This is a genomic window from Porcincola sp. LCP21S3_C12, from assembly GCF_052118625.1.
In the GTDB taxonomy this organism is placed as follows: domain Bacteria; phylum Bacillota; class Clostridia; order Lachnospirales; family Lachnospiraceae; genus Porcincola.
Genome location: NZ_JBQKGW010000004.1, coordinates 57,672 through 115,342 on the forward strand (window position 1 = coordinate 57,672; position 57,671 = coordinate 115,342).

41 protein-coding genes, 1 tRNA gene and 1 pseudogene (2 of these 43 cut by a window edge) are annotated in these 57,671 nt (G+C 54.6%); 5 read left to right on the forward strand and 38 right to left on the reverse strand.

The window, feature by feature from the left end:
* From ACTQ1N_RS03280 to ACTQ1N_RS03295, 4 genes are all read right to left on the reverse strand, one after another.
* Window positions 1–83, reverse strand: the start of a protein-coding gene (locus tag ACTQ1N_RS03280) for an alpha/beta hydrolase (RefSeq protein ID WP_441954598.1). The gene continues 1,072 nt to the left of window position 1, outside the view; 83 of the gene's 1,155 nt are visible here — the first part of the coding sequence; the start codon lies at window positions 81–83; the stop codon falls past the left edge of the window.
* A 58-nt stretch (window positions 84–141) separates the two neighbouring features.
* Window positions 142–1,371, reverse strand: a complete 1,230-nt coding sequence (gene pepT / locus ACTQ1N_RS03285) for a peptidase T (protein WP_441954600.1) — start codon at window positions 1,369–1,371, stop codon at window positions 142–144.
* 15 nt (window positions 1,372–1,386) lie between these two features.
* A complete protein-coding gene (locus ACTQ1N_RS03290) occupies window positions 1,387–2,799 on the reverse strand; it encodes an aminopeptidase (RefSeq protein WP_441954602.1) in 1,413 nt (470 codons plus the stop codon).
* Window positions 2,800–2,903: 104 nt separating this feature from the next.
* Window positions 2,904–3,404 carry a cob(I)yrinic acid a,c-diamide adenosyltransferase gene (locus tag ACTQ1N_RS03295; RefSeq protein ID WP_441954604.1) on the reverse strand — a complete coding sequence of 167 codons (501 nt, stop codon included), beginning with the start codon at window positions 3,402–3,404 and terminating at the stop codon, window positions 2,904–2,906.
* A gap of 324 nt (window positions 3,405–3,728) precedes the next feature.
* Between ACTQ1N_RS03295 and typA the strand changes: the two genes are divergently transcribed.
* Complete coding sequence (gene typA, locus ACTQ1N_RS03300; RefSeq protein ID WP_441954606.1) at window positions 3,729–5,582, forward strand: translational GTPase TypA; 1,854 nt, start codon at window positions 3,729–3,731, stop codon at window positions 5,580–5,582.
* A gap of 277 nt (window positions 5,583–5,859) precedes the next feature.
* Here typA and ACTQ1N_RS03305 read toward each other — a convergent pair whose 3' ends face one another.
* The 5 genes from ACTQ1N_RS03305 to ACTQ1N_RS03325 form a co-directional block, all read right to left on the reverse strand.
* Window positions 5,860–6,813, reverse strand: coding sequence for an L-lactate dehydrogenase (locus ACTQ1N_RS03305; protein ID WP_441954608.1), 954 nt, complete (start codon window positions 6,811–6,813; stop codon window positions 5,860–5,862).
* 115 nt (window positions 6,814–6,928) lie between these two features.
* Window positions 6,929–7,606: a GntR family transcriptional regulator gene (locus tag ACTQ1N_RS03310; RefSeq protein ID WP_441954610.1), complete on the reverse strand. Its 678-nt coding sequence runs from the start codon at window positions 7,604–7,606 to the stop codon at window positions 6,929–6,931.
* Window positions 7,587–8,483 (reverse strand): 4-(cytidine 5'-diphospho)-2-C-methyl-D-erythritol kinase, encoded by an 897-nt coding sequence (ispE, locus tag ACTQ1N_RS03315; protein WP_441954612.1) that lies wholly within the window; start codon window positions 8,481–8,483, stop codon window positions 7,587–7,589. Before ispE ends, ACTQ1N_RS03310 begins: the two co-directional genes overlap by 20 nt.
* Window positions 8,484–8,515: 32 nt before the next feature.
* Window positions 8,516–9,022 (reverse strand): transcription elongation factor GreA, encoded by a 507-nt coding sequence (gene greA, locus ACTQ1N_RS03320; RefSeq protein ID WP_441954614.1) that lies wholly within the window; start codon window positions 9,020–9,022, stop codon window positions 8,516–8,518.
* A gap of 115 nt (window positions 9,023–9,137) precedes the next feature.
* Window positions 9,138–10,046, reverse strand: a complete 909-nt coding sequence (locus ACTQ1N_RS03325; protein ID WP_441954616.1) for a histidinol-phosphatase — start codon at window positions 10,044–10,046, stop codon at window positions 9,138–9,140.
* Between the two features lie 204 nt (window positions 10,047–10,250).
* Here ACTQ1N_RS03325 and trmB point away from each other — a divergent pair, with 204 nt between their 5' ends.
* Both trmB and ACTQ1N_RS03335 read left to right on the forward strand, forming a co-directional pair.
* Entirely contained in the window at window positions 10,251–10,928 is a 678-nt protein-coding gene (trmB, locus tag ACTQ1N_RS03330) for a tRNA (guanosine(46)-N7)-methyltransferase TrmB (RefSeq protein WP_441954618.1), read from the forward strand.
* Between the two features lie 467 nt (window positions 10,929–11,395).
* Entirely contained in the window at window positions 11,396–11,953 is a 558-nt protein-coding gene (locus ACTQ1N_RS03335) for a zinc dependent phospholipase C family protein (protein WP_441954620.1), read from the forward strand.
* 139 nt (window positions 11,954–12,092) lie between these two features.
* Here the strand turns inward: ACTQ1N_RS03335 and ACTQ1N_RS03340 are convergent.
* From ACTQ1N_RS03340 to trkA, 15 genes and pseudogenes are all read right to left on the reverse strand, one after another.
* Window positions 12,093–12,165: transfer RNA gene (locus ACTQ1N_RS03340), tRNA-Lys, on the reverse strand.
* 337 nt (window positions 12,166–12,502) lie between these two features.
* Entirely contained in the window at window positions 12,503–14,308 is a 1,806-nt protein-coding gene (locus tag ACTQ1N_RS03345) for a C40 family peptidase (protein WP_441954622.1), read from the reverse strand.
* Window positions 14,309–14,565: 257 nt separating this feature from the next.
* Window positions 14,566–15,669, reverse strand: a complete 1,104-nt coding sequence (gene mtnA, locus ACTQ1N_RS03350) for an S-methyl-5-thioribose-1-phosphate isomerase (protein WP_441954624.1) — start codon at window positions 15,667–15,669, stop codon at window positions 14,566–14,568.
* A gap of 54 nt (window positions 15,670–15,723) precedes the next feature.
* On the reverse strand, window positions 15,724–17,076 hold the full coding sequence (dnaB, locus tag ACTQ1N_RS03355) for a replicative DNA helicase (protein WP_441954626.1): 1,353 nt from the start codon (window positions 17,074–17,076) through the stop codon (window positions 15,724–15,726).
* The gene (gene rplI / locus ACTQ1N_RS03360) at window positions 17,076–17,522 is read right to left on the reverse strand and encodes a 50S ribosomal protein L9 (RefSeq protein WP_441954628.1); all 447 of its coding nucleotides are present in this window, start codon (window positions 17,520–17,522) and stop codon (window positions 17,076–17,078) included. Before rplI ends, dnaB begins: the two co-directional genes overlap by 1 nt.
* A 33-nt stretch (window positions 17,523–17,555) precedes the next feature.
* Window positions 17,556–19,616: a DHH family phosphoesterase gene (locus ACTQ1N_RS03365; protein ID WP_441954630.1), complete on the reverse strand. Its 2,061-nt coding sequence runs from the start codon at window positions 19,614–19,616 to the stop codon at window positions 17,556–17,558.
* Window positions 19,617–19,676: 60 nt separating this feature from the next.
* Window positions 19,677–21,653 (reverse strand): 1,4-alpha-glucan branching protein GlgB, encoded by a 1,977-nt coding sequence (gene glgB, locus ACTQ1N_RS03370; protein WP_441954801.1) that lies wholly within the window; start codon window positions 21,651–21,653, stop codon window positions 19,677–19,679.
* A 318-nt stretch (window positions 21,654–21,971) separates the two neighbouring features.
* A pseudogene (locus tag ACTQ1N_RS03375) lies at window positions 21,972–23,309 on the reverse strand (alpha-amylase family glycosyl hydrolase); the annotation flags it as partial.
* 350 nt (window positions 23,310–23,659) lie between these two features.
* Window positions 23,660–24,658, reverse strand: a complete 999-nt coding sequence (locus ACTQ1N_RS03380) for an ABC transporter permease (RefSeq protein WP_441954632.1) — start codon at window positions 24,656–24,658, stop codon at window positions 23,660–23,662.
* Window positions 24,659–25,753, reverse strand: coding sequence for an ABC transporter permease (locus ACTQ1N_RS03385; protein ID WP_441954634.1), 1,095 nt, complete (start codon window positions 25,751–25,753; stop codon window positions 24,659–24,661). It abuts the gene before it with no gap.
* On the reverse strand, window positions 25,750–27,249 hold the full coding sequence (locus ACTQ1N_RS03390) for an ABC transporter ATP-binding protein (RefSeq protein ID WP_441954803.1): 1,500 nt from the start codon (window positions 27,247–27,249) through the stop codon (window positions 25,750–25,752). The genes ACTQ1N_RS03385 and ACTQ1N_RS03390 overlap by 4 nt, the downstream gene beginning before the upstream one ends.
* Before the next feature lie 132 nt (window positions 27,250–27,381).
* Window positions 27,382–28,686 carry a BMP family ABC transporter substrate-binding protein gene (locus ACTQ1N_RS03395; RefSeq protein WP_441954636.1) on the reverse strand — a complete coding sequence of 435 codons (1,305 nt, stop codon included), beginning with the start codon at window positions 28,684–28,686 and terminating at the stop codon, window positions 27,382–27,384.
* 234 nt (window positions 28,687–28,920) lie between these two features.
* Window positions 28,921–31,827, reverse strand: coding sequence for a hypothetical protein (locus tag ACTQ1N_RS03400; protein WP_441954638.1), 2,907 nt, complete (start codon window positions 31,825–31,827; stop codon window positions 28,921–28,923).
* A 19-nt stretch (window positions 31,828–31,846) separates the two neighbouring features.
* On the reverse strand, window positions 31,847–33,379 hold the full coding sequence (locus ACTQ1N_RS03405) for a TrkH family potassium uptake protein (protein ID WP_441954640.1): 1,533 nt from the start codon (window positions 33,377–33,379) through the stop codon (window positions 31,847–31,849).
* A 6-nt stretch (window positions 33,380–33,385) separates the two neighbouring features.
* Window positions 33,386–34,744, reverse strand: coding sequence for a Trk system potassium transporter TrkA (gene trkA / locus ACTQ1N_RS03410; RefSeq protein WP_441954642.1), 1,359 nt, complete (start codon window positions 34,742–34,744; stop codon window positions 33,386–33,388).
* A 266-nt stretch (window positions 34,745–35,010) separates the two neighbouring features.
* Between trkA and ACTQ1N_RS03415 the strand changes: the two genes are divergently transcribed.
* A complete protein-coding gene (locus ACTQ1N_RS03415; protein WP_441954644.1) occupies window positions 35,011–35,940 on the forward strand; it encodes a pyridoxamine kinase in 930 nt (309 codons plus the stop codon).
* Between the two features lie 694 nt (window positions 35,941–36,634).
* On the opposite strand, the gene ACTQ1N_RS03420 is transcribed toward ACTQ1N_RS03415, so the two are convergent.
* From ACTQ1N_RS03420 to ACTQ1N_RS03485, 14 genes are all read right to left on the reverse strand, one after another.
* Window positions 36,635–38,995 (reverse strand): hydratase, encoded by a 2,361-nt coding sequence (locus ACTQ1N_RS03420; RefSeq protein WP_441954646.1) that lies wholly within the window; start codon window positions 38,993–38,995, stop codon window positions 36,635–36,637.
* Window positions 38,996–39,158: 163 nt separating this feature from the next.
* The gene (gene fba, locus ACTQ1N_RS03425) at window positions 39,159–40,115 is read right to left on the reverse strand and encodes a class II fructose-1,6-bisphosphate aldolase (protein ID WP_154525349.1); all 957 of its coding nucleotides are present in this window, start codon (window positions 40,113–40,115) and stop codon (window positions 39,159–39,161) included.
* Between the two features lie 212 nt (window positions 40,116–40,327).
* Window positions 40,328–45,109, reverse strand: a complete 4,782-nt coding sequence (locus ACTQ1N_RS03430; protein ID WP_441954648.1) for a hypothetical protein — start codon at window positions 45,107–45,109, stop codon at window positions 40,328–40,330.
* A 235-nt stretch (window positions 45,110–45,344) separates the two neighbouring features.
* Complete coding sequence (gene rpsR, locus ACTQ1N_RS03435; RefSeq protein WP_154525353.1) at window positions 45,345–45,602, reverse strand: 30S ribosomal protein S18; 258 nt, start codon at window positions 45,600–45,602, stop codon at window positions 45,345–45,347.
* Window positions 45,603–45,645: 43 nt separating this feature from the next.
* The gene (locus ACTQ1N_RS03440; RefSeq protein ID WP_441954650.1) at window positions 45,646–46,140 is read right to left on the reverse strand and encodes a single-stranded DNA-binding protein; all 495 of its coding nucleotides are present in this window, start codon (window positions 46,138–46,140) and stop codon (window positions 45,646–45,648) included.
* A gap of 22 nt (window positions 46,141–46,162) precedes the next feature.
* A complete protein-coding gene (gene rpsF / locus ACTQ1N_RS03445; protein WP_441954652.1) occupies window positions 46,163–46,450 on the reverse strand; it encodes a 30S ribosomal protein S6 in 288 nt (95 codons plus the stop codon).
* Window positions 46,451–46,622: 172 nt separating this feature from the next.
* Window positions 46,623–47,351: an NAD-dependent protein deacylase gene (locus ACTQ1N_RS03450; protein ID WP_441954654.1), complete on the reverse strand. Its 729-nt coding sequence runs from the start codon at window positions 47,349–47,351 to the stop codon at window positions 46,623–46,625.
* A 156-nt stretch (window positions 47,352–47,507) separates the two neighbouring features.
* Window positions 47,508–48,512 carry a class B sortase gene (srtB, locus tag ACTQ1N_RS03455; RefSeq protein ID WP_441954656.1) on the reverse strand — a complete coding sequence of 335 codons (1,005 nt, stop codon included), beginning with the start codon at window positions 48,510–48,512 and terminating at the stop codon, window positions 47,508–47,510.
* A 37-nt stretch (window positions 48,513–48,549) separates the two neighbouring features.
* Window positions 48,550–49,944: an asparagine--tRNA ligase gene (gene asnS, locus ACTQ1N_RS03460; RefSeq protein WP_441954658.1), complete on the reverse strand. Its 1,395-nt coding sequence runs from the start codon at window positions 49,942–49,944 to the stop codon at window positions 48,550–48,552.
* A 222-nt stretch (window positions 49,945–50,166) separates the two neighbouring features.
* Window positions 50,167–50,709, reverse strand: a complete 543-nt coding sequence (locus ACTQ1N_RS03465) for a QueT transporter family protein (RefSeq protein ID WP_441954660.1) — start codon at window positions 50,707–50,709, stop codon at window positions 50,167–50,169.
* A gap of 51 nt (window positions 50,710–50,760) precedes the next feature.
* Window positions 50,761–51,888, reverse strand: coding sequence for a GntR family transcriptional regulator (locus ACTQ1N_RS03470; protein WP_441954662.1), 1,128 nt, complete (start codon window positions 51,886–51,888; stop codon window positions 50,761–50,763).
* 136 nt (window positions 51,889–52,024) lie between these two features.
* Window positions 52,025–54,496 carry a hypothetical protein gene (locus ACTQ1N_RS03475; protein WP_441954664.1) on the reverse strand — a complete coding sequence of 824 codons (2,472 nt, stop codon included), beginning with the start codon at window positions 54,494–54,496 and terminating at the stop codon, window positions 52,025–52,027.
* A gap of 23 nt (window positions 54,497–54,519) precedes the next feature.
* Window positions 54,520–55,743: a transglutaminase domain-containing protein gene (locus ACTQ1N_RS03480; RefSeq protein WP_441954666.1), complete on the reverse strand. Its 1,224-nt coding sequence runs from the start codon at window positions 55,741–55,743 to the stop codon at window positions 54,520–54,522.
* A gap of 34 nt (window positions 55,744–55,777) precedes the next feature.
* Window positions 55,778–57,472 carry an MBL fold metallo-hydrolase RNA specificity domain-containing protein gene (locus ACTQ1N_RS03485; RefSeq protein WP_441954668.1) on the reverse strand — a complete coding sequence of 565 codons (1,695 nt, stop codon included), beginning with the start codon at window positions 57,470–57,472 and terminating at the stop codon, window positions 55,778–55,780.
* A gap of 172 nt (window positions 57,473–57,644) precedes the next feature.
* On the opposite strand from ACTQ1N_RS03485, the gene ACTQ1N_RS03490 reads away from it, so the two are divergent.
* Window positions 57,645–57,671, forward strand: partial view of an HAD family hydrolase gene (locus ACTQ1N_RS03490; RefSeq protein WP_441954670.1) — the 5' end (the start) only. Its footprint extends 732 nt past the window's final position; only the first 27 of its 759 coding nucleotides appear in the window; it begins with the start codon at window positions 57,645–57,647; its stop codon lies beyond the right edge, outside the window.

A 57,671-nucleotide genomic window follows, 5' to 3' on the forward strand; every position in this document is an offset into this window, starting at 1 on the left:
AAAAGACCCAGGAGCAGGCCGCACCGAATTTGCTTCCTGCTCCTGAGTCCTGTTTTCTGTCCGGGATGATTCGATCTCTTCATGTCCATCTCCTTCGTCTGCGCAGACAGTCCATGCTGTTTTCCCTGACAGTCGAATCAGTCAGCCTTCCTGCGGTTCCGCATAAGAGGCCACGATGCCGGTCAGGATCTTCACCTCGTCATCCATGTCCTCGGCCGTGATGTGCTCAAACGGGCCATGGAAGCCATAGCCGCCCGTCCCGAGATTCGGGCAGGGAAGCCCGCGGAAGGAAAGCGCTGCACCATCCGTCCCGCCGCGCACAGGGGCGCTGTCCGGGGTGATTCCAAGTGCTGAAATTGCCTTTTTTGCGTTCTCGACCAGGTGCATGCAGGGCCGGATCTTCTCTTCCATGTTCCGGTACTGCTGCTTTATGGTGAGCTTTACGGTTCCCTCCCCGTACTTCTCATTGATCGTTTTTTCGATATGCCGAAGAAGATCCAGCCTTGCCTGGAAATGCCCTTCGCTGTGGTCTCTCACCAGGTAGGACACCTCTGCCTTCTCCACCGTCCCGCTGATGCTCTCCAGATGGAAGAACCCTTCCCGTCCTTCCGTCAGACGCGGGATATCCGCTGCCGGAAGCATCGCGTTGATCTCGCAGGCGACAAGACCGGCATTGATCATCAGGTCCTTTGCGCTTCCAGTGTGGACAGAAACCCCGCGGATCTCGAACTGTGCGCCTGCCGCGTTGAAGTTTTCATAGGTGATCTCGGAGGTCGCCCCGCCATCCACCGTGTAGGCATAGTCTGCGCCGAACTGCTTCAGATTGAACAGATGCGCCTCTGAGCCAATCTCCTCATCCGGCGTAAATGCAATCGAGAGCGGCCCGTGCGGAAGCTTCTGGTCTCTCAGCGTTTCAACCAATGTCAGAATCTCTGCGATCCCGGCCTTGTCGTCCGCCCCGAGCAGGGTCGTCCCGTCGGTCGTAATCAGGGTCTTCCCCTTCATCTGCGTCAGCTCCGGGAAGTCCGCCGGATCCAGCACCTTTCCGTCCCCGAGCGCAACCGCCTTTCCATCATAGTGTTCATGAATCTGCGGCCTGACATCCTTCCCGGAAGCGTCCGGCGCGGTATCCATGTGTGCGATGAACCCCAGCTTTGTCCGGTTCTCCAGTCCGGGTGTCGCCGGAATATGGCCGGTCACGTAGCCATTCTCATCAAGGCCGGCATCCCCGATGCCAAGACGCTTCATCTCTTCCACCAGGATTCTGGCCAGATCCAGCTCCCGCTCCGCACTCGGCGAGCAGGCTTCATTCTCCGGATCGCTTGTTGTCCAGACCCTCGCGTACCGGAGCAGTCTCTCATATGCTCTCATCTGCCACTCCTCTTCTCAGGCCTTCAGGAATGCCATGTATGCATTTCTCGCCTCAAAGATATCCGCCTTGCTCGTGACCTCCATCGGTGCGTGCATGTTGAGCACAGCGACCCCGGCATCGACCACGTTCATCGCGTATGCCGCGGAAATATAGGCGATGGTTCCGCCGCCGCCCACATCCACTTTGCCAAGCTCTGCTGTCTGGAACGCGACATCCGCATCATCCATGACCTTGCGCACCCAGGCGAAGTACTCGGCATTGGCATCGTTGGAGCCGGACTTTCCGCGCGCCCCTGTATACTTGTTGTACACAATCCCCTTGCCGAAGTAGGCGGAATTCTTCTTCTCATAGGCCGAACCGTAGAGCGGATCATATGCTGCGGAGACATCACTTGAAAGCATCCTGCAGGCAGAAAGGCATCTGCGGAGCTTCAGCTCGCTGTACTGTCCGCATCTGTCCATCAGCTCTGCTGTTGCATTCTCGAAGAAGTGAGAGTGTGCGCCTGTTGCGCCGACGGAACCGATTTCCTCCTTATCCGTCAGCAGGCAGCAGCTTGTATACTCCGGGTTCTCGCTGCGCAGAATCGCATCCAGCGAGGTGAAGGCGCAGACGCGGTCGTCCTGCCCGTATGCTGCGACCATGCTGCGGTCAAGGCCAAGGTCTCTCGCCGGGCCTGCCGGCACAATCTCCAGCTCCGCAGAGAGGAAGTCCTCCTCCTCCATCCCATACTTGTCCTTCAGGATATTGAGAACCTGCTGCTTCACCAGATCCTTCATCTCTTTCTTTCCGCCGTCCGCATCGCCCTTCTTATTGTCTTCAGCAAGCGGCTTCGATCCGACCAGGACATCCAGATTCTCGCCCTCGATGGCCTCCGCAAGGGTCTTGCCCATCTGATCCTTTGAAAGATGGATCAGCAGGTCGCTGACACAGAATACAGGATCGGACGCATCCTCCCCGACATTCACCTTCACAACGCTTCCGTCCTTCTTCGCGACGACGCCGTGAATCGCCAGCGGAATGGTCGTCCACTGGTACTTCTTGATGCCGCCGTAGTAGTGCGTGTCAAGAAATGCCAGCTCCGTATCCTCGTAGAGCGGGTGCTGCTTGAGGTCCAGCCTCGGCGAATCGATGTGCGCTCCGAGGATTCTCATCCCGTCCTCGAGCGGCTTTCTTCCTATTACATAGAGGACCACCGTCTTCTTCATCCAGACCGCATAAACCTTGTCCCCTGCCTTCAGCGTTTCACCCTCTTCAACAATCTTTCTGAGATCGCGGAAGCCTGCACGCTCCGCTCGGGAAACCGCCTCCGCGGCAAACTCCCGCTCCGTCTTGCAGCGGGAAAGTGTATCCTTATAATCCTCGCAGAGGCTGCTGAGGCTTTCAAGCTGCTGCGCTGTATATGTTTTCCATCTGTTCTCCCGTTCCATTTGTTCCTCCTTCTGTCATGCAAACCATCGTATCAGCGGTCTGTTCCGTTCTTCGATTCTGGAACCGATTGTCCGGAATCCGCCACAATTTCCTGCGCTGTCTGTCAGTCCCGCGGATTTCTGTAATCGGTCACGACCTCCGTGACCTCATCCACGTACGGCCAGATGCTCTCGACTTTCGTCTGCCCCGTCAGATAAATCTCCATTCCATCCTGTGCCTGATCCAGCAGGGCCGTCAGATCCTCCTGTTTGAGGGCGCCGATGTTGAACAGCCCCAGCACCTCGTCCAGGATCAGGACATCGCACTCCCCTGTTGAAACCACCTTCTTTGCAAAGCTGTAACCCGTCCGGAAATGGATCAGTTCCTCGTCCTTCTCCAGCTCCGTGAGCTCGCTGAACGGCTTTGCAAACTTGTCAAATGAAAAAAGCTTGATCTCCGGCTCCAGTTTCTTCAAAAAATCCAGGCCTGCGGCCTCTTTTCCCTTCATGAACTGGATCACGAACACACGTCTTCCCGAGCAGGCCGCCTTGACCGCCTGTCCGATCGCAGCGGAAGATTTCCCGCTGCCCTCTCCACAATAGATGTGGACATAACTCTTTCCCATGCCTCAAACCCTCTCCGATTCAGGCCTGCTGGCAGGCCGCCGCCGTGCCCCTGCGGAATACTCTGTACCATCACGCCGCCCGGTACATCTCTCTGAGCTGCCCTCTGCCCCTGCGGAATGCTCCGCAGCCGTAAATCGTCCTGAATCGATAAAAAGCAATCAATCTTCCAGCATCGATATATATACACTAGAAGGCCTGCAAATGCAAGGTTTCCCGGTTTCGCTTGCATTCAGAAGTTTTTATGATAGAATATCTGCGGTATTTTTATCAGAAATGTTGAATGTACGCAGCTTTGATCACAGCCGCGCAGGGAAGGAAGCTTTATGGTAAGAGAAGATGTGAGAAATGTTGCCATCATCGCGCACGTTGACCACGGCAAAACAACGCTGGTCGACTGCCTGCTGAGGCAGAGCGGTGTGTTCCGCGCAAACCAGGAGGTCGTTGACCGCGTCATGGATTCCAACGCGATCGAGCGCGAGCGCGGCATCACCATTTTGTCCAAGAACACAGCCGTCACCTACAAGAACACGAAGATCAACATTGTGGATACCCCAGGTCATGCGGACTTCGGAGGTGAGGTGGAGCGTGTCCTGAAGATGGTCGACGGTGTCATTCTTCTTGTCGATGCTTTCGAAGGCCCGATGCCGCAGACACGCTTTGTTACCGAAAAGGCACTCGCCCTTGACCTGCCGTTTGTCATCTGCGTCAACAAGATCGACCGCCCGGGTGCGCGCCCGGATGAGGTCGTCGATGAGACACTTGAGCTTCTGATGGATCTGAATGCCTCTGACAAGCAGCTGGACTCCCCGTTCGTTTTCGCCTCCGCGAGGGAAGGCTTTGCAGTGAAGGATCTGAATGACGAGCGCAAAAACATGGCGCCGCTGTTCGATACCATCCTGGAGCACATCCCGGCGCCGGAGGGAGATCCGGATGGACCGCTCCAGATGCTCATATCCACAATCGATTACAATGAGTATGTCGGAAGAATCGGCATCGGAAAGATCAGCCGGGGTACCATCCGCGTCAACCAGGATGCTCTTCTGGTCAACCATCACAACAAGGACAAGCATGAAAAGGTCCGCATCACCAAGCTCTATGAGTTTGACGGTCTGAAAAAGGTTGATGTGCCGCAGGCTTCGATGGGCTCCATCGTCGCCCTTTCAGGAATCGAGGACCTGCATATCGGGGATACCGTCTGCGATCTCGGTACGCCGGACGCGATTCCGTTCCAGAAGATCGAGGATCCGACCATCTCCATGAACTTCTGTGTCAACGACAGTCCATTTGCCGGCCAGGAGGGCAAGTTTGTCACCTCCCGCCATCTCAGAGACCGTCTGTACCGTGAGTTGAATACGGATGTCTCCCTCCGTGTCGAGGACACCGACAACACCGATACCTTCAAGGTTTCCGGCAGAGGTGAGCTTCACCTGTCCGTCCTGATTGAGACGATGCGCCGCGAGGGCTATGAATTCGCAGTCTCCAAGGCGGAGGTCATCTACAAGACAGACGAGCGCGGCAGAAAGCTCGAGCCGATGGAAATTGCCTACGTCGATGTTCCGGACGAATTCTCCGGCACAGTCATCCAGAAGCTGTCTCTCCGGAAGGGTGAGCTTCAGGGAATGGGCAAGACATCGGACGGAAGAACCCGTCTGGAGTTTGAGATTCCGTCGCGCGGCCTGATCGGATTCAGGAATGATTTCATGACCGACACGAAGGGCACGGGGATCATCAATACCATTTTCGAGGGCTACTCTCCTTACAAGGGAGACCTGTCCTACCGCCCGCAGGGCTCGCTGATCTCATTTGAGACCGGTGTCGCGGTTGCTTACGGCCTGTTCAACGCCCAGGACCGCGGAATTCTCTTTGTAAAGCCGGGTGACAAGGTGTACTCCGGCATGGTCATCGGAGAGTCCAACAAATCGGAGGATGTGGAGCTGAATGTCTGCAAGACCAAACACCTGACCAACACACGTTCCTCCGGAGCTGACGAAGCTCTGAAGCTCGTCCCGCACAAGGAACTGTCGCTTGAGCAGGCCATCGAGTACATCGATACCGATGAGCTTTTGGAAGTCACACCGAAGTCCATCCGGATCCGGAAAAAGATCCTCGATCCGCTTCTGAGAAAGAGGGCCAACATTGCCCGCACGCAGAGAGCGCAGGCGGAGGCCAATCACTGAGAATCGATCTGAAGAACGGCTGCTTTCACAAAAGGGCCGCACGGGTTTTGCCCGTGCGGCCCTTTTTTCTGCCCGGATTTCCTGTTTTAGATCGGAGGCGCATCGGCTCCGAACGTCCCTCTGCCGCAAGGTCTCTTATACGCCGCCTTCATAAAAAAGGGCGGTGCACCAAATGCGCACCGCCCACCGGTATTCTCTTGCTTTGTCTGCCAGCTCACAGACTCAGATGATTCCGGAGCTTTCTCCGACATCTTCCGGAAGACTTCCCCGGAATGGTTTACTGCTTGTCCTCGCCGTAGATATGCTCAACCATCTGATGCATCACAGCTGCAGAAGCCTTCAGCTTTTCAAGCTCCTCATCTGTCAGCGGAAGGATGATCTTCTTCTCAACACCGTTCGGGCCGACCAGGCAGGACACGGAAACGCAGACATCTCTCAGGCCGTACTCGCCATGCATCATGGTGGAGATGGTCGTGACTGAATTCTCGGAGGAAAGGATCATGCGGCAAAGCTTGACGACGGAGACTGCAATCGCATAGAAGGTTGCACCCTTGTCTGCAATGATGACGCCGCCGGACTTGCGGACTGTATCAATGATGCGGTCCGGATCAAATTCTGCATCCTTGTTTTTCGCATAGGTCTTGTAATACTCAGCAACCGGCACGCCAGCCACATGTGCTACAGACCACGGAACGAAGGAAGAATCGCCGTGCTCACCGAAGACATAGGCATGAACGTTCTTCGAGGAAACGCCGCACTCGTCTGCAATCAGATGTCTCAGTCTCGCAGAGTCAAGCTGTGTGCCGGATCCGATGATCTGGCTCTCCGGAATTCCGGACTCCTTCATGAACACATAGGTCAGGATATCGACAGGATTGGAAACGATGATGTACTTCGCATATGGGCACACCGGAGCGATCTTACCCGCAATGTCACGCATGATGCCGACGTTTGTCTTTGCAAGATCCAGTCTGGTCATTCCCGGCTTTCTTCCCATGCCGGACGTAATGATGACGATGTTGGATCCCTTCGCATCTGCGTAGTCACCCGAAGTGACGCTGATCGGATCACGGAATGCAGTGGACTGCACGATATCAAGTGCCTCGCCGTTTGCCTTTTTCTCGTTGATGTCGATCAGAAGGATTTCTGTCGCAAGCGTCTCAAGTGAAAGTGTGTAAGCGATTGTTGCTCCTACGGAGCCTGCTCCAATAATTGTAATTTTGGTTGCCATATTCGTTCCCTTCCTGAATTGTCTATGTGACTTTCCAACTCTAACAGAGAAATCATGTATGAATCTTCATACATCTCACGCATCATAGCATGATGTGAAAACATTGTCAATGAAGCTACTGGATGTGTTCCGCCAGTACATTCGCCTGGCTCTCGATGTGCTTCTGGAGCTCCTGAGCGGCACGATCCTCGTCATGCGCCTCAAGCGCACTTATGATGTTCCGGTGCGCCTGCACCAGGATCGGGTAGGTCTCAGGATCCTTCAGGTTCTCCAGCCTGTACCGGTAAAGCTCCTCCCGCAGCTGCGTCAGGGACTGGGTCAGGCGGCGGTTATGCGCCGTCTCCGTGATCCGCTCGTGAAATTGAACGTCCAGCCGGGCAGATGTCTGCATGTCGTTTTTCTCAAGGGAAAGCTCGAATTCCTGCTCCAGCTTTTTCAGCGTCTGGATCGTCAGCTCATCCATGTTGCGGCATGCCTTGCGGACCGCGAGCTCTTCCAGTGCCTCCCGGACCTCCAGCGCATCTCTCAGATCAGATTCCTTGATCGGTTCGACAATGGTTCCCCGCCGCACGCTCATCCGCACGAGCCCTTCCATGCTTAAAAGCCGCATCGCCTCCCGCACCGGCGTCCTGCTCACACCCAGGACACTGCTGAGCTGAAGTTCCATCAGCCTTGTCCCGGGTGGAAGCGTACCTTCCAGTATGGCATCGCGAAGCGTGTGGAAAACCACATCCCTGAGCGGAAGTGAATCATCTGCCTCCAGTTTCAGTTTATCAATCGCCGCTTCTGTCATATGTATCTGTTCTCCTGTTATAAGGTCTTGTGAGGCAGACGAAAGATGCATCTGTCCCCCGTGCAAGAGCATCCCTTGCCGCTTCCGCCTTCCTGTCGTCATCAAAGATGCCGAATACACTCGGGCCGCTTCCGCTCATCATGGACACCAGCGCCCCCTGCTCCAACATTGCTGCCTTGATTCTGGAAATGACAGGATACCGGACCTCGGTCACGGATTCCAGAACATTGCCGCAGAGACTGCAGACCCCTGCCAGATCGCGGTTCCGCGCCGCCTGTACCTGAGCATCCGTATCCGGGTGGCGGATATCGGCCGTCATATGAAGCGCATCGAAGACAGCCTTCGTGGATACATGGATATCCGGCTTCGCAATCAGGATCCTGCAGTCCGGGAGCGCCGGAAGCGGGGTCAGGATTTCGCCGATTCCTTCCGCAAGCGCCGTCCCGCGCATCACGCAGAAGGGGATGTCCGCACCGAGACGCTTCCCCATCTCCCTCAGCTTTTCCTGCGGGAGTCTTAATCCGAACAGCAGATTCATCGCGACCAGAACGGCCGCCGCATCCGAGCTTCCGCCGGCAAGGCCGGCGGCAACCGGGATGTGTTTTTCAAGATTGATGAAGACGCCGTCCCGGATCCCGCACTCCTCCATTACAAGCGCTGCCGCCCGGGCGGCCAGATTCGTCTGATCCGCCGGCAGGTAGCGGAGATTCGTTTTCATGCGGACCCCCGGTGCCCGCGTCGGGCTCACTGTCACCTGGTCGCTGAGCCTGACAGACTGCATCACCATTCGAAGATCATGATACCCATCCGGCCTTGTCCCGACGACATCCAGGCTGAGGTTGATCTTCGCCATCGCCCTGAGATTGATCCGTCTCATTCTTCCCCCGTTTCCATATCCAATACCGCCTGTCAGAAGGACCGCAGACTGTCGCCTGACTCATCGTTCGTCTTGTCGATCTTCCGGATCTCGACCTCGTAGGAATATCCGTCATTCCCCCGTACCGTCACAACATCCCCGACCTTGTGGCGCAGAAGCGCCTTTCCGAGTGGTGACTCGATCGTAATCTGATTCTCCAGCAGGTTTCCCCGCATTGACGTCACGATCCGGTAGGTTTCCTCCTCCTCCATGTCCCTGTCATAGACTGTTACCGAGTTATTCACCCCGACCTCGTCATCGGCGCTCTGGTCAGATATGACAATCGCGGTCTTCAGAACATTCTCAAGATACCGGATGCGGGACTCATTCTCCCCTCTGAACTTCTTGGCCGCGTAGTACTCAAAGTTCTCGCTGCGGTCTCCCTGCGCCGCAGCCTCGGCGATTTCCTTCGCCGCCTGATGCCTGACGACAACCTTGCGATGCTCCAGCTCCTTCTGAATTTTCTCCACATCGCCTTTTGTCAGTTTTTCTCTCCGCATTGCACTGATTTCCTCACTATTACCTGAAGATCAGCCCTTTCTTGTACTGAATTCTATACATGGGCTGTCTGGACGTATTGTAACACCGATTCCCTGAATATGGAAAGAAAAGAAATCATAAGAGCGTGTCCAGCGGAAGGCTTCTCTGCGAAACGGCTCCGTTCTCCCCATGAACGAGAATATTTGTGTGGGTGAATCCGCAGGCGGCTGCCTGGTTCACAGCCCTGTCAAAAGCCCCGTTCAGCAGCTCTGCCTGATGGGCATCGGAATTAATCAGGATCTCCCCGCCCATGTCATGAAGCGCCCGCAAAAAAAATGAATTCGGATAGAACTCCCTTTTCAGCCCTCTGTTGACCGCACCGCAGTTGATTTCAAACGGCACGCCTTCCTCCGCCAGATATGCCATCGTTTCAAGCGCCGGCCTGGTATACCTTGGATCTGTCTCATCCAGCACGTGCATCTGATCGTTGAACTTCGTGATCAGATCAAAATGTCCGATGAAGGTACAGTGCAGTCGATCGTATACCTGCGCTTCCGTCTCATAGTAGCACCTTGCCAGCTGATAGAAATCGCCTCCGAAATATCTGTCCGCCAGAAGCTGAAGGTCTTCAGGGGAGGCATCCACCGACAGCGGGCGCTCGCTTCCGGACCGATTCCGGCCGCCTTCCGGCTCGCAGGCACCTCCGTTCGAAGGCTGCAGCCCCGCACCTTCATAGCCCCGGTTGCATGCCACGTCCGGGAAATGAGTGGAGCCGATCGTGTATTCCACCTGCCGAGCATACACCGGGTTGTAAACCGTATCCAGCTCGATTCCGATCAGGATGTCGATCTTTCCTCTGTACTGCTCCTGCAGGGCATGAATCCTGTTTCTGTACAGATTCATGTCCATATGATTATCCGGATCCATATGGCCGGAGAAACCGAGCTGTGTAAAGCCCAGTGAAACAGCCCGCCGCGCCATATCCTCCGGTGTGCTGCTGCCATCGCACAGTGTAGTGTGTGTATGGAAATTTGCCCTGAGCATATTGATCCTCCTGAGGTCGATGAAAATCCGCCGGACGCCATGAATCTGCCGCTGCTTGCGTGCAGGCATGCATGGTGCCGGACTTTTGACACTGTAATCAAAATATCCGCTTCTGTAAAGGTACTAAGTATACAGCAGATATGATATCATCTTTACAAAAATCATGCCGCCATACAAGGGCGGAAGAATGGAGACTGGATTATCATGAGGCTTCGAAATATTCCCGGCGCGCGCGAGGAAATCGCGGCGGACCGCTACGTGATTCCGGAAGACCTGCAGACCACCCTGAAGGGGAACTGGGCGGGGCGTTTTGGAACAGCTCCCCGCCCCCTTTATATTGAAATCGGAATGGGAAAAGGAAAGTTTCTGACCAGGCTTGCGCAGCAGAACCCGGACATCCATTACATCGGGATTGAGAAATACTCCTCCGTCCTTGTCCGCGCCGTCCGTCTTCGGGAGGCGCTGGAAGCGCAGGGTACCATCCTGGACAATCTTCTTTACCTGCGGATGGACGCGGAGAAGCTGACCGACGTATTTGCCCCAAAAGAAGTCGCACGGATCTATCTGAATTTCTCAGATCCATGGCCGAAGGACCGCCACGCCAAAAGACGGCTTCCCGGAAGAACCTTCCTCAGGCGGTACAGGCAGATTCTCGCTCCGGACGGGCACCTGGAGTTCAAGACAGACAACCGGGCACTCTTTGACTTTGCGCTCAGCGAGGCAAGGGAGGAAGGCTGGCAGATCGATCTGTGCACGTATGATCTCCATGCGGACCCCCGGCTCTGTGCCGGAAACGTCATGACAGAATATGAGGAACGTTTTTCCGCCCAGGGAAACCCGATCTGCAAGATGATCAGCCGGCCTCCGGCTGAAAAGCACTGAGTGCCGAATATTTGTCAGATAATTACTGTAAATTGTGTCCAGCCACATTTCCCTTCGTTGTCAGACAATGACCTTCTGTCTTGAAACTGCACAAAATCAAGCCTCCTGATGCACAGCCATCCGGCCATCGGGAATTGTTTTCCACACCGTTTATCCACACACCTAAGACGAGAAAAGGCCGAAAATGTCGAGTTATACACGAACTTATCCACATTATCCACATTCAAACCCGCTCTCCGGCAGGGTTTAGGCGTTTTGTTCAATCTGATAAATCGAAGCATTTCCGTCTTTTTTGCCTGAAAACCATTGACAAATGAATGTACAATCATTTGTAGAAATTCAGGCAATATTTCTTTCAATACAAACAACTTATACCCAGTTCCCGCAGACAAGGCCGGCCTGACAAGCCGTAAGGCGCACGCGTGCCAGCCATCAGCGGCAGGGATTTACAGCAAAGGAATGACCGAATGAGAACGATTGATCACTGGAATTACGCAAAGCGGATGGTTCGTCCGCTGCACATATCAAAGACAGAGAAGCTGGCTTTCTGCCTCGGATGTGTGATGCCTGACTACAATAAATTCTCTTACATGGGCCGCCATATAAACGACTGGTCATACGGGCACAGCTATGCAGTCAGACGGGAGGAAATCGTTTCTTTTTTCGGAAAGGCTTACAGGGACAGCTGGCTGTGGTGGTATACCGCCGGGCTTCGGTTCCACTACCTTGGAGATTCCTTCTCAAGACCTCACAACCCGGCCTTTCACTATGGCAGCAAGGAGCATGTCAAGTACGAATGGAGACTTCATCATCTGACTGAAAAAATTCTCAGGACGCGGCCTTTTGATCCGGCGGCCGTAACCGGCAGCTTCGGACAGTGGCTGAGCATGCGCCATAAAGCATATATGAGAAACAGCAAGGGCATCACAGATGATGCCTACTATATTGACAGCACCCTCATGGGCGCCTGGAACTGGGTCAAAGAGAAGGTACTGCCAGCCAGCGCCACACTTGTCTGTTCGTGATGCAGGCGTGGGCCTGGCCAAACTTCCTTCCAGATGCTGCAGCAGGCAACCGTTCGCGAGAAAAACGGGGACGGTTTTTTACGCGCATAATAAAAACACCAACCCCAGAGCGAATGCTCGTAGAATCGGTGCTTTCCAATGCGCCTTCAGGGGCTCGAACCCTGGACACCCTGATTAAGAGTCAGGTGCTCTACCAACTGAGCTAAAAGCGCTTATTCTTTTTGGCGGCTCGGTGTTCTCTCTTCCGAAGCACAGAAAGAATTATATGCCTCAATCCGGAAGAATGCAAGGGGTATTCTGTTCAACTTTATCGTTATATTTCATGTGTTGTCTGATATTATTATCGATCTATATATTTTGCCGCTCTTTTTTGTCGGGCGGTGTCCTTGCGCCTCTGAAACGTTTCGTCTCCCAATGCTGTGCATTCTTTCAAAGCTGTTCATTCTTACCCGGTTGACTGCTTTGCCGAAGGCCCCGTCCGCCCGCGCTTCGAAAAAAAAGGATTCTCACGATTGCGAGAATCCTTTTCCCAGTATTCAAACTATCTGCTTACCATGCTCTGACTGCGCATACCGGATTGCGGTAGCTGATCGAGGAGATGGTGATCCCCGTTCTCTCATTCGATGCGTGGCAGACCTGGCCGTTTCCGATATAGATTGTGACATGTCCGATTCCTCCGCCGTTGTCATAGAAGAGCAGGTCACCCGGCTGGATGTCAGAAAGCGATACCTGCGTTCCGCATCCGGACTGAGCCGCCGCGTTGTGCGGAAGGCTGATACCGAAGTGGCTGAAGACTGCCATCGTAAACCCGGAGCAGTCCGCACCACCGGTCAGACTTGCCCCGCCGTACACATACGGATTGCCGACAAACTGTGTCGCATATGCCGCGATCTGAGCTCCCAGAGAAGAGGTCTGCTGCGCTTCTGTCTCCGGCGCTGATGTCTCAGCACTCGTCTCCGGTGCGGAAGTCTCCGGCGCCGATGTCTCGGCAGTCGTCTCCGGCGCGGAGGTTTCCGGCGCTGTTGTCTCAGCGGTGGTCTCCTGTGTCTGAGACGATGTGCTTCCACTTCCGATGGCATTCAGATATGCCTGATAAGCCGCAATCGCCGCATCCGCCTTTGCCTGCGCGTCTGCCTCATCCGTCGGATGATTGGCTGCATCCTGCGCCTGCAGGTATGCCTGATAGAGAGCATCTGCATCGGTCCCGACCGAGGATACCGCTGTTTCAGCCGGCTGGCTGGAAGTATCCGCGCTCTGTGACGCCTGGCTGTCTGTCGCCTGGGAGGTCCCGGCTGAAACGCCAAGCGACTGGAGATATGCCTGGTATGCGCTGACCGCTGCATCCGCTTTCTGTTTTGCGTCTTCCTCGCTGACCGGGTGCATTGCCGCATCCTGTGCCGCAAGGTACGCCTGATACAGGGCATCAGACTCGGAATTCGAGGCTGTGCTTGTATCCGTATATGTCACATCTGAAGAGCTGTCACCGGCTGAAGCAGATGGATCAGAGGAAGTGTCAGCCGGCACCGTCTCAGAAGGTGCCGCGTCGGTTGATACCGTCTCTGCCGCGTCTGTTCCCTCATACGACGCCTGGCTGTCTGCTGCGGCTGCCTGCGCCTCGCTCTGTGCCGTACTCTCAGATTCTTCCGATACAGTCATTCCGGAGCTGTATGCCGTGCTCGCATAGACATAGTCCGCGGAAACCCATCCATAGGTGTCATGGTCGATGCAGACTTTAAGCCAGTCGCCATCATCCTGGACAACCTCAAGGGAATCGGACTGAGTCGCTGTCGCAACAATATCTGAATCTGTGCTCTTGTCAGCGCGAACATTCAGCACCTTCGCCCCAACCTCCGCGGTTGTATATCCGGACGTTGCCGCGATCTGCTGTGCGTCCGACCCGGTGGCAATATACTGTCCTGCCACATACCCTTCAACATTGCCAGACTTGATCTTGTACCAGCCATTCTCGTCAACATCCTCGATCTGAACAGCATTCTTATTATTCAGGACACCGACAATCTCGCCATCCGTATCCCCGGATGCACGGACATTGATCTGGCCATCGCAAAGCGCAAAGCCTGTCGTTCCCACCATGCTTTTGTCGACTTCCGTCTGTGGAGCTGTCTCCGACTGGGCCTGTGTTTCGGTCTGAGCCGCTTCGGTCTGCGGTGCTTCGGTCTGCGGTGCTTCAGTCTGATCTTCCGACTCTGCCTTCTTCTGGTTCCCTGCATCTGCCAGCGTCCCGACTCCTACCAGCGCCACATCTCCGCCAGCATATACCGCCGCTCCTGTACCAGTGAAGGTAAGCCCTGCCGCCAGACAGAACGCTACTGCTTTTGCCATTGCCTTATTCATTGGCCATGCCCCCTTGATTCCCATATTCTTTCGGATTCTTTTCAAATATTACGGATATGTTACAAATCAACTGTCGTTATGTTAACATCCTCGGGGAGCGTTGTCAAGATTTTAGACCTTGTTTTTTAACAATATTGTAACATTTATGCAGAAGCCTCCCGGAAGAGCACGCCTTGCGCGCCAGACGCAGAATGGGCCGGGTGCCTGTGCACCCGACCCATTCTGTAAATCCTGTACGTGATACAGCGTTTTTTCTCTCACAGTCCGATTTTCCGGAAGGCATCCTCAAACGGCGCTGTGCACAGTCCCTTCTCTGTAATCATTCCCGTAATCAGGGAGTGGTCTGTGACATCAAACGCCGGATTATACACCTCCACATTCTCCGGCGCCATCCGCTCCTGATACCACATCTCCGTGACCTCATCCGGATCGCGCATTTCGATCGGAATCTGGCTGCCGGACGGTGTTTCCATATCAATCGTCGAGGACGGCGCGCAGACGTAGAACGGGATCCCGTAATGCTTTGCAATGATGGCAAGCCCGGATGTCCCGATCTTGTTCGCAAAATCACCGTTTCTCGCGACGCGGTCGCAGCCTACAAAGATGATGTCGATCAGCCCGGCTCTCATCAGGCTGGAGGCCATGTTGTCGCACTGGACGGTCGTGGTGATGCCTGCCGACGCAACCTCGAACGACGTGAGCCTGGCGCCCTGAAGCAGCGGTCTGGTCTCGTCACAGTAGACATGCATGTCTGTTCCCTTCCAGCCATGCTCCAGCGCAATATACATCGGAGCGGTCGCCGTTCCATACTTGGCAGTTGCCAGTGTTCCGGCATTGCAGTGCGTCTCGATCCCGATCGGACGCCCTTCTTTTTTCAGATCCTTCAGCAGGCCAAACCCGATCTCACCGATATTCCGGCTGATCTGGACATCCTCCGCCTGAATTCTGTCGGCCTCCCGGTAGAGGATCTCCTGAATCTCCGGAATGCTCTTCGTCCGATTGTCCAGCAGCGTCTTCTCCATCCGGTTCAACGCCCAGAATAGATTGACAGCAGTCGGCCTGGAGGAGGCAAGGTATTCCTTGTTGGCTTTGAATTCGCTGTAAAATGAGTCAAAATCCGCTGCCTGGCTTCTGGAGGACAGGACAGCCATGCCATATGCGGCGCTTACCCCGATCGCCGGTGCTCCGCGGACTCTGAGTTTCTTGATGGCTTCCCAGATCTCTTCCTTCGTGCGGAGATTGATTCTTTTCACCGTCCCCGGCAGAAGCGTCTGGTCAATGATATCCAGTGCCTGTCTGTCCGGCGTCAGCCTGACGGTCAGCACCTTGTCAAAAAATTCCTCTACACTCGCATTGTTCATGTTTTCTGATCTCCTGATCTCTTTCGTTCCTGTGCCGATTCTGTATCCCCAATCTTACACCTGCGGCATGCTCCGCTCGATCGAGGCGAACTTCGTGTACTCCGGCAGCCAGGCCAGCTCCACATCTCCCAGAGGACCGTTTCTCTGCTTGGCGATGATACAGTCCGCAATCCCCTTCCGCTCGGTATCCGGCTTGTAGTAATCTTCCCTGTAAAGGAACATGACAACATCGGCGTCCTGCTCGATTGCGCCGGACTCCCGGAGGTCGGAGAGCACCGGCCTGTGATCCGGTCTCTGTTCGACAGCACGGGAGAGCTGCGAAAGCGCGACGACCGGAACATTCAGCTCCCTGGCCAGTCCCTTGAGGGATCTCGAGATTTCTGAAATTTCCTGCTGCCTGGAATCGCTGCTGCGCTTCGATGAACCGCTCATCAGCTGCAGGTAATCAATGATAATGATATCAAGCCCCTGTTCAAGCTTGTATCTCCGGCACTTGCTCCGCATCTCCGGTACCGTGATGCCGGGCGTGTCATCAATGATCAGCCCGGACTTGCCGATCATATCCGCACCGGCAATCAGACTATCCCACTCGGTGCTTGCCAGATTTCCATTTCTCAGCTTCTGGGCATCAATATTGGCCTCCTGCGCAAACAGGCGGCGGACAAGCTGGCCCTTTGACATCTCCAGACTGAAGATCGCGACATTCTTATGCTGGTGGATCGCCATATAATCCCCGATGTTCAGGGCAAATGCTGTTTTCCCCATCGACGGTCTTGCGGCGATGAGGATCAGGTCAGACGGCTGGAAACCGGATGTCTTGAAATCCAGATCCGCGAAGCCTGTCGAAAGCCCCGTGACACTGGAATTCTGCCGTGCCGCCGCGGAGATCTTTGAAATCTCCTCCATCACCACATCCTGGATCGGCACATAGTCCTGGCTTTCCTTCGTCTGAAGGACCCGGAACATCTTCTCCTCTGTCTCCGCCATCAGCGCCTGGACACTCTCCCGGTTCAGATAACAGCTGTTCGTCAGAGACTCCATCGTCCGGATCATCGTCCGGAGCCTGGACTTGTCCGCTACGATCTTCGCATAATATTCGATATTCGTCGAAGTCGGAACCGCTGTGACAAGCTGCGCCAGATAACTGTCCGTCGCGATATTCTCCGGCGCGTCCATTTCCCTGAGCCTGTTCTGGATTGTCACGCTGTCGACCGGCTGGCCTTCATTATCCAGAGAGACGATGGCTGAAAACAGCAGAGCGAAGGACTTCTGATAGAAATCGTCCGGGCTCAGATACTTCTGTGCCACGGAGATGGCCTCAGGGTCCATCATCATGGATCCGATGACCGATGATTCCGCCGCCTGGTCATGAGGAAGTATTCTTTTGATCAGTTCCTCATCCGGCATCAGAGCGCTTCCACCTTGACTTTCAGTTCCGCTTTCACCTGCGGATGAAGCTTGACATCGACAGCCATCTCGCCTGTGTTCCTGATCGGCGCATCAATCACGATCTTCCTGCGGTCGATCTCAATTCCGAGCTGCTCCTTCATCGCGTCCGCAATCTGTCCGTTCGAAATCGAACCGAACAGCTTTCCGCCTTCCCCTGTCTTGACCTTGAGCAGCACTGCCTTCTGCTCGATCTCCTTCTTCAGCGCTTCCGCCTCCGCCAGGTTCTCTGCCGCAACCTTTTCGTCATTGGCTTTCTTCAGCTTCAGTGTATTGAGATTCGCGCTGGTTGCCTCCACACCCTGGTTTTTCCGGATCAGAACGTTCCTTGCATATGCGTCAGAGACCTCGACGATCTCCCCCTTTTTTCCAACCTTCTTCACATCTTCCAGCAAAATGACCTTCATAATTCTCCTCCATCTCTCTGTATCTCTGCACGGTCAGATCAGCTTCTCATCTGTCATCTGTTTCAGGATTTCCTTCAGTTTATCCCGTGCCTCTTCAATCTTCATCCCCTTCAGCTGGGCACCTGCCATGCTGATATGCCCCCCGCCGCCAAGCTTTTCCATGACGAGCTGGACATTCGCCTCATCAATCGAACGGGCGCTGATAAAGATCTCATTCTCATAGTCAGTCAGGACAAATGAAGCCCTGACGCCGACAATGTTCAGCAGTTCATTCGCCGCCTGCGCGCCGACAACATTCGGGCTCTTCAGCCCTTCCGGCGGAAGGATCGAGATGGCATAGGCGCCCATATAGATCTCCGCATTCCGGACCGCCTCGGCCCGCGCCTTATAGCTGTCCATGTCATCCCGAAGCAGTTTCCGGACTCTTGTGATATCCGCACCGCTTCTTCTCAGATAAGCAGCCGCCTCGAATGTCCGGGCTCCTGTCTTGGCTACAAAATTGTTGGTATCGATGAGAATGCCGGCGTACATACAGTCTGCCTCAAGGCTTCTGAGCCGGACATTCTCCTCGAAATACTGGAGAATCTCGGCGATCATCTCACAGGCGGAGGACGCCGACGGCTCAATATAACTCAGGGAAGCATTCTCGATCTTCTCGGTATTCTGTCTGTGGTGATCCAGTACAACCACCGTATCTGTCCGGTTTAAAAGCTCACCGCACTCCAGAAGCGACGGCCGGTTCGTATCCACGACAATGACGGCGGTCGATTCATCGGTCATCGCCAGCGCCTGGTCATGACTGATGAACAGCCCGTCCTTGTAATCCTTGCTCTCCTTCAGAAGCTCCAGCCACTGGCTGATCGAACCGGTCTCTGTGCCCATCACGATATGCGCCGGCTTTCCGAGCGCCCGCGCCGCCCGGCAGATTCCAACTGCAGCCCCGAGGCTGTCCATGTCCATAAAGCGATGCCCCATCGCGATCACCGAGTTCTTTGTGATCATGATCTCACGCATCGCCTGCGCCTTCACGCGCGCCTTGACACGTGTATGCTGTTCATTTCTCTGGGATTTACCGCCGAAGAAGGTCATCTGAGATGCATTGTTGACCACCGCCTGGTCACCGCCCCTGCCCAGCGCCATCTCGATCGCGGAGCGGGCCTTCTCATAGTTTTCAATGTAGGTTTTCCCGCCGATCCCTGCGCCGATGCTCAGCGTAATGCTGACTTCATTCCCGATGTTGATGGTCTTGACCGATTCCAGCACAGAAAAATGATCGGCCATCAGCGCGTCAAGGCTCTTCCGGTTGAAGACAACCATGTACTTGTCCTTCTCGAGCTTCTTCGGAAGGCAGTCGTACGATGTAAAGTACTTCATGATCTGCCGGTCCACCAGGACGCTGATCAGGGAGCTGTGCACCTCGTCAACCCCCTCCAGTGCTTCATCATAATTGTCCAGGTCCACCAGGGCCACTGCAAACCGCTGATCCCGGTTTTCCTGACGCAGCCGATTCAGGTCTGTCTCATCCAGGAAATAGATGATATAGAAATAACTGCTCTCGCCATCCCTTGCTTCCCTTGAGATCAGCTCCGTCCCGTCAATCAGATCATCGATCACGATCCGCTGCACGTGAGCGCGAAAGTCCATATTCTCATAGTGGACCTGTACATCCTTATCCCACTCCGCGGCAGGAAATGTATCCTGCTGAAGCTCCGGAAACAGGGTGGCGATATTCTTATCGTAGTCCTCAGGCTTCTTTGACAGCTCGCAGAGCCTGTCATTCATCCACAGAATCCGGCCGTCCGCCGACACAATCGTCACGGGAAGCTCAATCTGACGCAGGATTTCCTCCTGTTTCTGTCCGAAGCTCGTTGCAAAGTCAACCAGCCCCCTCAGGATTCTCGGCCGGTAATACAGATAAACTCCGAGGATCAGCACAAAGTAGCAGCAGGTAAAAAGCAGCGTCACGATGCCCGCGTTTGTACTGATCCTGAAATTGAGCGCCACCAGCACAACGAGGGAAAGGGACAGCACGACGCTCCAGCTCCAGTGCATCCCCAGATTCCCGCTGTATCTGATCCGTGGGTTATTTTTCATGCCAATATCCTACCATTCTTTCCGCAGATTCCGCCACCCGCGCTGCCGGGTGCCGCCTGCTCAATAACGGAATACCGCAACTCCGTACGCCGGCAGGTCATATGCGAACGAATACAGTTTGCCATCGCATTCGCTCTCGACAGCCTTGTACATCACCGGATGGCTCGTCCCGCGGCCGCCGAAGCGTGCCTCGTCCCCATCGAGCACCAGCCGGTACGTGCACTTTTTCACGCAGCCAACACGGTAATCCGGCCGCGCTACCGGCGTAAAGTTGATGACAAAGAGCAGGTTGCTCTTCCCGTCCTCGGAATGACGCAGAAAGCTGTAGATGCTGCGGTCTGCATCATCCGCATTGATCCATTCAAATCCACGCGGGTCACAGTCTGCATCATACATAGCCGGCGTATTTTTATAAAGATGCAACAATTCCGTCACAAAGTCAAGCATCTGCCTGTGCCTGGGCTGCTGAAGAAGAAACCAGTCCAGTTCCCTGTCTTCCGACCACTCGCGTTCCTGCGCGAAATCCTGCCCCATAAACAGCAGCTTCTTGCCCGGATGTCCGAACATGTATGTGTAGCCGCACTTCAGATTGGCAAATTTGTCATCATAAAGGCCCGGCATCTTGTTGATCATCGAACACTTCAGATGGACAACCTCATCATGTGAAAGCACCAGGCAGTACTTCTCGGAATACGCGTACGTCATCGCAAAAGTCAACTTGTTATGATTGAACTTGCGGAAATACGGATCCAGCTTCATATACTCGAGGAAGTCATGCATCCAGCCCATGTTCCACTTCATCGAGAAGCCCAGCCCGTCGTCCTCCGGTCTGCCCGTGACCTTCGGCCATGCCGTCGATTCCTCGGCAATCATCATGACCCCCGGGTGCTTGCCCCGGACAACGGAATTCAGGTGCTTGAAGAATTCAATCGCCTCAAGATTCTTATTGCCGCCATACTTGTTCGGTACCCACTGTCCGTCCTTGCGGCCATAGTCCAGATACAGAATGGAAGCCACCGCGTCGACCCGAAGGCCGTCCACATGGAACTCCTCGATCCAGTAGAGCGCATTGGCAATCAGGAAGTTCTTGACCTCAGACTTGCCGAAATCAAAGACCTTCGTTCCCCAGTCCGGGTGTTCTCCCTTGCGTGGGTCCGCATATTCATAGCACGGTGTCCCGTCAAACTCCGACAGCCCATGGGCGTCCTTCGGAAAATGAGCGGGCACCCAGTCCAGAATCACGCCAATGCCGTGGCTGTGCAGGTAATTCACCAAATAGGCGAAATCCTCCGGGGTCCCGTACCGGGATGTCGGCGCGTAGTAGCCCGTTACCTGATAGCCCCAGGAGCCGTCAAACGGATGTTCCGCGACCCCCATCAGCTCGATGTGCGTGTAGCCTGTCTTCAGGAGATAGTCGGTGATGGAATGCGCAAAATACCGGTAATTGTAGAATCCATCCTCATGCTCACCGTGCGGGTGGCGCATCCAGCTCCCGATATGGCACTCATAGATGGAAATCGGCGCCTTGTCCTGGACAAAGTCATTCTGCCTCCTCATCCATCTTCCGTCCGTCCATTTGATCGAGCCAAGATCCGCGATGATGGAAGCCGTCCCCGGGCGGTACTCTGCCTGATTCGCATAAGGATCAGCCTTATACAGCTTTCTGCCATCCTGTGTGTAGATCAGATACTTGTACATCTGCCCCGGCTGTGCCGACTCGACAAAGGTCTCCCAGATCCCGGAGGGCTCTCTCTTCTCCATCGGAATATTGCTTTCATTCCAGCCGTTGAACTCTCCGATCAGCGTGACAGCCGCCGCATGAGGCGCCCACACAGCAAAGTGAATGCCCTTCCTTCCCTTGTACGTTGAGGGATGCGCACCCAGTTTTTTATAGATGTCGTAGTGAACACCCTTGTCAAACAGATACTGATCCAGATCCCCGATAAACTCAGGACCCTTCTCCGGAACCTTCTCTGCCGTTTTCTTCTTCGGCTCTTTCGCCGCCGTCACCTTTTTCGGCTCTGGCGCTGCCGTCACCTTCTTCGGCTCTTTCGCCGCCGTCACCTTTTTCAGCTCTGGCGCTGCCGCCACCTTCTTCGGCTCTTTCGCCGCCGTCACCTTCTTCGGCTCTTTCGCCGCCGTTACCTTCTTCGGTTCTGCTGCCGCTGTCACCTTCTTCGGCTCTGCTGCCGCCGTCACCTTCTTCGGCTCTGCTGCCGCCGTCACCTTCTTCGGTTCTGCTGCCGCTGTCACCTTCTTCGGTTCTGCTGCCGCCGTCACCTTCTTCGGCTCCGTTTTCCCAGCCTGTTTCTTTTTCATCGCTTTGCTTCCTCCCTGATTGAGCAGATAAACTGCACAGCCGTCCGCCGGCAGCGTGACGTGAAGCTGTCCCTGTTCCTTCTTAACTTCATCCAGCGACAGCAGGTCAACCACGGTATCTCCTATATCCGGAATCCGGATCCACAGCTCGGCAGGCTGATTGTCGTTATTGACCGCAACCACAACCGCTTCCTGATCCCCGATTCTCGCAAACGCATACTGCCGGTTTGTCAGAAGCAGTTCTCTGTACCGGCCATTTCCAATCACCGGATACTCCTGACGGAGCCATCCTAGTTTCTCCAGGAATTCATTCAGCCCCGGAACGGGCGGGTTCTGACTGATCTTCTCCAGGTCGATCTGAGGCCGAAGCCCCCAGTCCCCGTCTTCCTTCCTTCCGCCGATGCCCCACTCTGACCCGTAATATATAGACGGATCGCCCGGCAGTGTATAAAGAAGCGTATACAGCGGGAAAAGCTGTTTTTTATCACTCAGCTTCTCCACGACCCTCGAAACATCGTGGTTGTCCGCAAAGGAGTACAGCACCCGGCCTCTGTATATCCCGCCATTCTCATCGAACTGTCTCCGGATGGTATGGGCAATCTCGAAGTAATTGTGCGACTCATGGCCGGACCAGAGTCCCTTGTTCAGCTCATAGTTTGTGACAGAATGCAGCATCTCCGGATTTGCCCAGCGCGCATAGTCGCCGTGGATGACCTCTCCCATCAGCCAGAAATCCGGCTTTTTCTCCAGAACCACATGGCGCATCTCCCGGAGAAAATCAAAATCAAGGCAGTCCGCGCAGTCCAGCCGGATGCCGTCAATATCAAACGTGTCGATCCAGAAACGAATCACATCAAACAGGTAGTTCTTCACCTCCGGATTTCTGAGGTTCAGATTGACCAGATCGCCCGATCCCCTCCACGTCTCATAGGAGAATCCGTCATGATAAGCGCTGTCCCAGCCAAAATTGATGCCCTTGTACCAGTCCTTGTATCTTGACTGCTCCCGGTTTTTCTGGATATCCAGAAATGCGAAAAATTCACGTCCCGTATGGTTGAAGACCCCGTCTACGACCACCCGGATGCCCGCCTCATGGCAGGAGCGGACGAACGCCTTGAAATCTTCCTGGTCTCCAAGACGTCTGTCCACCATCCGGTAATCGATTGTGTCGTACCCATGCCTGGATGACTCAAAGAGCGGCCCGATATAGATCGCCCCGACATGCAGATCCTTCAGATGCGGAATCCATCCATTCAGCTTCCTGAGACGGTGTACCACCTCTCCTCCATGATTCTCATGAGGCGCTCCCAGAAGTCCCAGTGGATAGATATGATAAAAAACTGTGTTATTGTACCATTCGCTCAATGGTGCCACCCGTCCTTTCCCGCACTTTCCGCAGCTTTTTTACAGCACCCAGGACTTTCAGCAACCCACTTAAAAGAGCTGCCGTCAGCCTGCTAATAATTATATGATTTGCACAAACATAAGTCAACGAAAGCCCCATTTCCGGGCAAACCTGCCTGTCCGGGGTTCTTCTGTATTCCTGCATTCTCTCATCCGTCTGCCAGTTGCGCGTGCTTTCAAATAGATGCAGCGGACGTATAAGGGTATATACGCATACAGGCACCGGAAAAGGGTTCTCCCGTTTTTCCGATGCCTGTATGTCTGCTGTCATTCAGCGTACTGTCCTGCAGACTGTATCAGCTGTCTCTGATGCTGCCGTCTCAGCGGTCTTCCCTGAAGTACGGAAGCCCCAGAGCGGCTGGCGGCTGGTTCTCCTTCTTGTTCAGCATACTCATGATGATGAGCACCGCAATCGTGACAAGATAAGGGAACATCTTGTAGATTTCCTTGATGGCCATGTTGGTTCCGGTCGGGATGTACAGATACAGGATGTACAGGCCGCCGAACAGGATGGAGGCAAAAATGCTCAGATCCGGTCTCCAGACTGTGAAGATGACCAGTGCGATGGCAAGCCAGCCTCTGTCACCAAAGGCGTTGTTCGACCATACACCGGACGCATAGTCCATGACGTAGTACAGGCCGCCGAGTCCTGCGATCATGGATCCGACGCAGGTCGCGATGTATTTGTACTTCGAGACATTGATCCCGGCCGCGTCCGCCGTGCCCGGGTTCTCCCCGACCGCCCGCAGCTGAAGACCGAGCCTGGTCTTTCTCAGAAACAGCGCAGCCAGGATTGCAATGATGATCGCCGTGTACGCCAGGAAGCCGTATGAGAACAGCAGCTTTCCGACCACCCCCGTCTTATCCGCAAACGGAAGCGTCTTCTGGAAGCACCCGGAGGTTGCCCGAAGAGATATGGACGGGACATCTGACCCGGTCAATTTGATCAGCGACCCGCCGAAGAAGTTACCGAATCCGACACCGAAGGTCGTCATTGCAAGACCGGTCACGTTCTGGTTTGCCCTCAGATTGACCGTCAGAAAACAATAGAGCAGTCCCATCAGGAACGACCCCAGGAGCGAACAGAGAATCGGGATCGCGATCCCGAGGAACGGATTGATGGACGCATTCACAGCCGTCAGGTGGTTCTCATAGAAGAAAGACCCGATGACACCCGAGATGGCACCGACGTACATGATGCCCGGAATACCAAGGTTCAGGTTTCCGGATTTCTCGGTGAGCGTCTCACCCGTACTGCCGAGCAGAAGCGGAATACTCTGTTTGACCGCACTTGGAATAAACGCTACAAAGTTAAACATTTATTTCGCCTCCTTCTTCCGGACAATTCTGTACTGGATGAAGAACTCGCATCCAATCAGGAAAAAGATGATGATGCTCGTCAGGATATCCGAGAATGACTCGTTGAGGTTAAAGTTCGTCGCTACCTCGCCGGCCCCCTTGGACATGAACGTAATCAGGAAACTCGTAAAAATCATGCCAAATGGATTGAACTTTGCCATCCACGCAACCAGGACAGCTGTAAATCCCCGTCCGTTTGCAAGGGTCGTCGTGATGGTATGATCCGATCCCGCGACAAGCATGAAACCGGTCAGTCCGCAGATGGCGCCGGACAGCAGCATCGTCCGGACAATGACTCTTCCGACCCGGATACCGACATATCTTGCCGTATTCTGGCTCTCTCCGACAACCGCCAGCTCATATCCATGCTTGCTGTACTTCATATAGCAGAAGATAAAGACAGTCACCGCCGCCGCGACAATGACGGTCAGCAGGTACTTGTACCGCCCGATCACCGGCAGCCATCCGGCATGGCTGGACTGATTGATGATGCCGACCTTTCCGGATCCCTTCGGTTTCTCCCACAGGATGATAAAGTATGCGCACAACTGAATCGCGACATAGTTCATCATCAGAGTGAACAATGTCTCGTTTGTGTTCCACTTGGCCTTGCAGACCGCCGGGATCAGTCCCCAGATGCCTCCTGCAATGACCGCCGAGACAAGGCTGAGCAGGATCACCAGCCCGTTCGGCAGGCGATTCCCAAGCGTAATCATACAGGCAGCCGTTGCGAGGCAGCCGATCATGACCTGTCCCTCGCCGCCGATGTTCCAGAACTTCATCCGAAACGCCGGCGCCATCGCCAGGGAGATCAGAAGAAGGACTGAAAGATCCTGCATCATAACCCAGAACCGTCTCTGCGAGGCAAAACTCCCGCCGAAGATGGTCACCATAACACCAATCGGGCTTTCCCTTGTCAGTGCCCAGGTGACAACCGCACATACAAGGATGGCACAAAGAAGCGCAAACGCTCTGAACGCCATCGCCTTGTACCAGGAGATCGCCGGCCTCTTTACAATATGAAGTCCCGTCCCGTTTTTCGTCTTTTTCTTCATGATGCGCCTCCCAGTGAAGTCATCAGCAGGCCGACTTCATTCTTGTTTGCCGTTCGCCCGTCCAGGATGCCGGACACCTTTCCTCCGCACAGGACGAGAATACGGTCCGCCAGTTCCAGAAGCACATCCAGGTCCTCACCGACATAGACAACCGCAACTCCCTTTTCCTTCTGTTTATTCATGAGATCGTAAATCACATACGACGAGTTGATGTCCAGTCCCCGCACCGCATATGCCGTCAGAAGGACGGTCGGATTGGATGCGATCTCGCGCCCGACAAGCACCTTCTGGACGTTGCCGCCCGAAAGTCTTCTGACCGGAGTGGAAAGGCCGGGTGTGTCGACGGAAAGCTCCTCGACGACCTCCTTCGCCAGATTCTGTGGAATCTTCCGGTCCGTAAACGGCCCCTTGCCCTTTCGGAAGGAGCGCAGCATCATGTTGTCTGTCAGATCCATGTTCCCGACCAGTCCCATACCGAGCCGGTCTTCCGGGACAAATGAAAGCGCGACGCCCATCTCGGCGATCGCCTCGGGATCTTCCCCTACAAGGCTGCTCTTTTTGCCATTGTCATCAATATAGGTAATCTCTCCGGAATCGATCTTCTGCAGACCTGCGATCGCCTCGAGAAGCTCCCTCTGGCCGCTCCCGGAAATCCCCGCAATTCCCAGAATTTCCCCCGAGCGAATATCGAAGGAGACGTCATCCAGCTTCCGGATGCCGTCCGCACTGCTGACCGTCAGGCCCTTCACAACGATCCTCGGCTTCGCATCCTTCGGCTCCGGACGCTCGATGTCCAGCTTCACGGCATGGCCGACCATCATGTCGGTCATCTCCTGTGTGTTGGTCTCTGAGGTCTTCAGGTTACCGATGAACTTTCCCTTATTCAGGATATCCACCCAGTCGGAGATCTCCAGCACCTCATTCAGCTTGTGCGTGATGATGATGATCGCCTTCCCGTCCTTCTTCATGTTCCGAAGGACATCGAAGAGACGCTCTGTCTCCTGGGGCGTCAGAACGGCTGTCGGCTCATCCAGGATGAGGATATCCGCCTTGCGATACAGCATCTTCACGATCTCAACCGTCTGTTTCTGAGAGACAGACATATCATAGATCTTCTGATTCGGATCCAACTCAAAGCCGTACCTGTCGCAGATCTCAGAAATCCGCCTTGAGGCCGCCTTCAGGTCGAACCTTCCCTCATTCAGCCCGAGGATGATGTTCTCAGTCGCCGTCATGACGTCCACGAGCTTGAAGTGCTGATGAACCATGCCGATTCCCAAATCCAGAGCGTCCTTCGGAGAGTGGATAAATTCCTCCCTGCCGTTGATGTAGATATGGCCGGAATCCGGGTAGTAGATACCGGAAAGCATGTTCATCAGCGTTGTCTTTCCGCTTCCGTTCTCCCCCAGAAGAGAGAGAATCTCCCCCTTGTAGATGTCGATCGACACGTGATCGTTCGCAACTACCTTTCCGAATGTCTTGGTAATGCCGCGCATGCTGACGGCGGGCTGTTTGTTATCCACTGTCTCACCTTCCCTTCACTGAAGAAGGCAGCACAGGTCTTGCTCCCGTACTGCCCTCCTCTTAATTGTCAGAGACGATCTCTCTGCCTGGTATTCAATGTGTCATCAGCCAAAGTTGGTATCCAGAAGCTTGATGCCATCAATGCCGGCTGCATTGTCCGCGTCAACCAGATCGAAGTACGGAGCACTTCTGTATTCAGACTCGTGGAAATATCCATCCGACACGACCTTGGTATCAGGCGTGTAATTGTCATCGGTATCTACATCCGCCAGATAGCTGTCGTCAAGTGCTGCGCCCTTGAACGTGAAGGCGGAGGTGTCAAATACATGAACGGTACCTGCCTCAAGCTCCTTGGTAACCTCGTCAAGCTTCTCCTGGGTTCCCTCTGCAGCGACATTCGTATTGAGATCTGTCAGCTTGACAGAGCCGCTTGAAAGTGTTCCTGTCCAGTCTGCCGGGATCTCCTTGCCCTCTGCAACAGACTGCATCATAAACTTCATGTACGGAGCCCAGTCAATTCTGGAAGAAATCAGATATGTGTTCGGGCATGCATCCTGCGTGGAACCATTGTAGGAGACATCCGGAACGCCTGCTTCCTCGCAGGCTGTAGGAGCACCCATGGAGTCTGCATGCTGGGAAATGAGCACGCAGCCGTCGTTGATCAGGTTCTTTGCGCCTTCCTTCTCAGCCGTCTCATCATACCAGGATCCGGTGAAGGTGACCTCCATCGTTGCGCTCGGGCACTGAGATCTTGCACCAAGGAAGAAGGATGTGAATCCGGAGATAACCTCTGCGTAAGTGAAAGCGCCGACATAGCCGATCTTCGCCTTGTCTTCGGTGATCTTGCCGTCCTTGATCATCTCATTGAGCTTCATGCCTGCTGCGACACCAGCCAGATAGCGGCCTTCATAGATGGCAGCGAAAGCGTTGTGGTAGTTGCTCAGGCCTTCGGTGTGTGCCTTCGTTCCGGTTGCATGGCAGAACTGGACATCCGGGTACTCCTGGGCTGCCTGGATCATGTAGTCCTCATGTCCGAAGCTGTCCGCAAAGACTGCCGCGCATCCCTGATCTGCAAGATCTGCCGCCGTCTCGTAGCACTCCTGGCCTTCCGGGACATTGGTCTTCAGGATAATCTGGTCATCTGAAAGACCGAGCTCCTTTGCTGCTTCCTTCGCTCCGTTGATGAAGTTCAGGTCGTAAGTTGAATTCTCATCGTGAAGGAAAATGAAGCCGAACTTCATGTCGGATGGAATCGTTACATCCGCCTCCGTCTCAGCTCCCGCAATAAAGGCGCCGCCGCTTGCCTGGCCCTCCGTCTGGGCTTCTGTCTCCCCCGCAAATGCCGGGCTGCAGGCCGTTGCAGCCATTGCCAAACTCAGAAACACAGCAATCTGTTTTTTCATCCTCACTACCTCCTGGCGTCAGCAAAAACGCAAAATTAATAAGGAACTAGCTAAAGTATAACAGCGGGTTTTGTCAGTGTCAATGAACGATATCACCATGAATTCAAAATATTTTTATATAAGCTGACAAAATGTTAGATTATCATCCCAATATCTTAATATTTTCTGTCCGAATGCACAAACCAGAATCATTCCGGATTGTCTGCCATCTTTCGCAATGATTCTGGTATTATATAGATGTTACCGAAGATCTTTTGCTCTCAGGATGACCCTGTTCTGTTCGTCGTAGCGCTTTTTCGCAGACTGGATCCTGCGGAAGAACTTCTGTGAATTCCGGATTGCACGGCTCGTCAGCTCAACAACATTGGTGATCGATACCTGTTCGCCCGACTTGGCTGCTGCATCCAGCCTTGCCCTGAGCGCTTCCCTTGCGTCTTCCGAGAGCGTGCAGTCCTGGCTCTCCGCGTAAAGCTGACCGAAGTTCACCAGATCCTGGCTGCTGAACACCGGAATGTAGATCTGCGCCGTGAACTTCATCGTAAAGCGCGGATGCCGCATCAGAAGGTCATGAATATACCGCTGTTCATCCTCCAGGATCATAATCATCCCGTCTGTCCGGAATTCCATCGCCGTCGTCAGCTGGTCGACAATGCTGTCTTCCAGATCTCCGGCCTCTTCGACAATCAGAACCCCTCCCGCAATCTTTGCGATCGTTGCCGCAATGTCCTTGCGGTTCAGATCAGCCGCATAAATCCGCGCCATCTTGACCGAATGCGTTCCCATGTCCTCCGCGACGGCCTTTGCGATGCCCGTCGCGATCGTCGTTTTTCCACAGCCATGGCCGCCCAGAATCAGGACATTGCCTGTGCGGGATGTCCGGTCTCCATTCCGGCTCTCTGCCTGCTCGATCGCTTTTGCGATCTGTTCCTCCAGATTTCCGATCCCGAGAAATCCCGAGAACAGCTCTCTCTGGTAAGGCTTCAGATAGGATCTGCCGGCTGCCACCTGCGGTTCTCTGACATCCGTCTGCGGAAGGACCTCGCGCATGGACTGCTCAGAAGTCAGCCCGACAGCCTCTTCCTTTGAGACAGCATGCGGCTGCTCTTCCCGCTTGTCCGACATCCCGAGCGGATGACTGTCCACAGACGGCTGCACCTCCGGTGCCTGCCTTGATGACTCCGCGCGGGCTGCGGCTGCCTGCTCAAAAGGCTGAATCCCATTTTCCGGCTGCCCCTGCGATACCGGTGTTTTTCCTGCGACCTCTTCCTTGACCTGCGCTTCAGCCTCCGATGCAATTTGCTCCGCAACTCTCTCCCCGGCTGTCTGTGCCTTCAGTTCTCTCTGACGGAACTGTTCGTGGAGCTTTGCGATTTCCGCTGTCGGAAGAACTCTCGTCTTCGCATCCAGGATATCCTCTACCGGCCTGGTCTTCCAGTCATCTGAGCCGAAAGATGCCGGCTGCGGTTTTTCTGTGACTGCTGATGCCTGCGCTGCTGCATCCGCCGGCTTCGGTTCTTCTGTGACTGCTGCCGCCTGCGCGGCCGCATCCGCCGGCTTCGGTTCTTCTGCGGCTGCTGACGGCTGCGCGGCCGTATCCGCCGGCTTCGGTTCTTCTGCGGCTGCTGACGGCTGCGCTGCCGCTTTCGCTGGCTGCTGCCCCGCTGTATCTGCGGACGGCTGTACTGCTTCCGCATCTTTTCCTGCCGCAGCACCGGGCCGGTTTTCAGACAGCGCACCATCTGCCTTCTGCGGCTGCATGGTGACGTGATCCATATCTTTTCCCTCCGAGACCGCTCTGCGGACGGCATCTCCCTTGTCCTCCATGGACAGAAGGATATCGTCGATCGTCAGCTTCGGTGCCTCTGCTTTCTTTTCATCCGCCTGATTGATCCCCAGGGACATTCCGAGCCCCCTGGATACAACAGCCTCCTCCTGATCCTCCTTCGACTCTTCGATCACACGGTCAAGCTGCTGCTCCTCCTCATCGACCACATCTCTGGGGCCGATGCCAGATATGATTTTCTTCATGCTCTCCGACAGATTCTGCTTCAGATTTTTCTCATCGTAATGTACGCCTTCATCGACCGGCCTCGACAGCTGGTCTGCTGCAGGCTGCACATCAGCACTTTCCGCAGAAAGTGTCTGCGGAGAGGCTGCCACCTCGGGCCGCATGGCGTTCTCTGCTTCCTGCTGCAGCACCTCCGCACGGTCCTCCTGTGCGGAAGCCGCTGTTTTCTGCGCCGCCGGCTGTTCACCTGGCTGAACGGATGGCTGCTCAGCTGACTGCCCGGCCGGCTGCATCTGCTGCGTTGTCCCTGCCGTTTTCTCTGCGGCGGGCTGACCGAGCGGCTGTTCTGCTTCCTTCCGGGCCGTCTCAGCCTCCGCCTGCTGCTTTGCCCGCGCTGCCCTCGAAATATCCTCCGCAAGTTCCGACTTGATCGCATCCTGCTGAATCGTTGCGCGCTCCGCCCTTGCCTGCTGCAGATAGGAAGCCTCGGACTCCTCGTCCTGGTCATCATCCTGGGCCACCTCATCAAAGCGGCTGTCGTAAATCTCCTGCTGCCTTGGGGTGAGCGGCGCGATCTTCTTCTTCAGCTCCAGCGCCTTGATGACATACTTGCCGCTCTGATACCAGAGCACCAGATCGTCGCAGGTGTTGATGCATTCCTGCGTTCTCCCGGCTTCCTTGTAGAGCTTCGCCAGCTCATAGGACCAGCGCTCGCTGTCCTTTTCCTGTGCCAGATATTCCTTCAGAATATTGATCTGCTCATCCAGTGACGAACCCCTGCCCCTGTAGATTTTGTACTTCAGGATGTACTTGTTATTGTCCCTCGGCGCCGCCTGAACAAACTCGGAATAATACTCGATCGCCTCATCAAACTGTCCCAGAGCGATGGTACATTCCACCAGCCTGTACAGAACTGTCCGGCCGAGCGGACTCCTGCGGTATGCCCTGAGCAGAAGATTCTTGCTCATGTCATAGCGGTTCACCGCCTCATAGACCTCACTGATCATCAGAAGTGTCTGGACATTCCGGACTCTCTTCCAATCGATCGAATCCGCCACCTGCGCCGCAGAATTGTAGTCCTCAACGGCAATCAGCCGGTTGATCTCACTCAGTTTCTCCTGGTACTCTTTTTTATCCACTTCTGTCACCTCACTGGCATCAGCCCAGCTCCATTTCAAGGCTTCCGCTCATCATCAGATCGTTTTCCGCCTCCCGGCTTCTTCTGACATGCTTTCCTCTCAGAACAGCCCCCTCCACCCATGTATGGGGAGAAAGGAGAATCAGTACAGGAAGGATCTCCAGTCTTCCGGCAATCATATCAAAAATCAGCACACAGGTGGAAAATGCTCCATAGCCGCTGAAATTTGAAGCCGGTCCAACTCCTCCAAGCCCCGGGCCGATGTTGTTCAGTGTCGCCGCCACCGCGGAAAAATTCGTCTCAAGTCCGAAGTTGTCGACCGAAACCAGCAGAACCGAAAGCCCGAAAACCATGAAGTATGCTGTAATAAAGACATTGATTCCTCTCAATACAGCGTGATCCAGCACTTTTCCGTCATAACGGATCTTGCGGACATCATTCGGATGAATGACACTGTCCAGCTCCTTCATGATCGCCTTAAACACCACCTGAACACGGGACACCTTGATGCCGCCTCCCGTGCTTCCGGCGCAGGCGCCGACAAACATCAGGAGAATCAGAATCCACTTGGAGAAGGCAGGCCAGATGTTAAAATCTGTGATTGCAAATCCGGTTGTTGTGATGATGGATCCGACCTGGAAGGCCGCATCCTTGATCGCCAGCCCGATGCTCGTATACGATCCCCGTATATTGACAGTAATCAGAGCAACAGCTGCACCGATGATTCCGTAGTAGGTCATCGCCTCCGATACCTTCGGCACCTCCCGGATCCTGCCCATCATGATCAGATAGAACACGCTGAAGTTCGTCCCGTACAGGATCATAAAAACCGTGATCACAACCTGCTGGAAGATCGTATATGTTGCACAGCCCGAATTCAGGACCGAGAACCCGCCTGTCCCGGCTGTCCCGAAGGTAATGCAGAGCGCGTCAAACAGCGGCATCCGCCCGAGCACCAGGATCAGAAGCTGCAGGACTGTCAGGAAGATGTACATCTTGTAAAGAAGGCCGGCCGTCTGGCTTGCCTTCGGCACCATCTTCTTGACGCTCGGTCCCGGGCTCTCCGCCTTCATCAGGTACATCGCACTTCCCCCGGATGCCAGTGGAATGATGGCCATGACAAAAACCAGAATGCCCATTCCCCCCACCCAGTGCGTGAAGGAACGCCAGAACAGCAGCCAGTGCGGAAGTGCCTCGACATCTGACAGGATGGAGGCTCCGGTTGTCGTAAAGCCGGATGCCGTCTCGAACACAGCGTCAAACATATCCGGAATATAGCCGGACAGCTTGAACGGAAGTGCCCCGAAGATGCTGTACAGAAACCAGATCAGCGCGCAGATGACAGCCCCCTCCCGCGCATAAATCCTGTGGTGACGCGGTCTTGAAACGGCTCTCAGGAAGAGCCCCGCCGCCGTCACAATCCCCATCGAGACAAACAGCCAGATCACGCTGGTCTCCCGGTAGATCGCCGCCACGATGATGGATGGTGCCATAAAACCGGCCTCAAAGATCAGCATCCACCCCAGAATCCGGAACATCATTGCATAATTCATGAGATATCACTTTTCAAAAATATCATCGATATCACTGACCCCCTTGAGGGATGTGATGACCACTGCCGTATCTCCCACCTCGATCCGGTCATCTCCTCTCGGAAGGATAACCTTCCCCTTTCTGGAGATACAGGCAACCAGCACCCCCTTCCGGAACTTCATATCCCTGAGCAGGATACTCTTGTGGGCAAATGAATCCTTGATCAGAAACTCCAGCGCCTCTGCCTGGTCATCCATCATCCGGTGAAGCGTCTCGATGTTGCTTCCGAAGGAATTCTGCATCGCCCGGACATAGGTCACAATGTGCTCCGCCGTTATGTTCTTCGGCGCAATCATCGTGTCCAAATCCAGCTGATCGAACACCTCCGCAAATGCACTTCTGTCGACCTTCGTGACAATTTTCCGAATGCCCATCGACCGCGCGAACAGCGAGAGGATGACATTCTCTTCATCAATTCCGGTCAGCGCGACAAAGCCCTCCGTCCGGGTGATTCCCTCCTCGACCAGAAGCTCCTTGTCAGAAGCGTCGCCGTGAATGATGATCGCCTTTGGAAGAAGATCCGCAAGCTGCTCGCAGCGCGCAAGCTCCTTCTCTATGATCTTGACCTGAATCCCGGAACGGATCAGAATCCGGGCCAGATAATACGCGATATCCCCTCCCCCGGCGATCATCACATTTCTGACCGCATGGGTATTGAGTCCGATTCTTCGGAAGAACTCGGTCTGCTCATCTCCGGGGGCTACAATCGAGATAACATCCCCCGATCTCAGCACCGTATTCCCCTGCGGGATAACCATCTCGTTGTCACGCTCCCGCGTGCATACGAGCACATGGCACTTGAGCCGTTCATGAAGCTCGTTCAGGTTCATTCCATCCAGCACAGAATCCTTCGGAATCCGGAAATGAAGCAGCTCTGCCTTTCCTTTTGCAAAGGTGTTGATCTCAATCGCGCTCGGGAACTTCAGAACCCGCGCCACCTCCTGTGCGGAGGCGAATTCCTGATTGATGACCAGCGCCAGGCCCAGCTCTTCTTTCAGGAACCCGGCCTCCTGGTTATACTCCGGGTTCTGAACCCTTGCGATGGTCTGGCAATGGCCTGCTTTTCGAGCAATCAGGCAGACAAGCAGATTCACCTCGTCCACGCCTGTCACCGCGATCACCAGATCGGCCTGTACAATCCCCGCTTCCTGCAGAACCTGGTAGCTTGCCCCATTGCCTGAAAAACCCATGACATCAAAACGATCGCAGATCTGATTCACGACAGAATCGCTCTTGTCCACGACTGTGACATCATGCCCTTCCCGGCACAGATCGGCACAGAGCTTCGCTCCGACCTTCCCGCACCCTACAACTATGATATTCATATCGTCCGCTGGAATCTGTTCAGATTCCGATTTTCCTGTTGCGCCTCAGTAGTTCGTCCGTCTTTCTGTATCCTGCCCTGAAGCCCGATGCAGGCTGTCTGCAGGTGCCGTCCCGGCCGCCTGTACAGAAGACAAAAATGCACAGTAACTATACCACGATTGTCGATGAGTGGCAATCTCAGGGAAACAGTGTGAACGGACGGTGCGTCCAGGTTGTATGTCCTGAATGCTGATGATAGACTAACGGCAGAAGGAGGATATGAACGATGCATTATCCAGATCAGCCGGATCAGAGAAGCGGGGCAGAAGGTCAGGGCCATACGAAACCGGAGACCCCCTCCGGCAAACGGCTTCTGACGATACAGGACATCTCCTGTATCGGGAAATGCTCCCTGACCATTGCGCTCCCGGTCATCTCGTCGCTGGGTATCGAGACGGCCGTTCTTCCGACCGCACTGCTCTCCACCCATACCCTGTTTGACGGCTTCACCTTTCTGGACCTGACGGACCAGATGGCTCCCATCACCGATCAATGGAAAAGACTGGGATTCACATTTGACACCATCTATTCCGGATATCTGGGATCTGTGAAACAGATGGAGATTGTCCAGGATATCATCCGGAAATTCCAGGGTTCTCAGAGTCCGCTCGTCATCATCGACCCTGTCATGGCGGATTACGGAAAGCTCTATACCGGTTTTGACGAAGCCTTTGCAAAACAGTACGCCGCCTTCTGCGGCTGTGCGGACATCATCCTGCCCAACCTGACAGAGGCACACTACCTGACAGGTCTTCCCTACCTCGAAAGATATGGGGAGAATTATATTCTCGACCTGCTGAAGGCGTTATGCGCGCTTGGCCCGGAGTGGGCTGTGCTGACCGGTGTCTCCCTCAGGGAAGGCCGGACGGGTGCCATGGCAAAAAACAGCAGAACCGGGGAGGTTGTCTCCTGTTTTACAGACCGTATTCCGGGGAATTATCATGGCACGGGAGATCTGTTCGCCTCCGTCGTCGCCGGCGCCCTGACCAGGGGCTTTCCGCTGAAGAAAGCCCTGCGGCTCGCGGTCGACTACGTCCGGGAAACAATCCGTGTAACACAGGCGTCCGGCAAACCGGACAGCTATGGAGTCGAATTCGAGGCAACGCTCCCGATGCTGATCCGGCAGGCAGAACAGCTCTCTTCTTCGCCGCTGTGAATACCAGGACACCAGAAAAGGAGCCGGTGACTCATCTCACCGGCTCCGGAACGATTGACTTGAACGATCTACACTTCTAGTAGCTATTCAGTTGTGAACTTTCTCACCTATGAATCGGAGGATTCTTCCCTGCTCTTCTATGACTCAAGATGCTGTGCTCTACAGCACCATCGCATAAAATAAATAATTGATATCGATCTTCGTTCCCTTTCTCGTCAGGAACGGATTCTGAAAATCATCTTCCCAACTTTCTACTGCAAGAATTCTTAACGATAGAATCTTTTTCCGGCAGCTTGCTTTCAATATAACAAGTGAAAGGCGCTTCTGTCGGTTCTCTACTTTTCTTCTCCGATTCTCGCTCTATACTGCGATTCCAGAAAACCGATCATCAGAAATCTTTTTCGCAGGGACCTGTCACTCTGCCTCTGTTATATTGAACTGAACTGTACGGTGTTCCACTGTCGATTTCCATCGGTCCAGCCCTCCTTTCTGCGATCAGATCCATCGGCTATTGCAACCGGTGTTCTTTGTGTAACTACATACTAGCAAAGGTCCTCCTGATTGTCAATACGATTCGGTTATATTTTTATTATTTTTGTATTATGTCCGTCTTGATCTATTATTGTGTATATAATTTATACAATCCAGACAGTTCAACCAGGCCCATCCTGCTCAGCGCACGGCGGGACGCTGCTCAGCCCTGGCGCTCGTGCAGCTTCCGGTTGTAGTTGATCAGGCAGCCGTCCATGATGATTTCACGCTCATGATCGGTCAGCTCACCCAGTGTCATATAGAACTCTTTCATGGCGCCGTTCTTCACGACGAAGCCCATGATACGGTCGCGCTTCTCAGCGACAGCCGCCCGAATATCCGGAAGGAAGATCCAGTCTCCATTTGCAAATGGAAGATCGCCCTCCTCGATCACGAGCGGAAGCATGCCCCAGTTGATCAGGTTCGAGCGGTAGCGCTTTGTCGCATATGAAAATGCAATGTTCGCCCATCCGCCGAGCACCTTCTGGCAGGAAGCGGCCTGCTCTCTCGCGGAGCCGTCTCCCGGCTTCACAGCAAAGATGGTCGAACCGACACCGAATGCCTTCGGGTCCTTGAAGCTTTCAACGACACCAGGCAGCTTCTCCGCGATCAGACTGACTGCGTCCTGATAGGAATCCGCAAGCGGCTTCGAGCCCGCATCTTGTGTCTCCGCCGCGGAAAGCGCGGATGCGGGATCTTCCCCAGCCTCAATCGCCTTCTGCGCCAGCTGAACCTGCTTTGCCCGCGGCACATACGCCGGATCCTTTCGAGACAGTGTAAACTCCGCAAGTCCCAGCGGATTGGAACGGTAAGAGCTTGTCTCACCGGATGGAATCAGCTCATCGGTCGTGGTCACCGGATCATGGATCTCGGATACAACGCGCAGAAGAAGATTCTCCGGCAGCGGGCTCATCGCCGGCCAGTCCTTGATATTCGGCCCGAACACCAGCTCTTCCTCCGGCTCCGCCTTCCCCCAGGCATTGAACACGCGTTTTTCGTAAATCGCCTTGTCAAAATGGTACTCCGGCTCACTGTACTTCACGTCCACCTCTGTCGCAGCAGTCAGGAAGCCCTTGTTTGCCGCTGTCGCCGCGATGGAACGCGCATCCATCAGCGCAACCGAAGCGATCTGGCCATTCTGCACCTTCGAGCCTTCCCGGTTCGGGAAGTTCCGTGTCGAATGGCGGATAGAGAAGGCCCCATTTGCAGGGGTATCGCCCGCACCAAAGCAGGGTCCGCAGAAAGCGGTCTTGACAACGCACCCAGCCTCGATCAGATCAGCAAAGCGGCCATCCTTCACCAGCTCCATGTAGATCGGCATGGAAGCCGGGTAAACACTCATCGTGAACTCGTCGTTACCGATCGAATGGCCCCGGAGGATGTCTGCAGCCGCGCAGATGTTCTCAAATCCGCCGCCTGCGCAGCCGGCGATGATGCCCTGGTCGACATAGAGCTTCCCGTCCACAATCTTGTCCTGAAGCGAATAGCTGATCTTGCCGCCGAAGGAAACCTTCGCCCGCTCCTCCACATCGTGGAGCACGTCCTTCAGGTTCTTCTGCACATCCTCAATGGCGTAGACATTGCTCGGATGGAACGGCATCGCGATCATCGGCCGGATTTCAGAAAGATCCACACGGATACAGCCATCGTAAAAGGCAAGGCTGCCCGGGTTCATTTCCCTGTAGGCGGATCTCCTGCCGTGGATCTCATAGAAGTTCTTTGTCTTCTCATCTGTCCGCCAGATCGAGCTCAGGCAGGTTGTCTCCGTCGTCATCACATCGACACCAATTCGGAAGTCTTCGCTCAGACGTCCGACACCCGGACCGACGAACTCCATGACCTTGTTCTTGACATAGCCCTTTTCAAACACCGCGCCGATGATGGCCAGTGCGACGTCCTGTGGTCCAACCCCAACTGCCGGCTCTCCCTCCAGATAAACTGCGACGACGCCGGGCATGTCGATGTCGTAGGTCTGGCTGAGAAGCTGCTTGACCAGCTCGCCGCCGCCTTCCCCCATCGCCATTGTCCCGAGTGCCCCGTAGCGGGTGTGGGAGTCAGACCCCAGGATCATTGCGCCGCACTCGGCAAGCATCTCCCTTGCGAACTGGTGAATGACAGCCTGATGTGGCGGAACATAGATGCCGCCGTACTTCTTCGCCGCTGAGAGGCCGAACATGTGGTCATCCTCATTGATTGTGCCGCCGACAGCACAGAGCGAATTATGGCAGTTTGTCAGGACATAAGGGATCGGAAACTGTTCCAGTCCGGATGCCCTCGCCGTCTGGATGATGCCCACGTATGTGATATCATGAGATGCCATCTTATCGAAGCGGATCTGGAGCTTCTCATCATCTCCGGACAGGCTATGGCTGTGAAGAATCGACCACGCCATCGTCTCCCTGCGCGCCTGCTGCCTGTCCGGTTCCTTTCCGGTCATCTGCCGGATCCGGGCCGAGGCCTCCTCCGTATCCGGTACGATATCGGTTCCATTGACCAGGTATACACCCTTCTCAGATAATTCCATATCTTCTCCTGTATTCGTACATGAGGACGCCATGATCTCCGGCATCCGCCGCTGGTTACATCATATCTCCGGATACAGCAAAAGGGGCATTCCCGGGATCTTCTCAGATCCTGAGGATACCCCCTCCGGTTATTCAGGCCTTCTTCATCAGGCAGCCTGATCCTTATCTCTTGGACAGCTCAGCAGCCTTGCCATCGGATCCAAGGACATCCTTGATCTTGTGTGCAACGATGTCATGGACGTTCTGGCGGCCGACCTTCAGATACTGACGCGGGTCGAAGATGGACGGATCGTCAACAAAGGTCTTGCGGATACCAGCGGTCATGCCAAGACGAAGATCGGAGTCGATGTTGATCTTGCAGACAGCGCTGCGTGCAGCCTGACGAAGCTGATCTTCCGGAACACCAATGGCATCCTTCAGAGCACCGCCGTTTGCGTTGATGATCTTGACATACTCCTGCGGGACAGAGGAAGCTCCGTGCAGGACGATCGGGAAGCCCGGCAGTCTCTTGACAACCTCATCGAGGATATCAAAACGAAGCTGCGGCTTTGTGCCCGGCTTGAACTTGTATGCGCCATGGCTGGTTCCGATTGCGATTGCAAGGGAATCGACACCGGTCTCACCGACAAACTCCTCAACGTCGTCCGGATTGGTGTAGGAGGAATCCTCCGCCTTGACAGCGACAGCATCCTCGATGCCTGCCAGGGTGCCAAGTTCAGCCTCGACGACAACGCCATGCGCGTGTGCATACTCAACAACCTTCTTTGTCAGCTCGATGTTCTCCTTGAACGGCTTGGAGGAAGCATCGATCATGACAGAAGTAAAGCCGTTGTCTACGCAGTCCTTGCAGACCTCGAAGTCTGCACCGTGATCCAGATGAAGAACAACCGGCAGATCCGGATGGATCTCAAGAGCAGCCTCTACAAGCTTTACCAGATAGACGGAGTTTGCATACTTTCTTGCTCCCTGGGAAGCCTGAAGGATGACCGGAGAATTCAGCTCAGCAGCTGCCTCGGTGATTCCCTGGACAATCTCCATATTGTTGATGTTGAAAGCGCCAATTGCATATCCGCCCTTGTATGCCTTCTGGAACATCTCGGTAGATGTGACTAATGACATGATTTTTCCTCCCTTTTTGAGTTGATAAAATCTGTTAGCGGGCGGGCAGACGCTTTTCTGCCCGCATCCACCCGCATTATACCTGCTTTGAATCCGGTTCGCAATAGACACGAATCTGTTTTTCTCTCATGGGTCTCTCATGAGCCGGGTCAGTTCGAGCATCCGACCCGGCCAAACGGTCAAAGGCACCTTTTCCTCAGACATTGAAACACTCAGACCTTGCGTCTTCTAAGAGCAAGATAAAGGCCCGCAGCCACACCGGCACCGGCGATCACAAGCAGCAGCACATAGCGCGTCAGCGGCGAATCATCGCCGGTCTTGCTGTTCAGATTCGAACTGGAGGCTAGCGCCTGCGCATCTGCGAGGGCAGCCGAATCACCCGCAAACCCGGAATCCGGATCGGTCAGCCGCTCCGCCGCCCTGGAACCGTCAAGAATCTCATTTGTAACAGTCACATTTGCATTCATGTTCGACTGCGACAGCGTCACCTGGGGGGAGCTGATCGAAATATTGTAACCAGTCTTCTTTCCGCTCTCGACCACCTTGCCGTTTCTGTCCGTCTCCGCAAAGTACAGAGTGATGGTTCTGCCCTTCTGAGAGTTGATGTTGACTTTCAGCGTATCGGACATCGAGCTGGCATCCTTCAGGCTCATCGCCTTCTTGAACAGCAGCTTTGTGTGTGCTGCATCTGCGAAGATCCCGATGTAATAGGTCGCATTGACCCTGATCGGCGTCTTTTTATACATCACCGACTTTGTCAGGGTCAGCGAAGCCTTCTCATTCGTCTCATTCTTTCTCAGAACGAAGACGACCGGTCCCTGATTCTCGGCGTCTGCGTTGATTGTAAATGTCCGTTCGCCGGTTCTGCTCCCAACCTTCGAGAAATTCCCGTCATACGATGCCGTGAGCAGCGTGTAGTCCTTCGCCAGGCTCACACCTGCCGTCGTCCTGATCGACATCAGCGTGACCCCCATCGCCTGCTTTCCGGTATCAATCGGAACCGGGAAAGAAATATTCTTCCGTTCTCCGACAGATGTATTCTTCAGCGTAATCTTCTGGTTGTTCTTCAGTGCCAGCTTCCCGTCCCTGGTCCGCACCCTGAATTCTGCCACCAGGTTGTCAACCGGAAGTTCATTGCCGGAGGCATCGACCACTCTCAGCTGAATGTCAAACGTTCCGTTTGACATGAACTCGCTTCGGTGTGCATTGTAATACGCCTCGGTATAAAAAGTCTGAAGTCTGATGGTCTTATCCGCAACGACGTAGGTCTTTCCGGTTCCGGCACCATACCCATCCAACGCCAGCGCTTTCATCGTGACAGCTGCACCGTTTCCACCATCACGATCGCCGCCCTGGATCTGAATCTTCATGTCACTGTTGTTTTTGACTGACCTTCCCTCTGCATCGACCTCAAATACATAGTAGGTCGTTCCATGCAGCGCGTCGACCGGAACGGTGAACCGCGCACTTCCAATCGTCCCGGAGGTCGAATTATTCTTCGGCACTGTCAGCGTCTGGGCATCCCCATACGGAAGGGTTCCTCCTGCATCCATGAAGACCCGCACCTGATACTGTTTCTGAACTGTAACCGGAAGGCGTTTTCCAGTGGATGCCCGGTACAGCTCCTTCGTCACGACAATCGTTCCATCAACAGTGACAGGCGTCTGGACACTGGTCAGCTTCGCCTCAATCGTCACTGTGTTTCCGTCCTGAGGCTGATTCACTGCTGAGATGAAACCGTTCACCGAACTGAAGCTGTAGCCGCTCCAGTTCTGCGTTCCAACGATGTAGAGTGTCGTCCCCGTCTGAAGCATCCCGGTGACCACATCATCCAGATTGGGATCGTTCAGAACAAATTTTGTTGGATTCGACTTGATCTCTCCCTCTGTCCCCGCAACGTTTGCCTTGACGATTCCGGATGTTCCCGACAGATGTGCATTTCCGGCATCATCGACTGAACTGAGGTTTACAACTGCCTGAATGCGGCTCTTCAGCTTCAGGGCCGGGATCTCTCTGGAATAGGTTCCATTTTGGCCCTCCACCGGTGCTGTGAGCGTATCGGAAGCCCCATTTCCACCGCTGATGAAATGGTAGGAATCTTTTTCTCCCCACTTTCCAGATACCTTGACTGTGCTGCCGGTTCCGGTCCCTTTACTGAGAAGAACCAGCTGAACCGAACTATTCGGCATCGTGAAGCTATTACCGGAGACATTCTGCTTCTGATCCGCGTTCCCATCCTTTATCGTATAGACCAGATAATCAGCACCGGCTTCCAGAAGCCCACCGTCCGACTGAAGCGTAATGGATGCCCCTTTCAGATTCTGGACAAGCGTATTTTCGCTCTCCTTTGAATAGTTGACCTGGCTGGAAGTCAGGGATACGAGATAGGCGTCCGTGAAGGTGACAGAAGCAGCTGCCTGACCTTTGATCTCCTGTTCTGTATCCTGCGAACTTCCATAAGCATATACACGCGTCCTGGAAGTCAGCTGCCACCCTGCATGCTCTGTTGTCTGACCTTGTGTCTGCTCCGAATGGTAGGTAAAGGTCAGCGTTGTTGAAACCCTGTCTGCAGGCTCAGCGGCGGAAGTACCTCCACGTGTTAGGGACGTCAGTCCCGCCGGTGCACTTTCGGTGATATGGAAGACCGCAGTATCCCCATTTTGGGGCTGACTGCCATCCTTCTTCCCTGGCAGACTGCTTCCGAAATCGAAAGACACTGCGCTCCCCTGCATGGTGAATGCCGCCACCTGGTTCCACTGAGCTTTTCCGGACGCAGCTGTCTCCGACGTCTGCCTTTCAATCGTAACCTGAGAACCCGGCACGTCTGTTCCGGAAGGATCCTTCGACTCGATGGTGACAAGATTCTGAGATGATTCAGGCGTCTGACTGGATTCATGCATGTAATCCAGCTCATAATCGCTGGCGCCTTCCTTCAGCAGCTTCACAGCATCTCCGTTACTGTTTTTCGTTAGCTTAATTCCTGCTGCAGTCCCTGTGTCTGCCGCTGTTACGGTGAACACCGTCTCCGCCAGTTTCGCATAGGTAACCGTACCAGTACTGCCTGTACTGTTCTCAGAAACTGGCATCGCCTCCTCACGGACGACGTAGGTCCTGCGTTCCTTCAGAAGGCCTGCCGGGATCTGCTTTGCCGCTTTACCTGATGTCCAGCTGTATACGAGCTGATCCTTCTGTCCGTCAGTCTGTCCCTCTGTCCTTTCATAAAGGGAGAAGACAACGCCTTCCAGCTCCGTCTTTGTGCCGTCCGTGTTCTTACTGGCAGCGCTCACCTTCAGCGTTCCGGAGAATGCCTGCCGACTGTCATCTGCGCTGTCCTTGTCCGCGGCATTCTGGCTGGCTTCCGCCGCTGTCTCTGCCATCAAAGCTGCCGTGCCCTTCTTTGCAGCGGCCTCATTTGCATCCTCTTTCGATTTTCCTGTCTGCCCCGCCTCAGCGGCATGAGTCAGCTTCCCATCCACCGCTGCATTTTTCGCATACACGGCTCCCGTCAGTGCGCCCGCAAAACGAATGGTTCCCGCCGGTGCCAGATACACCCCGGCTGCGCCGCCCCGGTCAGCCTTTCCCGTATAGGAAACGAAACTAAAATCCTTCCCGTCCCTGCCATTTCCCGCAGCGATATTGACGATTAGATGCTGAGCCAGCTCCGGATGCGCATCGGCTGTCACCGCCTGCGACTTCCCGTTCTCTGCATACGTGACGGCAAAGTCCGGGATGTGGATGGTCTGATCCGCGCTTTTCGCAATAATATTGACGACAACATAGCCGGAAGTAACGTCGATTGTCCCGTCCGCGGCCTTCACGCCGTACATCGGGTCGGTGACGGCCTCAGCCGCTGTGTTCACATCACCGTTATCATCTGCATACAGATTCACCACGCGCACACTGTCCGAATCCTGCGCATCTGCAAGCGATGCCGAATAGGATGCAAGTCCTCCCAGAAGGCTCTGAGCCTTTTTCAGATTCTCCGCCCTTTCCTTGTCATCCTTTCCGTTGTCTCCCGCGAGAACCTGTGTTTTCTCATCCTTCTTTCCATCAAAGTGCTCTGCGACAGCCGCATACGCACCTGCTCCGGCAAAGTCGTTCACGTCACCAGCCGACAGTTTTCCGCCATTGTTTTCCCTGTCCTGAAGACTCGCGGCTGCGAAGGTCAGGCTTTCCTTTCCTTCGCTGCCAAGGCTGACGGATGCAGAAACCAGTTTTGTCTGATCCTGGGATACTTTCAGCGAAGCACCGGCATCCGATGCCTGATCTCCCACCTCCAGAAAATGAATCTGGCCTTCCCTTCTCTCTGCGATTCCGAGATCAAGCCCGTTCCCGAATGAAAAGCTGAGGGTTGTTCCTTTTGGAAGCGTGACAGCTTTTCCGTCCTTATCAACTGCTGTGATGGTCAGAAGACAAACGTTTTCGACCGAACGCTGCGCTTTTTCAAGCGCCTTCCGGACAAGCGCCGTCTGCTTCTGACCGCTCTTGGCATCCGATTCCTTCAGGGTAAGCTTTGTGTCAGCCGGAAGCTTTTCTCCTTTCGGCAGCATCAGCTTCAATGAAACGCCATTCGACTTTGCCTCAAAGCTTCCCTTTTCTGCCTGATCTGTCTCTGTCTCTTTCTGCGTTTCTGTTTCCTTGGAAGATTCCGATGCCTGAGTGCCTGGTTCTGTCCCTCCCTGCGGCTGAGTCTCCGGTGCTGGCTGCGTCTCGGAAGCGGATTGTGGCTGCGTCTCCGGCGCGGCCTGAGTCTCAGAAGCAGACTGCGCCTGTGTTTCTGCTGCCGTCTGCGGCTGTGTTTCAGCAGCCGTCTGTGCCTGCGTTTCCACTGCTGTCTGTGGCTGTGTCTCCGGGGCAGGCTGAGCCTGTGTTTCTGCAGGTGCCTGACTTTGTAGCGATTCCTGCGTTTCCGTTGCGGATGCTGCCGGAGCTGCCGGGAATACCATCGCTGCCGATAGCATAAGTGCCATCAGCCTGCGTGATCTGATCTTCATAGAACAATCCCCCTCATCGTGATACTTCGATCTCCTCGCAGCCCCTGCTCCCCAGCGGACATACTTCCACACATCATCATTGCGCTGTATGTTTAAAAAGACTGCACTTCCCTATAGTATAGACTGCCCCGAAAAAAATGTAAACTTTGCATTCTTTCGATTCTGTCACAAAAAAGGAACCGTTCCGGCTGGAACGGCTCCCTTTTTTCATAACATTCAATCTTCTGGATCAGAATTACTCTGCCACGTACGGCATCAAAGCTACCTGGCGTGCTCTCTCAATAGCAACGGTCAGCGCTCTCTGGTGCTTTGCACAGTTCCCGGTGATTCTGCGCGGAAGAATCTTTCCGCTCTCGGAAACGTACTTCTTCAGCTTCGCAACATCCTTGTAATCGATCTCATTGTTCTCTTTTCCGCAGAACACACAGACCTTCTTTCTTCTGTGCATCGGTCTGCGTCTTGGAGAATCACTTCTATCCTTTGAATACGGCATAATTGTTCACACCTCCATCTGTTCACTTCTTCAAATCAAACGGTCAATCCCATGGAAGCTTCTCGTCAACTCCCTCCGGGAACTGGGCAAATCCATCGTCCGCACCTGCCGGGGCGGGCATCGCCGGAGCCGCTGAAGCCGGCGCCGGGGCACCTGCTGAAGGAGCTCCCGGATACACAGCCTGCGAGGCGTTCCTGTCAGACACCGCCTTGCTTTCTGCAAACTCCTGGTCGTCTATCACGACATCGGTCGTGTAGACGGTCTGGCCATCCTTGTTCGTGTACTTTCCAGTCTGAAGTCTCCCTGACACCACAACCTTCGTGCCCTTCCGGAGATACTTCTCGGCAAACTCCGCCTGACGCCCGAACGCCACGCAGCTCGGGAAATCAGCTGTCTGCGCATTCGGGTCATTGTTGTCCCTGCGCATCCTGCGGTCGACCGCAAGGGTATACCTTGCAATGGCCATCGACTGATCACCAGCTGAATAACGGACATCGGGATCTCTTGTCAGACGTCCCATGAGGATGACTCTGTTCATACGAATACCTCTCTTCTTCTATTTATGCATCCTGTCTAACGCATAAATATCTGAGAACGTTGTCCATGATGCGGACCCTGTCGACAACCTCTGCCGGGCAGGACGCCTCAGACTCGAAGTGTACGAAGTAGTAGAAGCCTTCCGTCTGCTTCTGAATTTCATAAGCAAGCTTCTTCTTGCCCCATTCATCGACGTCGGAAACCGTTCCGCCGAAACGGATGATCTGCTCCTTGATCTTCTCGATCAGTGCAGTTCTCTCCTCGTCTTCGAGCTTTGCGCTGACAACAACGCACAGTTCATACTTATTCATGTTCCTTGCACCTCCTTATGGTCTCGGCCCACCCTTGCACGCGGGTGAGCAAGGCAAAATGATACATCACGTTGTGGTATTATACGCTGGCTTTCTATCCCGCGCAACCACTTTTTTACAGCCCTGACTGAAACGCCTTGACTGTACCGTTCATCTCGTGCCGGAAAAGTGCTCAGACGGCAATCCTTGAGAAGACCTCCCCGATCGGATCCCGGATCACCAGGTCCGCCCTGGTCTCCCGCCCGGTTGCCCCCTTATTGATCAGAACCAGATATCTGCCTCTGAAGTAATCGATCAGACCCGCTGCGGGATAGACGACCAGCGAGGTTCCGCCGATGATCAGGACATCCGCTTCCGAGATTGCCCTGATGGAGGCAGTGAGGATCCGCTCGTCAAGACCTTCCTCATAGAGCACGACATCCGGCTTGATGATTCCTCCGCACTTGCTGCATCTCGGGATCCCCTCGGCATTCTTCACATATTCCGCATCATAGAATGCTCCGCACCGCGTGCAGTAGTTTCTCATGATGGAGCCATGCAGCTCATAAACATTCTGACTTCCGGCCTTCTGATGAAGACCGTCGATGTTCTGTGTGACCACTGCGCGGAGCTTCCCGGCCTGCTCCATTTTCGCGAGCTTTCTGTGCGCTGCGTTCGGCTGCGCATCGAGTACCAGCATCTTGTCCTTATAGAATCGGTAAAACTCCTCCGGGTTCGCCTGAAAGAACGAATGGCTGATGATGGTCTCCGGCGGATACTTGTACTTCATATGATAGAGCCCGTCCTGACTTCGAAAGTCCGGGATACCGCTCTCCGTCGATACCCCGGCGCCGCCGAAAAAGACAATATTGCTGCTCCCGTCCACAATTCTCTGAAGCTTCTCTACCTTTTCAAGATCCATCCCATACCTCCCTGCTTGAAATGCTCCCGTCCTGAAAATCTTTTCATCTGCCCTTCCCGATTTGGCGGCTCCGCCTTTATCTCGTTCTCCACACTCGATGATGAGCGGCCGCCTTCACAAAAGGCTGCCGAAGCCTTCGCTTCAGCAGCCTTTTGTTTATTCCCTGTACTTTGCCACATACACCTGCTGCAGCTTTCCCTGTACAATCCGGCGTGTATTGTCATCGCCCGTGCAGGTGGACAGCGTCACGATCCTGTCCTGCGTCGTAACAGACACGTCGCCCCAGTTCACTTCCGACGCCCTTTTGCATGTGTCGATGAAGGACTGGAAGTCCTCCGTCAGAAATCTTGTCCGGTACGGATCCCCGACCTTGCTCACAATCGAGCTGGAGAAGATCCGGTACTGATAGATGAAATCGGGTGTGAACACCCAGAAATACGGATTGTCCGTCGCACCCTTCTCCTCCCAGAACTTTCTCAGCGATGCGAACATCGAGCCGTCCTTCATATTATGCCCGTAGATGATCGTATTCTGGTCTGTGAAATACTTTGAATTGTCACAGTTCAGGAAAATACAGCCGGAGAAAACGGCTTCCTTCTTAAATGTATGATGCAGATAGAAATCATTATTGTCCGTCTGCGCCACCGGGTACGATATCCCGGCGCCTCCAACCCGGATCCAGCCGATCACCTCCGGGTTAATCGACTGAAGTTCTCTGAAATCAACCGGATTATACATCTCCGGGAGGATCTGTGTCGTCCCGTTCTCTTCAACCTCTTCCTTCTTCGCTGCCTCGATCTTCTGTGGAAGGGTCGCCTCGGTCTCCAGTTCCCGGACATCGGACAGGGTCACGCCCTCGCCCGTTTCACCGCCCTCTATCTTCGACTGGCTGTCCGGCGCAGTTTCCGGCGCGGGCTCAATCTGGACGTACTTCTTGTTCAGGTCACTGTACTCACTTTCCCCGGCGCGGTATTCCCTCCAGTAGCCATAAAGCTTGTAGGCTGAATAACCGAATACCCCGATTGCAATCACAAGAAGCAGCGTGGTCAGAAAAGAACCAAAGCCGCCCCTCCTTCTCTTCCGGGTTCCTTTACCCGGAGCCGCTGGATATGATTCTTCGTATCGTTCATCGTACGCTCTGCGGTCGCTGCGTCTTCCCAACCTGCTGCCACCTCCTTTATCATGATCTCCCTGATCTTTACTGAAGGTTTCCGACTGTCCTCGGATACGGCAGTACATCTCTGATGTTGCCGACACCTGTCAGGTACATGACCAGCCGCTCGAAGCCGAGGCCGAAACCGGCATGCCGGGTCGTCCCGTACTTCCGGATGTCGAGATAATTCGAGTATTCGCTCTCATCCATCCCAAGTTCCTCAATCCTCGCCTTGAGGATGTCATAGTTCTCCTCACGCTGAGAGCCGCCGATAATCTCGCCGATCCCGGGAACCAGGCAGTCCATCGCCGCGACAGTCTTCTTATCTGGGTTCAGCTTCATATAAAATGCCTTGATTTCACGCGGATAATCCGTGACGAACACCGGCCTTTTGAAAATCTGCTCCGTCAGATACCGCTCATGCTCAGTCTGCAGATCGCAGCCCCAGTACACCTTGTAGCTGAACTGATCGTTGTGCTCCTCAAGCATCTTCACCGCATCCGTATAGGTCACGCGTCCGAAATCAGAGGTCATGACATGGTTCAGCCGTTCCAGAAGTCCCTTATCCACGAAGCTGTTGAAGAAATTCATCTCCTCCGGTGCGTTCTCCAGGACATAGCGGAAGATATACTTCAGCATTGCCTCTGCCAGCTCCATGTCATCCTCGAGATCCGCGAACGAAATCTCCGGCTCGATCATCCAGAACTCCGCTGCGTGTCTGGTCGTGTTGGAGTTCTCCGCCCGGAAGGTCGGCCCGAATGTATAGACATTCCGAAAAGCCTGTGCAAATGGCTCTACATCCAGCTGCCCGGACACGGTCAGATGCGTAGACTGACCGAAGAAATCCTGCGAATAGTCAACGCTTCCATCCGGGTTCTTCGGGACATTCTCCATATCCAGCGTCGTCGCACGGAACATCTCACCTGCTCCTTCTGCATCGGATGCCGTGATGATCGGTGTGTGAACGTAGACAAAGCCGCGCTCCTGGAAAAACTGATGGATGGCGTAGGCCGCAAGCGATCTGACGCGGAAGGTCGCCTGGAACAGGTTGGTTCTCGGGCGAAGGTGCGGGATCGTTCTCATAAATTCCACGGAATGTCTCTTCTTCTGTATCGGATAGTCCGGTGTGGAAGCGCCTTCCAGCACAATCTCCTCAGCCTGGATCTCGAACGGCTGCTTCGCATCCGGCGTCGCGACCAGCTCGCCCGTCACAATAACAGCAGAGCCGACATTAAACTTGCAGATATCCGCAAAATTCGAAAGTTTTTCTCCGAATACAACCTGCAGCGTCTCAAAAAATGTTCCATCGTGAAGCACCAGGAATCCGAATGTCTTCGATGCGCGGATCGAGCGGACCCAGCCGCCGACGGTGATCGTCTTTCCGATATAAGCTTCCCTGTCCTTGTAGATCTCCTTGACTGTTGTAAACTTTACATCCATGTATATATTCCTCCGGAAGAATCATCTGGCAGCCTTTTTCCTCGCGCTGCGCCAGTCTTCCGGCGCCGGGGGTGCTGCTTTGGTCTCTTATTATAAACAGGAATGTGCCGAAATGGAAGTCGGACTTCCTTAAGGAATTCTTCAATCGATATGATGGCTTCTGGCACGCCGCCTCCAAAAAAGCCGGGGATCCTGTCTGGAATCCCCGGCTTCGATGTTTATTCATCCCTCTATGTTCGCGGTCCGAAATATATGATTCCTGTACTTTTCCAGCACGGTCATCAGGATGCCTCCAAGCAGCGTGCAGCTGACGACCTCGCCGATTCCAACCGTCACCATCTGCAGCGGAATCGGAAGATTGACCCCATATCCATAGTATAAAACGAGCGGCACCACAATGATGTTCGCGATCACCGGCGGAAGGGTCGAAACCGTTCTTGTGAGGGCCGACACCCTGCTTCCGTCCGCTTTCCTCTTTCTGGCTGCTTTCCCGATCATCCATGTTCCGCATGCGCCTGCCAGTGTTGCCAGACTTCCGCACACGATATCAAGCGGGATCGCACCGCCAAGCATGTTGGCGATGATGCAGCCCACAAACAGCCCCGGCACTGCAGCCGGCGTAAAGAATGGCAGCACCGTCAGCATCTCGGAAATCCGGACCTGGACCTCCTTGAAGCTGATCGGAGCGAACAGCACCGTCAGCACCACATACAGCGCCGCAATCACGGCAGCCTGTGTGATGTACAGGACTTTTTTGTCTCTCATATTCAGTTACCTCCCTGGTTTTGATTAGAGTGGGGATGGCTTCAAACCCACTTATACCTGTAAAGCGGCCCTTCCTCCTGTTCTGCCTGATGGAGCCCCGGTCGATTTTCTGACCGTCAGTTCCGGCTGAAATTCATAGGTGAAGGCTGATGATGGCTTCTCGGGATGATCAATCATCTCAAGCAGTGTCAGGGCTGTCTTCTCCCCCAGCGCTTCCATCGGATGGTGAACCGATGTCAGCGGAACCGGAGACAGCTCCGCCAGCCTGGAGTTGTCGACACTCGCAATTGACAGATCCTGCGGGATGCGGATGCCCCGCTCCGCACACAGTTCCGTCAGCATATAGGCTGCCTCGTCATTGTAGCAGACTGCTGCCGTGCACCCCTCCAGGCGGTCCAGAATCCAGTCGTCCCTTTTGAGCATGCCCTTCAACATGACCGTATCCACCCAGCTGACATGATCCTCCTCGATCGGAAGCCCGGCCCGGATCAGTGCATCCTGATACCCCTGGTAACGGCAGAGTCCTTCACCATCATCATTTTTAAAGATACCGCCAATTTTCCTGTGCCCCAGTGAGAGCAGATAGTCGGTTGCCGCTTTCCCAACTGCCACATCATCCAACGAAACATGTGGAATGTCAAGACTCGGATAGAAGGTATTGAAAAAGATGACCGGGATTCCCCTCTCCCTGAGTTTCCGATAATAGACCAGGTTCGGGTTCGGCAGCGCTGATGCAACCGGCTCCACGATCAGAGGGTCCCTCGCCTGCTGCCTGTCCAGCTCCGAAAGGATTCTCCGCTCCGTCTCCCGCCTGTTGCTCGTAAACATGATCCGTGTCGCATACCCGTGTTTCTGAAGCGTTGTCGCCATCGACTGGAGAATCCTCGGAAAGATATAGGAATCTGTATAGGATGAAATGATTGTAACGGAATTCGACAGCGGTTCCCGGCGGCCTCCGCAGGCCTGTCCCCGGATGTAGGACCCGCTGCCCTGAATCTTCTCGATGATCCCCTCCTGCTCCAGCTTTGAGAGCGCCTGCCGGACCGTCTGCCGGCTGTAGGAAAACCGCTGCGCAATCTCCGTCTCGGTCTCCAGGCGGTCTCCAGGGTGCAGCGTTCCTGCATCCAGTCTCCCGCGCACCCAGTCTGCCACCTGCTGGTATTTTGAAGTTCTCGACATTTCGTCCTCCTGCCTGCTGATGGCTCCGGCCAGAGTGTTGCGGCATCGTTTGTCGAGGTTGGATGTCCTCCTGTCTGCCGATGTCTCCGGCTGCTGCCCGGCTCAGGCTGCTTCCCGGCTCCGGCTGTTCCCCGGCTCAAGCTGCTGAATCCAGATAGCTGTAGAAGATATTTCCGGCTGCGGCAAACAGATCCGTGGAATCCTGCATTCCGAAGTAGGTCCACTTTGTTTCACCCGGATTCAGCAGATAGGTGTTGTACTTGTCATACCCGACGATGATTTTGACCCCCTCTGCAGTCTGCGCAATGACTGGCCTTCCATGGCTCACAAAGTAGAGCACCTCATCCAGCGTGCATCCGCTCAGGTCGACCACCTGTTTTCCGATACCGATCTGAAGCTGGGAGACGTCTGTCGTCCCGCTTCTCACCGCCTCCGGAATCTTTTTCATCGGAATCTCCACCTGGTCCACCTTATCGCCTCTGACCCAGACGTAATCCTGCGATTGATTGATGACAACACCGAACACACTGTCCGCCTTCACAATGGCATCGTTCGGATATGTATACATCGCCGTCAGGCCGCCGGATGCATAGACATAATAGAGCTCCTGCATATCCGGGTTCACCGGGATCACGGCCGTCTTCGACGTACCTGTCACCAGCCTGCTTGCAGCCGTATCTGCCTTCTCAAAGCTGATCGTTCCGCCTACCCGAAGCAGAACCTCCGTCCTTTTCCTGTCGTCGACCTGCGTCGCAATCCCAAGCTCAACATCCGCCGCTGTATCCGACGAGACAATCTGATCTTCCGGCGCATCCTCATAGCCGCTGTCCTTCTTTGTCACGCGGCTCAGCTTCAGCATATTTCCAGTCTTCTGGACCCCTTTGACATAGATGCCGTCCGCCTGGTAGGTCTTGACTGACTTCCCGTCCGCATCGACAATCTGGAGCTGGTACATCGGGAAGATGCCATTGCCGCCATGCGGGACCTGCACGTCTCCCTGCTTTGCGATGCCATATACGAGATCATCTTTCATGAAGGAGAGCGGCCGCAGATATTCATCCTGTCCGCACGAATACGCCCGGGTCTCGCCGCTCTCAAGATCGATCTCCTCCAGTTCGGAGGAGCCATAAACCTTCCCCTCCTTCAGCCAGGCAAAATACCGGCCGGACTCCGACCCTGCATAGCACTCATTGCTGATCCCCTTCTGGACTTCCCTCACTTCACCCGAGGTCACATCGACTGCATACAGCACCCCTGACAGAAAGACATAGCAGGTCTTGTCGTTCTGCGTCAGGTACAGGCAGTCTTTCATATCCAGCTGAATCCGCTCCGTGTTGCCGTCACTCTGGAGAAATGCGAGTTCCGACACCATGTTGGATCCGGCATCGTAGTAATACAGCGCAATGCCGTTGTCTCCCTCATGACTGCCCCGGTTCATATAGCCGCCGACCGCGAAGGTGACATTCCCGTTCTCATCCACCCGGATAATCCGGATTGTGTTCTGCCTGTAGAAGTCCCGCGCATCCATGTTCTCTGTCTGCGGGAATCCGAAGACGCGTGTGAAGGAGCCCTTCTGCGTCATATATGTCCAGAGTACATTCTCCTGAACAAATGCAATGCAGCGGTTTTTGGAATCCGCCTTGTACTCGACCTCCTTCTGGGTGATGCCCAGATCGATTCCATCCTTCGTCAGGACACTGCTGTTTTCCGGATCAAAAATCTGATCCGTCGTCCGCTCAAAATTCAGCAGATAGACACGGCTGTCGGTATATCGCAGCCTGTAGTACTCATGTACATCATAAACCTCCTGCGCCCCGGCTTCCGAGGCCGCGGAGATACGGTAATCCATCGTCATCGTCGCCGTGTTTTCGTTGATCTCCGTCAGCCTCGGCGTCGGTTTATAGAAAATCTGCGGATTCAGCTTTCCCCATGTCAGCCGCTGAACACTGTCATGAATGTCCATGTACGCCAGCGTATCATCCTGGTCGGTTGTATCGTCCGGCTCGATCGCCTGTCCGACAGAATCCAGGTCCGTCTTGTTGATGCATTTATCCCAGAATCCGGCGGCAAAATTCAGGTAATCGGAGGTGTGAAGTCCGTCCGCCAGAAGCACATGCGTATAGTAATAGATGTTCCGCCCGCCCGTGGCGACCTGGATCTTCAGAACATATTCCTGGTTCATCAGAATCTTGTCCATCAGCGTCAGATCTGCCGTGATCGTGTCGCCGTCCTGGTTCAGCTTGATCACCTTCGTATTCTCCAGCGACTTGGTCCCGTCGATTGTGGATACCTCGTAGGACACGGAATCCACCGCTGCCCCGAAGGTCTCTATCTTGATCGTGATCCCTCTCGTGTCCGAGAGCGGTGTGATGCTGTCACGCAGCTCTGAAGCATTGATCTCACGGCTGTACCCGTGCAGCTCATTGAAGTCTATGCCATCCTTCTGCATGCAGACCAGCGGAAATGTAGAACTGCTCATGACTGTCGCGGTGTCCGGCGTCACCTTGTTGATCATACGGCTGAATCCGATGACACTGACGATGAACAGCACCGTCAGAAGCACAATCCGGATCAGCAGGTTTCGGATATACAGAACATTCTCTCTCAAGGGTTTCTCCCCGTCTGTCAGTGTCAGGACCACTGAATCGTGATCACGTGAAAAGAGTCATCGCAGGAATACCGTGTGTTCCAGGTATCCACGCCATTTTGCTGCATCAGGTACTGAACAGCGTCGTTGTACATCTTGTCCGTGAACAGCTGCTCTTTGGCCTCGCTGTAGGCATCGGCTGACCCGAACTTCATAACGATGCTCTGTCTGCCGCTCTCCACGGAGTCCATCAGCGCATTATACACCGTATCATAGTCAAATGTCTCATAATACATGCCGTTGATTTTATAGTAGTTCCAGGAATCATCCGTGCAGGCCGGAAGCGCGATGCTCCCGTCCGGGATGTGAGTCGGCAGGATCTCATCATCCGTACAGCACAAATAATTGTAATTCATGACGGTAATGCCGGTTCCGCTCTCCTGACCGTCCGCAAAGACCGGATCGCCCCAGGTGACATCGACATGGTAATACTGATCGCCGATCCGGACGATATTCCAGGCGTGGTCACCGCCATTTTTGATCTTCCCGGTTACATAAGTGCAGAAATAGCCCATCCTGTGGAGGATATACTGGAAAGCCTTGGCATATCCCGCACAGACAGACTTATGATACAGAAGCGCACTCTGCGCGCACTGACTGGACGGTGCATTCACGTCGTATTCAACCTGATTGATCAGGTACTCATAGACCGACTTGATCCGTCCGTAGTCTGACCAGGTTTCATCCGTCTGGGCGATACACGCATCCGCTGCAGCGTCCAGCTGCTGTTTCATCTCATCGCGCTGGTCTTCCGGGACGGTTGACTCAATCTGGTAGCTGACCACCTTTCCGGTGAGATTGCTGACAACCGTCTGCGCGCTGGATCCGACCCAGAACAGCTCCGGATGGTCTGCCAGGACGGCAAAGTATGCCTTCCAGAAGTCGTCCGCGCTGACCTGCGCATACAGATCCCCGCTGTCCTCCCGGTTGCTGAGCCTGGAATACAGTTCTCTGTAGATTTCATTGTAGCTGCTGTCCAGGTGGTCAAAGTAGTATTCCTCAATGCCTCCGTGATCCCACTCCGTATCTCCCAGATGGTAGTACGGGCTCTTCTCCAGACCGGCGGAGACTGCCAGATGCCGCGCTCCGCAGCCGCAGAGCGTCAGTGCCGCAAAGGTCATCAGCAGGATGACGGCTCCCTTCTTCAGAAGCCCCCGGGCTCCTTCAGTCTCCGGCCTTCCTGCCCGGCTTCTCTCTTTTTTCTCCATTCAAACCTCATAATATGTACAGCCATGCGGCCGCTCAGCGCTTCCACTTCTCACAGAGCCTCAGGATTTCCTGCGTAAACTCCGAGAGATCCTTGTTGGCTCCGCCCTCGCTGTCCCGGATCACGCTCATCAGCCGCGAGCCAGCTGCAACCAGCTTTGTATATACCTGGGCTGCTTTCCTGGTCTGCGAGGTCACGCGCACAGCCGCGCCCCTGTCGGAGCCCTTTCTGCGGACAAATGCACCCCCGGCTGCCTTCGCCTCCGCAAGGCCTTTCTGTCTTTCCTTCGAGAGCAGCACCGGCTGCGCGTCAACCGTGATCTGGCCGCTGGCCAGATCAAACTCTGCGCCGGAATAGGGCGCATAGGCATCCAGCCCAAGCTCATTCTTCAGCCTGTCCCTGAATATCTCGGTGACATAATCCTCGCCGTGTGTGACAAAGACTTTCTGCGGCTTTTCCTCCATCGAGGAAATCCAGCGCATGAGTCCCTCATTGTCAGCATGTCCGGACACCCCCGGCAGCTGGCAGATCTCCGCCTCGACATCGATGTCCTCGCCGAACAGCCGGAGATGGTCCGCCCCTTCCAGGAGCGCCCGCCCCGGTGTTCCCGCTGCCTGATAACCGACAAACAGGATGGTACACTCCGGCCGCCACAGATTGTGCTTAAGGTGATGCTTGATCCGTCCGGCGTCGCACATGCCGCTTGCGGAGATGATGACCTTCGGCTCCTCTATGAAATTGATCGCCCTGGAGTCGTCCGCCGTGACAGCCGTCTTCAGCCCGTCAAAACCGATCGGGTTAATCCCCTTCTGAAGCAGCTCCGTTGCCTCTGCGTCGAAATCTTCATACATCCGCTTCTGAAAAACCTGCGTGGCTTCATTTGCAAGCGGGGAATCCACATAAACCTTGAACCCATCATGGCCTGACACCATATGTTTTTCCTTGATTTCCCGGATAAAATAGAGCATCTCCTGGGTTCTGCCCACAGCAAATGAAGGAATCACAACATTCCCGCCCCGGTCGAAGGTCCGCTGGATGACCTCCGCCAGCGCCTGCGCATAGTCCGATCTCGGCGGGCGGGGGTGCGCACGGTCGCCGTAGGTAGATTCCATCACCACATAGTCCGCCTTCTTCGGATAGACCGGATCCCGGATGAGCGGCTGATTCGTATTTCCGATATCCCCGGAAAAGATGATAGACCGCGTCGTGTCTCCCTCCGTGATGGTCACCTCGATTGAGGCGGACCCGAGCAGGTGCCCCGCGTCAAAAAAGCGGACCTTGATTCCGTCGGCGATATAGCGTTCTTCCTCATAGTTCAGATTCACGAAACACTTGACCGCTCCCTGCGCGTCCTCGATTGAGTACAGCGGCTCGACCAGCTCACGGCCGGCCCGCTGGTTCTTGCGGTTCTTCCACTCAGCCTCAAATTCCTGGATATGGGCTGAATCGAGCAGCATGATGCTGCACAGGTTTGCCGTCCCATAGGTCGAGAAAATCTGGCCGTGGAACCCATGTCTGTACAGAAGCGGCAGATTCCCGGAATGGTCGATGTGCGCATGCGTCAGCAGGACCATGTCGATGTCCCCCGCCGCCACCGGAAGTGGTTTGTTCTCATATAAATCCGGTCCCTGCTCCATCCCGCAGTCAATCAGGATCTTTTTTCCGGCAGCTTCCAGATAGTAGCAGCTTCCTGTGACTTCGTGATCAGCTCCAAGAAAAGTCAGTTTCATGGACAAATCCTCCCTTTCGCCAAATATTTCAGATAATGACAGTATAGCCTATTTGAGGGACTTGATGAACGTTTTCCGGTATAATCAGGGTATCGATTGTGTCCGGGTTTAAAGCGGCCGCACCGCTGGCGGCACCCGGAAGGCCGGCCTTAAGAAGGATGGAGGGAAAAACATGACCGGAATCTGTTTTGATATTGAC

Bases quoted from the DNA above. Each gene is read 5' to 3' on its own strand.
- pepT (WP_441954600.1), bottom strand. From the start codon at position 1,371: ATGAGAGCATATGAGAGACTGCTCCGGTACGCGAGGGTCTGGACAACA.
- ACTQ1N_RS03290 (WP_441954602.1), bottom strand. From the start codon at position 2,799: ATGGAACGGGAGAACAGATGGAAAACATATACAGCGCAGCAGCTTGAA.
- ACTQ1N_RS03295 (WP_441954604.1), bottom strand. From the start codon at position 3,404: ATGGGAAAGAGTTATGTCCACATCTATTGTGGAGAGGGCAGCGGGAAA.
- typA (WP_441954606.1), top strand. From the start codon at position 3,729: ATGGTAAGAGAAGATGTGAGAAATGTTGCCATCATCGCGCACGTTGAC.
- ACTQ1N_RS03305 (WP_441954608.1), bottom strand. From the start codon at position 6,813: ATGGCAACCAAAATTACAATTATTGGAGCAGGCTCCGTAGGAGCAACA.
- ACTQ1N_RS03310 (WP_441954610.1), bottom strand. From the start codon at position 7,606: ATGACAGAAGCGGCGATTGATAAACTGAAACTGGAGGCAGATGATTCA.
- ispE (WP_441954612.1), bottom strand. From the start codon at position 8,483: ATGAGACGGATCAATCTCAGGGCGATGGCGAAGATCAACCTCAGCCTG.
- greA (WP_441954614.1), bottom strand. From the start codon at position 9,022: ATGCGGAGAGAAAAACTGACAAAAGGCGATGTGGAGAAAATTCAGAAG.
- ACTQ1N_RS03325 (WP_441954616.1), bottom strand. From the start codon at position 10,046: ATGCTCAGGGCAAATTTCCATACACACACTACACTGTGCGATGGCAGC.
- trmB (WP_441954618.1), top strand. From the start codon at position 10,251: ATGAGGCTTCGAAATATTCCCGGCGCGCGCGAGGAAATCGCGGCGGAC.
- ACTQ1N_RS03335 (WP_441954620.1), top strand. From the start codon at position 11,396: ATGAGAACGATTGATCACTGGAATTACGCAAAGCGGATGGTTCGTCCG.
- ACTQ1N_RS03345 (WP_441954622.1), bottom strand. From the start codon at position 14,308: ATGAATAAGGCAATGGCAAAAGCAGTAGCGTTCTGTCTGGCGGCAGGG.
- mtnA (WP_441954624.1), bottom strand. From the start codon at position 15,669: ATGAACAATGCGAGTGTAGAGGAATTTTTTGACAAGGTGCTGACCGTC.
- dnaB (WP_441954626.1), bottom strand. From the start codon at position 17,076: ATGCCGGATGAGGAACTGATCAAAAGAATACTTCCTCATGACCAGGCG.
- rplI (WP_441954628.1), bottom strand. From the start codon at position 17,522: ATGAAGGTCATTTTGCTGGAAGATGTGAAGAAGGTTGGAAAAAAGGGG.
- ACTQ1N_RS03365 (WP_441954630.1), bottom strand. From the start codon at position 19,616: ATGAAAAATAACCCACGGATCAGATACAGCGGGAATCTGGGGATGCAC.
- ACTQ1N_RS03380 (WP_441954632.1), bottom strand. From the start codon at position 24,658: ATGTTTAACTTTGTAGCGTTTATTCCAAGTGCGGTCAAACAGAGTATT.
- ACTQ1N_RS03385 (WP_441954634.1), bottom strand. From the start codon at position 25,753: ATGAAGAAAAAGACGAAAAACGGGACGGGACTTCATATTGTAAAGAGG.
- ACTQ1N_RS03390 (WP_441954803.1), bottom strand. From the start codon at position 27,249: ATGCGCGGCATTACCAAGACATTCGGAAAGGTAGTTGCGAACGATCAC.
- ACTQ1N_RS03405 (WP_441954640.1), bottom strand. From the start codon at position 33,379: ATGAATTATGCAATGATGTTCCGGATTCTGGGGTGGATGCTGATCTTT.
- trkA (WP_441954642.1), bottom strand. From the start codon at position 34,744: ATGAATATCATAGTTGTAGGGTGCGGGAAGGTCGGAGCGAAGCTCTGT.
- ACTQ1N_RS03415 (WP_441954644.1), top strand. From the start codon at position 35,011: ATGCATTATCCAGATCAGCCGGATCAGAGAAGCGGGGCAGAAGGTCAG.
- ACTQ1N_RS03420 (WP_441954646.1), bottom strand. From the start codon at position 38,995: ATGGAATTATCTGAGAAGGGTGTATACCTGGTCAATGGAACCGATATC.
- fba (WP_154525349.1), bottom strand. From the start codon at position 40,115: ATGTCATTAGTCACATCTACCGAGATGTTCCAGAAGGCATACAAGGGC.
- ACTQ1N_RS03430 (WP_441954648.1), bottom strand. From the start codon at position 45,109: ATGAAGATCAGATCACGCAGGCTGATGGCACTTATGCTATCGGCAGCG.
- rpsR (WP_154525353.1), bottom strand. From the start codon at position 45,602: ATGCCGTATTCAAAGGATAGAAGTGATTCTCCAAGACGCAGACCGATG.
- ACTQ1N_RS03440 (WP_441954650.1), bottom strand. From the start codon at position 46,140: ATGAACAGAGTCATCCTCATGGGACGTCTGACAAGAGATCCCGATGTC.
- rpsF (WP_441954652.1), bottom strand. From the start codon at position 46,450: ATGAATAAGTATGAACTGTGCGTTGTTGTCAGCGCAAAGCTCGAAGAC.
- ACTQ1N_RS03450 (WP_441954654.1), bottom strand. From the start codon at position 47,351: ATGGATCTTGAAAAGGTAGAGAAGCTTCAGAGAATTGTGGACGGGAGC.
- asnS (WP_441954658.1), bottom strand. From the start codon at position 49,944: ATGGATGTAAAGTTTACAACAGTCAAGGAGATCTACAAGGACAGGGAA.
- ACTQ1N_RS03465 (WP_441954660.1), bottom strand. From the start codon at position 50,709: ATGAGAGACAAAAAAGTCCTGTACATCACACAGGCTGCCGTGATTGCG.
- ACTQ1N_RS03470 (WP_441954662.1), bottom strand. From the start codon at position 51,888: ATGTCGAGAACTTCAAAATACCAGCAGGTGGCAGACTGGGTGCGCGGG.
- ACTQ1N_RS03480 (WP_441954666.1), bottom strand. From the start codon at position 55,743: ATGGAGAAAAAAGAGAGAAGCCGGGCAGGAAGGCCGGAGACTGAAGGA.
- ACTQ1N_RS03485 (WP_441954668.1), bottom strand. From the start codon at position 57,472: ATGAAACTGACTTTTCTTGGAGCTGATCACGAAGTCACAGGAAGCTGC.